This is a genomic window from Moorena producens 3L, assembly GCF_000211815.1.
GTDB lineage: Bacteria > Cyanobacteriota > Cyanobacteriia > Cyanobacteriales > Coleofasciculaceae > Moorena > Moorena producens.
The window spans coordinates 1-50456 of record NZ_GL890926.1 but is presented as its reverse complement, the minus strand read 5'-3'; the positions used below and the strand labels follow the sequence as shown (position 1 = coordinate 50456).

Annotated in this window: 49 protein-coding genes; 25 read left to right on the top strand and 24 right to left on the bottom strand. The window is 43.4% G+C overall.

The window, feature by feature from the left end; genetic code table 11:
• The first annotated feature begins 396 nt into the window (after positions 1–396).
• On the top strand, positions 397–969 hold the full coding sequence (locus tag LYNGBM3L_RS15700; protein ID WP_131827174.1) for a hypothetical protein: 573 nt from the start codon (positions 397–399) through the stop codon (positions 967–969).
• Positions 970–1261: 292 nt separating this feature from the next.
• Here the strand turns inward: LYNGBM3L_RS15700 and LYNGBM3L_RS15695 are convergent, their stop codons facing one another.
• Both LYNGBM3L_RS15695 and LYNGBM3L_RS40870 read right to left on the bottom strand, forming a co-directional pair.
• Entirely contained in the window at positions 1262–1570 is a 309-nt protein-coding gene (locus LYNGBM3L_RS15695) for a hypothetical protein (protein ID WP_008185150.1), read from the bottom strand.
• A 230-nt stretch (positions 1571–1800) separates the two neighbouring features.
• Complete coding sequence (locus LYNGBM3L_RS40870; RefSeq protein WP_008185148.1) at positions 1801–2322, bottom strand: hypothetical protein; 522 nt, start codon at positions 2320–2322, stop codon at positions 1801–1803.
• A gap of 130 nt (positions 2323–2452) precedes the next feature.
• Here LYNGBM3L_RS40870 and LYNGBM3L_RS15685 point away from each other — a divergent pair, with 130 nt between their 5' ends.
• The 3 genes from LYNGBM3L_RS15685 to LYNGBM3L_RS15675 all read left to right on the top strand — a co-directional run bounded on the left by LYNGBM3L_RS15685 (position 2453) and on the right by LYNGBM3L_RS15675 (position 4181).
• Positions 2453–3067 (top strand): Uma2 family endonuclease, encoded by a 615-nt coding sequence (locus LYNGBM3L_RS15685; RefSeq protein WP_008185146.1) that lies wholly within the window; start codon positions 2453–2455, stop codon positions 3065–3067.
• Positions 3068–3492: 425 nt separating this feature from the next.
• Positions 3493–3750: a hypothetical protein gene (locus LYNGBM3L_RS15680; protein WP_008185144.1), complete on the top strand. Its 258-nt coding sequence runs from the start codon at positions 3493–3495 to the stop codon at positions 3748–3750.
• Entirely contained in the window at positions 3747–4181 is a 435-nt protein-coding gene (locus LYNGBM3L_RS15675; protein WP_008185142.1) for a type II toxin-antitoxin system VapC family toxin, read from the top strand. The genes LYNGBM3L_RS15680 and LYNGBM3L_RS15675 overlap by 4 nt, the downstream gene beginning before the upstream one ends.
• Before the next feature lie 409 nt (positions 4182–4590).
• On the opposite strand, the gene LYNGBM3L_RS15670 is transcribed toward LYNGBM3L_RS15675, so the two are convergent.
• Positions 4591–5004, bottom strand: a complete 414-nt coding sequence (locus LYNGBM3L_RS15670; RefSeq protein ID WP_008185138.1) for a hypothetical protein — start codon at positions 5002–5004, stop codon at positions 4591–4593.
• A gap of 118 nt (positions 5005–5122) precedes the next feature.
• Positions 5123–6430 (bottom strand): RNA-guided endonuclease InsQ/TnpB family protein, encoded by a 1308-nt coding sequence (locus LYNGBM3L_RS15665; RefSeq protein ID WP_008185136.1) that lies wholly within the window; start codon positions 6428–6430, stop codon positions 5123–5125.
• Positions 6431–6459: 29 nt separating this feature from the next.
• On the opposite strand from LYNGBM3L_RS15665, the gene tnpA reads away from it, so the two are divergent.
• The gene (tnpA, locus tag LYNGBM3L_RS15660; protein WP_008185134.1) at positions 6460–6927 is read left to right on the top strand and encodes an IS200/IS605 family transposase; all 468 of its coding nucleotides are present in this window, start codon (positions 6460–6462) and stop codon (positions 6925–6927) included.
• Here tnpA and LYNGBM3L_RS40855 read toward each other — a convergent pair.
• Both LYNGBM3L_RS40855 and LYNGBM3L_RS34920 read right to left on the bottom strand, forming a co-directional pair.
• Complete coding sequence (locus LYNGBM3L_RS40855) at positions 6899–7087, bottom strand: hypothetical protein (protein WP_131827175.1); 189 nt, start codon at positions 7085–7087, stop codon at positions 6899–6901. The genes tnpA and LYNGBM3L_RS40855 overlap by 29 nt on opposite strands.
• A 723-nt stretch (positions 7088–7810) precedes the next feature.
• Positions 7811–8932 (bottom strand): RNA polymerase sigma factor, encoded by a 1122-nt coding sequence (locus LYNGBM3L_RS34920; RefSeq protein ID WP_008185131.1) that lies wholly within the window; start codon positions 8930–8932, stop codon positions 7811–7813.
• Positions 8933–10984: 2052 nt separating this feature from the next.
• On the opposite strand from LYNGBM3L_RS34920, the gene LYNGBM3L_RS15645 reads away from it, so the two are divergent.
• From LYNGBM3L_RS15645 to LYNGBM3L_RS15620, 7 genes are all read left to right on the top strand, one after another.
• Complete coding sequence (locus tag LYNGBM3L_RS15645; protein WP_008185128.1) at positions 10985–12382, top strand: AAA-like domain-containing protein; 1398 nt, start codon at positions 10985–10987, stop codon at positions 12380–12382.
• Positions 12383–12452: 70 nt separating this feature from the next.
• The gene (locus tag LYNGBM3L_RS45805; RefSeq protein WP_131827176.1) at positions 12453–12671 is read left to right on the top strand and encodes a hypothetical protein; all 219 of its coding nucleotides are present in this window, start codon (positions 12453–12455) and stop codon (positions 12669–12671) included.
• A 456-nt stretch (positions 12672–13127) separates the two neighbouring features.
• Positions 13128–13976: an SAM-dependent methyltransferase gene (locus LYNGBM3L_RS15640; protein ID WP_008185125.1), complete on the top strand. Its 849-nt coding sequence runs from the start codon at positions 13128–13130 to the stop codon at positions 13974–13976.
• Positions 13976–14860, top strand: coding sequence for a tetratricopeptide repeat protein (locus LYNGBM3L_RS15635; RefSeq protein ID WP_008185123.1), 885 nt, complete (start codon positions 13976–13978; stop codon positions 14858–14860). The genes LYNGBM3L_RS15640 and LYNGBM3L_RS15635 overlap by 1 nt, the downstream gene beginning before the upstream one ends.
• Before the next feature lie 66 nt (positions 14861–14926).
• The gene (locus LYNGBM3L_RS15630; protein ID WP_008185121.1) at positions 14927–16333 is read left to right on the top strand and encodes a tetratricopeptide repeat protein; all 1407 of its coding nucleotides are present in this window, start codon (positions 14927–14929) and stop codon (positions 16331–16333) included.
• A gap of 174 nt (positions 16334–16507) precedes the next feature.
• The gene (locus tag LYNGBM3L_RS15625) at positions 16508–16801 is read left to right on the top strand and encodes a hypothetical protein (protein ID WP_008185119.1); all 294 of its coding nucleotides are present in this window, start codon (positions 16508–16510) and stop codon (positions 16799–16801) included.
• Positions 16802–17011: 210 nt separating this feature from the next.
• Complete coding sequence (locus tag LYNGBM3L_RS15620) at positions 17012–22738, top strand: AAA family ATPase (RefSeq protein ID WP_008185117.1); 5727 nt, start codon at positions 17012–17014, stop codon at positions 22736–22738.
• Position 22739: 1 nt separating this feature from the next.
• On the opposite strand, the gene LYNGBM3L_RS45800 is transcribed toward LYNGBM3L_RS15620, so the two are convergent.
• A complete protein-coding gene (locus tag LYNGBM3L_RS45800; RefSeq protein WP_131827177.1) occupies positions 22740–22958 on the bottom strand; it encodes a hypothetical protein in 219 nt (72 codons plus the stop codon).
• 179 nt (positions 22959–23137) lie between these two features.
• Between LYNGBM3L_RS45800 and LYNGBM3L_RS45795 the strand changes: the two genes are divergently transcribed.
• The 4 genes from LYNGBM3L_RS45795 (at position 23138) to LYNGBM3L_RS15605 (ending at position 24314) form a co-directional block, all read left to right on the top strand.
• Entirely contained in the window at positions 23138–23302 is a 165-nt protein-coding gene (locus tag LYNGBM3L_RS45795) for a hypothetical protein (protein WP_008185113.1), read from the top strand.
• A 55-nt stretch (positions 23303–23357) separates the two neighbouring features.
• Positions 23358–23615 (top strand): hypothetical protein, encoded by a 258-nt coding sequence (locus tag LYNGBM3L_RS15615; protein ID WP_008185111.1) that lies wholly within the window; start codon positions 23358–23360, stop codon positions 23613–23615.
• Between the two features lie 121 nt (positions 23616–23736).
• Positions 23737–23988: an AbrB/MazE/SpoVT family DNA-binding domain-containing protein gene (locus LYNGBM3L_RS15610; protein ID WP_008185109.1), complete on the top strand. Its 252-nt coding sequence runs from the start codon at positions 23737–23739 to the stop codon at positions 23986–23988.
• On the top strand, positions 23982–24314 hold the full coding sequence (locus LYNGBM3L_RS15605) for a type II toxin-antitoxin system PemK/MazF family toxin (protein ID WP_008185107.1): 333 nt from the start codon (positions 23982–23984) through the stop codon (positions 24312–24314). Before LYNGBM3L_RS15610 ends, LYNGBM3L_RS15605 begins: the two co-directional genes overlap by 7 nt.
• Positions 24315–24726: 412 nt before the next feature.
• On the opposite strand, the gene LYNGBM3L_RS49385 is transcribed toward LYNGBM3L_RS15605, so the two are convergent.
• Positions 24727–27648 carry an AAA family ATPase gene (locus LYNGBM3L_RS49385; RefSeq protein WP_008185105.1) on the bottom strand — a complete coding sequence of 974 codons (2922 nt, stop codon included), beginning with the start codon at positions 27646–27648 and terminating at the stop codon, positions 24727–24729.
• A 45-nt stretch (positions 27649–27693) separates the two neighbouring features.
• Positions 27694–28980 carry an AAA family ATPase gene (locus tag LYNGBM3L_RS15595; protein WP_008185103.1) on the bottom strand — a complete coding sequence of 429 codons (1287 nt, stop codon included), beginning with the start codon at positions 28978–28980 and terminating at the stop codon, positions 27694–27696.
• An 81-nt stretch (positions 28981–29061) separates the two neighbouring features.
• Between LYNGBM3L_RS15595 and LYNGBM3L_RS40840 the strand changes: the two genes are divergently transcribed.
• Positions 29062–29304 (top strand): hypothetical protein, encoded by a 243-nt coding sequence (locus tag LYNGBM3L_RS40840; RefSeq protein ID WP_131827178.1) that lies wholly within the window; start codon positions 29062–29064, stop codon positions 29302–29304.
• Here LYNGBM3L_RS40840 and modB read toward each other — a convergent pair.
• Together modB and modA are read right to left on the bottom strand one after the other, a co-directional pair.
• Positions 29269–31452 (bottom strand): molybdate ABC transporter permease subunit, encoded by a 2184-nt coding sequence (modB, locus tag LYNGBM3L_RS40835; RefSeq protein ID WP_008185101.1) that lies wholly within the window; start codon positions 31450–31452, stop codon positions 29269–29271. The two genes, LYNGBM3L_RS40840 and modB, sit on opposite strands and share 36 nt — an antisense overlap.
• 256 nt (positions 31453–31708) lie before the next feature.
• Positions 31709–32521: a molybdate ABC transporter substrate-binding protein gene (gene modA / locus LYNGBM3L_RS15585; protein ID WP_008185099.1), complete on the bottom strand. Its 813-nt coding sequence runs from the start codon at positions 32519–32521 to the stop codon at positions 31709–31711.
• Here modA and LYNGBM3L_RS45790 point away from each other — a divergent pair.
• The gene (locus LYNGBM3L_RS45790) at positions 32436–32639 is read left to right on the top strand and encodes a hypothetical protein (RefSeq protein WP_165691811.1); all 204 of its coding nucleotides are present in this window, start codon (positions 32436–32438) and stop codon (positions 32637–32639) included. The two genes, modA and LYNGBM3L_RS45790, sit on opposite strands and share 86 nt — an antisense overlap.
• A 378-nt stretch (positions 32640–33017) precedes the next feature.
• Here LYNGBM3L_RS45790 and LYNGBM3L_RS15580 read toward each other — a convergent pair whose 3' ends face one another.
• From LYNGBM3L_RS15580 to LYNGBM3L_RS15565, 4 genes are all read right to left on the bottom strand, one after another.
• The gene (locus tag LYNGBM3L_RS15580) at positions 33018–33272 is read right to left on the bottom strand and encodes a hypothetical protein (protein WP_008185096.1); all 255 of its coding nucleotides are present in this window, start codon (positions 33270–33272) and stop codon (positions 33018–33020) included.
• 238 nt (positions 33273–33510) lie between these two features.
• Positions 33511–34032: a PEP-CTERM sorting domain-containing protein gene (locus tag LYNGBM3L_RS15575; protein WP_008185094.1), complete on the bottom strand. Its 522-nt coding sequence runs from the start codon at positions 34030–34032 to the stop codon at positions 33511–33513.
• A 78-nt stretch (positions 34033–34110) separates the two neighbouring features.
• The gene (locus LYNGBM3L_RS15570; RefSeq protein ID WP_044493403.1) at positions 34111–34347 is read right to left on the bottom strand and encodes a hypothetical protein; all 237 of its coding nucleotides are present in this window, start codon (positions 34345–34347) and stop codon (positions 34111–34113) included.
• Positions 34348–34781: 434 nt separating this feature from the next.
• Positions 34782–35408: a PEP-CTERM sorting domain-containing protein gene (locus tag LYNGBM3L_RS15565; RefSeq protein ID WP_008185090.1), complete on the bottom strand. Its 627-nt coding sequence runs from the start codon at positions 35406–35408 to the stop codon at positions 34782–34784.
• A 595-nt stretch (positions 35409–36003) separates the two neighbouring features.
• On the opposite strand from LYNGBM3L_RS15565, the gene LYNGBM3L_RS15560 reads away from it, so the two are divergent.
• Both LYNGBM3L_RS15560 and LYNGBM3L_RS48710 read left to right on the top strand, forming a co-directional pair.
• Positions 36004–36423, top strand: a complete 420-nt coding sequence (locus tag LYNGBM3L_RS15560) for a helix-turn-helix domain-containing protein (RefSeq protein ID WP_008185088.1) — start codon at positions 36004–36006, stop codon at positions 36421–36423.
• A 130-nt stretch (positions 36424–36553) separates the two neighbouring features.
• Complete coding sequence (locus LYNGBM3L_RS48710; protein ID WP_267872045.1) at positions 36554–36682, top strand: hypothetical protein; 129 nt, start codon at positions 36554–36556, stop codon at positions 36680–36682.
• Positions 36683–37076: 394 nt separating this feature from the next.
• On the opposite strand, the gene LYNGBM3L_RS15555 is transcribed toward LYNGBM3L_RS48710, so the two are convergent.
• The 6 genes from LYNGBM3L_RS15555 to LYNGBM3L_RS15530 all read right to left on the bottom strand — a co-directional run bounded on the left by LYNGBM3L_RS15555 (position 37077) and on the right by LYNGBM3L_RS15530 (position 42081).
• Positions 37077–37649: an EF-hand domain-containing protein gene (locus LYNGBM3L_RS15555; RefSeq protein WP_081431912.1), complete on the bottom strand. Its 573-nt coding sequence runs from the start codon at positions 37647–37649 to the stop codon at positions 37077–37079.
• A gap of 74 nt (positions 37650–37723) precedes the next feature.
• Positions 37724–38470 (bottom strand): beta-carboxysome scaffolding protein CcmN, encoded by a 747-nt coding sequence (gene ccmN / locus LYNGBM3L_RS15550; RefSeq protein ID WP_008185082.1) that lies wholly within the window; start codon positions 38468–38470, stop codon positions 37724–37726.
• A gap of 324 nt (positions 38471–38794) precedes the next feature.
• On the bottom strand, positions 38795–40474 hold the full coding sequence (gene ccmM, locus LYNGBM3L_RS15545; protein WP_008185078.1) for a beta-carboxysome scaffolding protein CcmM: 1680 nt from the start codon (positions 40472–40474) through the stop codon (positions 38795–38797).
• Positions 40475–40777: 303 nt separating this feature from the next.
• On the bottom strand, positions 40778–41077 hold the full coding sequence (ccmL, locus tag LYNGBM3L_RS15540; protein WP_008185074.1) for a beta-carboxysome shell vertex protein CcmL: 300 nt from the start codon (positions 41075–41077) through the stop codon (positions 40778–40780).
• A 167-nt stretch (positions 41078–41244) separates the two neighbouring features.
• Positions 41245–41586, bottom strand: a complete 342-nt coding sequence (locus tag LYNGBM3L_RS15535; protein ID WP_044493402.1) for a carbon dioxide-concentrating mechanism protein CcmK — start codon at positions 41584–41586, stop codon at positions 41245–41247.
• 183 nt (positions 41587–41769) lie between these two features.
• Positions 41770–42081 (bottom strand): carbon dioxide-concentrating mechanism protein CcmK, encoded by a 312-nt coding sequence (locus tag LYNGBM3L_RS15530; RefSeq protein WP_008185070.1) that lies wholly within the window; start codon positions 42079–42081, stop codon positions 41770–41772.
• 1217 nt (positions 42082–43298) lie between these two features.
• Between LYNGBM3L_RS15530 and LYNGBM3L_RS15525 the strand changes: the two genes are divergently transcribed.
• Positions 43299–45191 (top strand): NAD(P)H-quinone oxidoreductase subunit F, encoded by a 1893-nt coding sequence (locus tag LYNGBM3L_RS15525; protein WP_008185066.1) that lies wholly within the window; start codon positions 43299–43301, stop codon positions 45189–45191.
• Here the strand turns inward: LYNGBM3L_RS15525 and LYNGBM3L_RS45785 are convergent.
• Positions 45171–45497 carry a pentapeptide repeat-containing protein gene (locus tag LYNGBM3L_RS45785; RefSeq protein WP_131827179.1) on the bottom strand — a complete coding sequence of 109 codons (327 nt, stop codon included), beginning with the start codon at positions 45495–45497 and terminating at the stop codon, positions 45171–45173. The two genes, LYNGBM3L_RS15525 and LYNGBM3L_RS45785, sit on opposite strands and share 21 nt — an antisense overlap.
• A 17-nt stretch (positions 45498–45514) precedes the next feature.
• On the opposite strand from LYNGBM3L_RS45785, the gene LYNGBM3L_RS40825 reads away from it, so the two are divergent.
• The 4 genes from LYNGBM3L_RS40825 to LYNGBM3L_RS15505 all read left to right on the top strand — a co-directional run bounded on the left by LYNGBM3L_RS40825 (position 45515) and on the right by LYNGBM3L_RS15505 (position 48802).
• On the top strand, positions 45515–45742 hold the full coding sequence (locus tag LYNGBM3L_RS40825) for a hypothetical protein (protein WP_131827180.1): 228 nt from the start codon (positions 45515–45517) through the stop codon (positions 45740–45742).
• Positions 45736–47232 carry an NADH-quinone oxidoreductase subunit M gene (locus LYNGBM3L_RS15515; RefSeq protein WP_008185062.1) on the top strand — a complete coding sequence of 499 codons (1497 nt, stop codon included), beginning with the start codon at positions 45736–45738 and terminating at the stop codon, positions 47230–47232. Before LYNGBM3L_RS40825 ends, LYNGBM3L_RS15515 begins: the two co-directional genes overlap by 7 nt.
• Before the next feature lie 153 nt (positions 47233–47385).
• Positions 47386–47667: a hypothetical protein gene (locus LYNGBM3L_RS40815; RefSeq protein ID WP_131827181.1), complete on the top strand. Its 282-nt coding sequence runs from the start codon at positions 47386–47388 to the stop codon at positions 47665–47667.
• Entirely contained in the window at positions 47657–48802 is a 1146-nt protein-coding gene (locus tag LYNGBM3L_RS15505) for a CO2 hydration protein (protein ID WP_008185059.1), read from the top strand. Before LYNGBM3L_RS40815 ends, LYNGBM3L_RS15505 begins: the two co-directional genes overlap by 11 nt.
• On the opposite strand, the gene LYNGBM3L_RS15500 is transcribed toward LYNGBM3L_RS15505, so the two are convergent.
• Positions 48799–50067: a glutamate-5-semialdehyde dehydrogenase gene (locus LYNGBM3L_RS15500; RefSeq protein WP_052308445.1), complete on the bottom strand. Its 1269-nt coding sequence runs from the start codon at positions 50065–50067 to the stop codon at positions 48799–48801. The two genes, LYNGBM3L_RS15505 and LYNGBM3L_RS15500, sit on opposite strands and share 4 nt — an antisense overlap.
• 6 nt (positions 50068–50073) lie before the next feature.
• On the bottom strand, positions 50074–50456 hold a 383-nt coding region (locus LYNGBM3L_RS15495), incomplete at its 5' end, for a hypothetical protein (RefSeq protein ID WP_008185054.1).

Sequence of the window (50456 nt, the reverse complement as noted above, 5' to 3'; positions counted from 1 at the left end):
ACAGATAATGAAGCTTGCAAAGCGCGTTGGTAGGCACTGCCCACCCTACGATTAATGACAATGGTGCAAGATCTCAGTTATACAGATTTTTTGGCGTTGCTGAATCAAGGAATGAATGCGCGATCATCTGGTTTTGGTCAAGCCCCCGTGGGTCCCCCAACTTTGCGGTGCGACCCAAGGGCGATTTACTCGCCCTAGGAGGCGCGCACCGGAAGGGACGCAAGAAAGTCTTGTTCCCCCACCGGTGCGCTTTCCGTCGGCGAATTAAATTCGCCACGGGTCGCACCGCAGAATTGGGGGGCTAGGGGGGCGAAACCATACCCATAATCAGCAACGCCGATTTTTTTACTGTTATCTTTTTACTGTTCCATAAAATCAAAAATGGACATAAACTAGTTGATAAATACTATATCAATACCCGTTGATGGAGCCGTAACTATGAGTAGTCTATCTCAACTTCAAAGCCGAAAACTTGGATTAATCGAATTAATCTCAATGGGGTTTGATGTTTATCTGAAAAATTTGAAGCCTATCCTACTGTTGTTTTGTACAATTTATTTACCTTTGCTGATAATTTTATCAGCTTTGAACCCGGAAAATATAAATAACCCTTCAGGATTGTTTTTAGCATTTTTTGTAGTTGTTTCGATCATTGTCAATTTAGCAAGTTTGATCTATTACATAGCCCTATCGCTGATTACAGAAAATTATATTCATGGAAGAGATACCAGTTATCAGAGTGCAGTCCAAAAAATAGTTTCAAATTTACTGCCTCTAGTTGGCTTGGTTTTGATATTTAGTATTAACTATTTTATCCGATTTATGCTACTTATAATCCCAGGGATAGTTTATACGGTAAATAATCAATACTATGGGCTGGCTTTTATTCTCCGAGACCAAAGGGGAAAAGATGCTTTCGATTACAGTCGCTCCAGCGATGCAGCGCGGTCTTGGGGGTCCCCCCCATGAGCGACTGCATCAAGACAGAGTTGAAGGGAATTGGTGGAAAGTATTTTTCTTCATTTTTCTAAGTGGATTGAGTGCTTTATGCTTACAATTTATCTTGAATAGTGTATTAACTAGTCTTCCTTTTATGAAAAATTTTTGGGGTGATTTACTTTCAGTAATTTTACCTCAATTTATCTTATCGTCATCGGGATTGCCATTGGTAATATACTTCTATTTCTTAACTTAGATGATCAGAAAAGTTTGGAGAGCTGATTAAAATTGAAGCATTAATAGGCTAGCTCAATCCGGTGACTTAAAACCAAGTTCTGTATTCATCTAAATAACCGTCGTAGTACAATTCTTCTTCTTCAAGGCAATCTGGAGTATCGACAGTAGTCTCTTCTGTTAAGTCTATTCCGTGATACTCTTCCTCTAGTTTTTTCATCTCTTCAAACAGACCTTGTTTCTTAAGCTTAGATCTTTCTGCAACAAATTTGTTCCATTTCTTACACTTTTTCCTAGCTCGTTCTCCTGGGACGTTTTTACAGTTTACCGGCCTGTAGTCGCTAGGTTCATAAAACTTATGTCCCCCAGGATGTTTTTTCTTTTTTTTCTTACTCATATTAATAGATTTTACTTTTTATAGACTTCTATAAATTTTGGCCGAAAGTCAATTGAGTAAGATTTTATCCCAGATTGTTATAACTCACTAGTTAATCTCTGTATTATTATACCTCATAAGTAGGATAAACGTAAGCATATGCTGATAGCTGATAGCTGATAGCTGTTCGCGTAGCGTGTGCGTAGCACATAAGCTGATAGCTTACTCGCTCTTTTATCAGTCCAGACACCCTAAAAGGGTTCACGCTCCCAAGTTGTAGTAATACCCAACGTCTCAAAGGAATTTTCTACCAGAGTTCGGAAATCCTTACTATAGCCACCAAACAGATGAACTCGTGGTTTTCGACCTGGAAAGTAGGGAGCATACAGAAGCACTTTAGTGCCGTCCTTCCAGACTTTAACGTGTTTGACCTCGATTACATAATCATCAGTTAACAAATCAACGTAGCCAACTGGTGACTCCACCTCACGCTCTCCACCTTCTCGCTCTTGAAGGATAGCTTGAATCATCCTTTCATCTTCATAAGACTGACCGGTATATTTTTTCTCGGCAAGAGGTTGTGGAATAGGTTCTCCAGAGGCTTCCATATCTTCGAGCACTTCTGCGACTAAATTAGTAATGCCTTGTAAGGCAGCAAAACCAGATGTGTCAAGGTGAGATAGACTGGGAAATTCTGCACACAATCCTACAAAATCTCCGTCTTCTTTTGACCATTTGATGCTATAAGTGTAGTGTTGGGGATTAACTTTCATTACTCTGCTCCAACTTATCAATAGTTTTTAATACTTGACAACTTGATAAACTTTAGCATTTCCACTCTTTTCGTTTTGAATATTGACACGAGGATTTCCTTCCCACGGGGTATTATAAACAGAGGTCAAGATGATACAAACACCTGCGAGTCCAGAAACCGAAACTCTATTGATTGAGTTGCCTAGGACAATCGGGTTGTACGTCACCCAGGAACAGTTTGCAGCCCTCGCAGCAGCTAACCGCGACTTGAGACTGGAAAGAACGGCACTTGGAGAGTTAATTGTGAACCCACCAACAGGCTGGAAAACTGGAAAGCTAAATTGGAGTATTTCTGGAGAGTTGTATTTGTGGTGGCGTAATGCAGGGGAACCGGGTAAAGCTTTTGACTCCTCCACTGGCTTCATTTTACCTAATGGTGCCACTCGTTCTCCCGATGCCTGTTGGGTGAGCGCAGAACGTTGGCAGGCACTTACTCCAGAACAAAAAGGAACCTTTGCTAATATCTGCCCGGATTTTGTGGTTGAGTTACGGTCTAGCTCAGATCGGGTTCAGTCTCTGGAATCTAAAATGACCGAGTATATCGACAATGGGGCGAGATTGGGTTGGTTAATCGATCCACAACAGCGACTAGTGGAAATTTATCGACCAGGTTTGGCGGTGGAAGTGTTGGAGAATCCGCCTGAGTTGTCGGGGGAAGAGGTGTTACCGGGTTTCGTGTTGAATTTGCGTCGGGTGTGGGATTGAAAATAGAAATGCGATCGCATTTCTATTTTAGTTGTGAACAGAATCTCTTCGGGAAAGGCAAGAGGCAATAGGCAATAGGCAATAGGTAATCAAGTAGCGATGCAGTGCTTTTTACAATTAATTATGAAACCCACTATCATCCTCAAACTCAATTGAAAAGCGATTGCTTGTTCTCGATTGCTGTATGATGGTGCTATAGGAGAGGTGCCAAACCTTCCCACGGAATTATCTGGAGAGAATCTATTGCCTGGATTTAGGTTGACTTTATCCCGGTATTTGTAGATAGCGATTAGGTAAGCTATCAGCTATCAGCTATCAGCTATCAGCTATCAGCTATCAGCTATCAGCTAAAGGCTGACCGCTGACGGCTGAATGCTTACGTTGTAAGATTGAAACAAGGCAGCAGTACCATGGGGTAAAACGTGATGTTGAATGTCAGTCTGGATCAAGAGGCAGAACAGTATTTAGTTGAAATTTTAAGTCAGGAAAGAACAACTAGCAGTGAGTTGATCAAAAAATTGCTGCGGGATTATCGGCAAAATTTTCAATCCCAAAAATCGGTTTTAGAACGAATGGGAGGAATGCCTAAACATTTGCTATCGGTGGGGAATCTGTCTGATCGGGACACTCGTAGAGAGATTATTGCTTCTCGGATACGGGCAAGCCATCAACGAGAAGTATGAGCTATCATCCCGCTATTTTGGTGGATACAGGCTTGTTGGTGGCTTTTTATGATTCAGCCGATCAACATCATGGTCAAGTGGTTGAGTTTTTTACCAGTTGTACCAGTCGGTTAGTTACAACCGTAGGTTGTGTTACAGAAGTGCTATGGTTGCTAGGGTCTGATTGGCGAGTGCAGAATGAATTTCTAACTCATCTGGCCAATAACATCTATGAGTGTGAGTCGCTTTTACTGCAAGACTTTGCCCGTATCGCTGAGCTAAACGCCCAGTATGCTGACTTGCCTGGTGATTTTTCTGATTTGTCTCTTGTGGCAATTTCTGAACGTTTGAATATTGCGGCGATCGCTACTTTGGATAAGGATTTTGATATCTATCGACGCTACCGCAAGCAACCCTTTGAACGAGTCTTTCGTCCTTCTTCTAATATGTAGCGTTCCCGTAGCGTGGCCTACGGCCAATCCCACTCAAACTCTACTAACTGCGTTCCCATAGCGGCTCAATGCTCGCAGCAATCGCTTCTTCCAAACAGTTGGCTGCTGAAGCTTTGGCTTGTTCAATGGAATCTCCCTGAGTAATGGCTTCTGGCAAATCCAGCCAAAGTTACCATAAACCCGCTATCCGACTCGTCAGGGGTAAATGTAGCCGGGAATGAAAATCGACTAGTTTTAGATTATACCATGGCAGTATTAATCCTACAATAAGCCATCCCATTACTGATAATTAAAAAGGTGCGTTACACTTTGTTAACGCACCCGACAAGATAAGCTATCGCACTTTTGTCAACTTCTCAATGGAGAAATAATGACTGTGACTTTTGTCCCCTAATACAATGGGCAGACATCAAAATTCAAACAATGGGCAGACCTCAAGAGTCAATGGTTCACGACAACCATTATTAAGGCTTACCATTGCAGGAGCATTTGGAGTCTCAAAAAGAACTACAGATTGGCTAACACCCAAATCGTCAAATGATAGTGTATCGTGATAATTGTTCACCTTTGCTTGCCATGTACAATAATCACCATAACCTGAGGCGCGAAATCCGTACACTGCCCCTTGGGATTTAGGATCTTGATTACTATCCCACACATCTCCTTGACTCAAGATTCTGGTGAAGATGGGTTTCTGACAATGTAGTTGTGGTGTCGAAGCATGGACCGGTTGTGTGAAAACTGTAAAACCAATGATCAAAGCCATAGCCACTAATGTAGCTGGAATTGCTTTAAGCAACTGTTCAAACTTTTCTGAGAACATTATTTACTCCTTAAAAGGAATGAATTGTTTAAAGTTACAGGTAGACTTGTTTTCCACCTTTCAATCTAAAGACGATCTCAGAGGGGAATATCTGAATTGTGACTACTCCCACATCAAATCAAAGATTATGATGTGGGCTTCTCAACCTCACGAATGAGACTTGCTGCTCCTCGGCGGATGCCGACGCTACGCGAACGATATCCTGTACCGATTTACCACAGCCATTAAGCGGCAGTCCAACCGCCAATAGTCCACGATTTAAAATGTTGATACCACTGTTCCAGTCGCGGTCAATTTTAACTTTACAACTAGAACAATAATGAATGCGATCACTTAAAGTTTTTTCGACCCTAGAACCACAACTAAAACACTCGATACTTGTGCCACGTGGGTTAACTTCCTGAACTAACAAACCGCGTTTAACCGCCACTGCTTGCAATATTTCCAAGAATGCTCCCCAGGCCGCATCATGTATTGATTTTGCTAAATTAGTTCTAGCGAGTCCTTTGATATTTAAATTTTCGTGAGCAATTAAGTCATACTTACTGCACAGCCAATGAGCAACCTGATAATGAAATTCTTTTCGGCAACGGCTTAAATGAAGGTGCATCAAAGCTACTTTATGTTTAGCTTTTTTCCAGTTTTTAGAACCCTTGACGCGGCGCGACATTACTTTTTGAGCTTGAGCAAGTTTGTCCTGAGCTTTTCTGTAAAACTGCGGGATAGGCACTGCTTCGCCGTCAGATGTCGTCAAGAATTTCTCCAGGCCAACATCAATACCAACGGCAGAATTGACTGAATCTACAGGTAGCAGTTCAGGTACGGTATCATCTTTCATCGAAATACAACAATACCAACCATCAGCTTTTTTGACGATAGTGCATTGCTTGAGTACAAAACCCACGCCCTTCGGGCAAGCTTCGCTAACAGGTAATGGCCGATGCATTACCACAGGTATTGACCCAATTCGACTTAGTTTTAAAACACCGTCAACTAGGTGTGCTCCCGCTTTGGTATTGTTAACCCTGGGGAATACAAATGACCGGAGATCTCCGGGCTTTTTGAAGCGAGGTCTTCCGCCACGCTTACCACTGGCGTCTGGTTTTCGCCATTTCTCCCAGGCTTTGTTAAGCCGCTGTAGGTTAACCTGTTGCGTCTCTGCGTAAATTTGTTTGTACTCAGGGAACAACCGCTTAGTTTCCTTGAGAGCAGATTGCTGGGTGTAGTAGTTGACCGGGTGAGGAATTTCACCAATCGGCTCATAACTAACGCTACATCGATCAACCGGTGAACGAGTCCTGTTGAGCCAATCAAGCCTTTGCCCTAGAGCATAGTTCCAGTGACGGCGCAACAGTTCTAGCCATCTATCCATGATGGCTATCTGTTCGTGACTTGGTTTGATTCGGTAGCAGTATGTAAGTATCATGATTTTATTTTACCACTTATCGTCATCTCATGAAAGGCAACTATACCAAACAAAATAGGTCTGTCTATAGACTTACTGTGCATATTGTATTAGTCACTAAATACAGACGAAAAACCATTACGGACGAGGTATTGACCAGACTCAATCAAATCTGTGCTGATACTTGCGTGAAATGGGAGTGCAATTTGATTGAGTTCAACGGAGAAACAGACCATATTCACCTGCTAGTTGATTTAAACCCAAAGGTTGCACCTGTAAAACTGATCGCAAACATCAAAACCGTTACCAGTCGTCTGATACGTCAGGAGTTTCCAGAACACCTCGAGAAGTTTTACGGTGACAAACGGGCTTTCTGGACAGGTTCGTATTTTGTAGCTTCCTGTGGCGGAGTAACAATAGAACAATTGAAAAGTTATGTTCAAAACCAAAATACCCCGTCGGGCAATTCCCCTCCCGTTAAATCAAAGATTATAACGGGAGACCCCTTGCCCGTTTAGTTGGACAATATGCGATCGCATAAGCGCGGAAGCTGAGGCCGTAGGCCACGCTACGCGAACGCTTCATCGCGTAGCGTCGGCTTTGCCGAATCGCACCCTCATTCCATAAAAAAGAAAAGCGATCGCGTAGCGGCTCAATGCTCGCGCATCGCTCCTTCATACTCAAACTTTATAGCAAGGGAAGTATAGTTTAGGACATAGTCTTTTAGTTGAAAGGGAGCAGGGACTGAGGCCGTAGGCCACGCGGGGCGCGTTCGGAGCAGGGAGCAGAAGATGTCTTAAGCTTTACTTCGACTGCTATACTAACTGCGATCGCGTAGCGGCTCAATGCTCGCGCATCGCATCCCTTCGTCCCCTCAAAAAAAAAGCGATCGCATTCCCTAAAAAAGAAAAGCGATCGCATTCCCTAAAAAAGAAAAGCAATGCGCGAGTATTGAGCCACTACGGCAACGAAAGCATATGCGCTACGCGCACGCGTGCGCGTTCAGCGGTCAGTCGTCAGCCATTCCCAAGGTCTGAGGGGGTGACAAAAAGGCCTGTAGGCGTTGCGTCAGTCTTTGAATTAATAGGAGTAGAGTGGGCATCCTGCCCGCCCAAAGATTGTAACGGGCAAGATGCCCATTCCACGGCAAGATGCCAGTTCCACCAAGATGCCCATGCCACGGCAAGATGCCTATTCCACAGGTGCGACCCGTGGCGAATTTAATTCTTAATAGGTCAAGGGCACCTAAGCAACATGCCTATTCTACAGATGCGACCCGCCGAACAGGCAAGATGCCTATTCTACCTCACTCTTAAAATCATTCCATTATTAAGCAATGTCGGCCTGTAAGCTTTACCGCATGGAAATTTGAGCAAATTGTGATCAAAAAAGATAAACCCGCTATGGCGTTGCATAAATGCGGGATGATTGTAATAGTTTTTTGGGGTGGGCATCTTGGTGAAATGGGCATCTTGGTGGAACAGCCATCTTGGTGGAACAGCCATCTTGGTGAAATGGCCATCTTGGTGGAACGGGCATCTTGGTGAAACAGCCATATTGGTGGAACAGCCATATTGCTGGAACGGGCATCTTGGTGGAACAGCCATCTTGGTGGAACGGGCATCTTGGTGAAACAGCCATCTTGGTGGAACAGCCATCTTGGTGGAACGGGCATCTTGCCCGTTTCATGTTCATCCGGCCCCTCAGCAATGCCTCATTGTTTACCTCTAACTTCTCCTCAGAAGTAGCTGGAACAGGAACCGACTCAGAGTGCTGCACCCCTAGTGCTATTTCCTGCACTTCCTCCACGGCAACAGATGATGTCACCGTCTCGCCCACAATCGCTTCAAGTTCTGTATTCCCCTCGGACTTTTCCCCAATTGCTGACTCAGTTGCCTGATTAGTTGGTGTAACCGATAATTCCGGATCAGTTTCATCTTCCCCAATAAAATATCCCCTCAACTCCTCTCGCAGAATTGCCCGTGCCTGGGAGATGCGCTTACAGACATTCTGGTAGGAAATCTCTTGCTGTTGGGCTATGTCTCGATAAGACAGTTCTTGATAAAAGTGCAGGATAAAGGTCTGGTGCAGCCGAGCAGGTAAGTTATCAATGGCACGGCGGATCGCAATCTTTTTCTCGTCTGTTTCCAAAGCCCTGTCTGGGGTATCGTTACAGCAAAGCAGTCCTTTTTCCTCTGGAATCCCTTCTATATTCTGAACGTGGTTGGCGCTGCGACTATGTTCTCGATGAATATCGACGCAGAGGTTATGAGTCAGCTTTGTCAGCCAAGCCTTAAAATTAGCGATTTTCCGCCCAAACTTTTGCACCTTCTCCCATGCCTTGAGCATGGCCCGACTCAGGGCATCTTCAGCATCGGTAGGGTTTCCACCCATCCACCTGAGACAGCGATGATAGAGATAGTCTTGATATTGCTGCCATTGCTGCCAAAACTCTTTCTCTGAAACCTGATGGGATTGGCCCAATGCAGTAGAACTGGCTTCTAATTGAATATCTGAGATCATAATTGATCAATACAATGGTGTATGCTCTCCACGGGAGTCCAGGGCTGATTTGTAGTAAGCATTCAGCTATCAGCTATCAGCTTTGGGTCTGTGGCCACCCTGGGCGAACAGTACCGTGCGCGTAGCGCAATCGGCGCTTTTGAATAAAATAAGCACCTCAAGTAGCGTGAGCTTTTAGCTCACGGCTGACGGCACCTCAAGTAGCGTGAGCTTTTAGCTGATGGCTGACGGCTGACGGCTGAATGCTTAGGATTTGTACTCCACATTTTTGACCTCGATTACCCGATCACCATTTGAGGGTACATCAGTTTATAGTCTGTTAATCTCATAAAACTCATGTAAAAACTCATGTAAAAACTCATGTAAAAACTCATGTAAAAACTCATGGCTATATGGGGTTTATGGTAAAATAATGTATAATACAATACATAAATTTGAATTATTTCATGGTAATAGCCTTTCTCCAAAAAGGTTTCACCATGAAATAACTTTTGCTTCTTACCACAAGTACGGTAGAAAAAACTCATGTAAAAACTCATGTAAAAACTCATGTAAAAACTCATGTAAAAACTCATGGCTCTATCGGGTTTATGTTAAAAAATGTATAATACAATACATAATTTTTAAGGGCATCATGGTGAAATCCTTGTGGAGAAAGGGTTTTACCATTAAATAACTTTTACTTATCACCACAAGTACGGTAGAGCAAACTCATGTAAAAACTCATGTCTAGGGTTTTTATATAGGTTGTAAACAAAATTATTGCTCAAAAAGCGAATAGAAAAGAGGCAAAAGGCAATAGGGCCAAGAGATTCAAAGTTTTATTGTCCAATCAAAAAAGACCATACACGTTTACATCTCAAATAAAAACCCTATATACAGTCGGAAGTCGGGAGTCAACAGAAGCAGGAAATGGGGAGAATTCTTCCTATAGCACTACGCAATAAAGTTAGGAAATGGCTAAAAGCTGAAAACCTGTTGTAGTAAACTTTTGACTTCTGACTTGTGACTTGCGGACTTGCGCGTAGCGCTATATCTCCCCATTTCCCGCTTATAAAAATCTGACTAAATCGCGTTTATACAAACAAAATCAATGGCTTTGAAGCGCAAACGCCACTTTTTTGCCTATTCTCTGCTATTCTCTGCTATTCTCTGCTATTCTCTGCTATTCTCTGCTATAATAGCCCTCCCCAGTCAGGGAGTCCCAGGAATACAACTAGTTAACAATATTTAATATTAAGCTGGAAATTATATATGGTATTATAGCTGAGGGTCAGGAGAAGAAATGAAAGGAGGTCTGGCGTTGCTGAAACATTAGTACTATTTCCCATTAGCGCAAGCTTAAACCCGGGAGCTATAGATAATGTACAAATATTGATAGGTGACAGGCTCCCCCTATTACCTATTATCCATTACCTATTACCCATTACCTATTACCCATTACCTATTACCCATTACCTATTACCCAAATAAGCGTACAAATGTTCTGCATAAGTGACATGCTACCACTGCTGGTTAACTGGGGTGCCATTGCCCAGTCATCAGCTCTAAAATTGTAAGCTATCAGCTATCAGCTATCAGCTATCAGCTATCAGCTATCAGCTATTAGCTATCAGCTATCAGCTATTAGCCATTAGCTATCAGCTATCAGCTATCAGCTATCAGCTATCAGCTATCAGCTATCAGCTATCAGCTATCAGCTATCAGCTATCAGCTATTAGCCATTAGCTTATGCGCTATGGGCACGCTACTTTATGAACAGCTTTTGAATACAATAAGCTGACCACTAACGGCTGACCACTAACGGCTGACCACTGACGGCTGACGGCTGAATGCTTACCTAAAATTGGTTGCTCATTCAGGGTAAACCCATCTAATTTGCTGATTCATATTATGCATAATAGTGTTTTAATAGTGTTTTTTAAATTCAATAAACACTATAGCTTTTAGTTTTCAAAAGGGTAAGGCCAAACCTTTAGGTGACGTTTCGGTGTGTCACGTTTGCTCGAGCACTTAAAAGGTGCTTGTTGATAAATTTCAGTGACCTTGTACATGAATATTGATAGTATACTGGAAATTGTTGACCGTCAACTAAAAGATAGTCAACATCGACCCCTTACTTCCACAGAAGTAATTATGCTGGGTGGGGTTTGGCAGTATAGAACTTATAACCAAATTGCCCTCGAAGCAGGTTATAGTGCAGGCTACCTGACCAATGTCGTTGCTCCAGATTTGTATCAGCGACTCTCGGAGGTGATTGGCCAGCGGGTAAGCAAGAAAAACTGTCGGGTGCTGCTGGAGTCTTATGCCACTGCCCAAACATCCTCAGAGACAAACCCTTTGAAGCAAGATCTGGTGAAGCAAGATCTGCCGGGCAATCCCGCCCATGAAACCGGTGAGATACTACCAAGCTACCCCAGTGGCTCAATCCCTCTCGACTCTCCCTTTTACCTAGAACGCTCTTCCCTTGAGGAGCAAGTTGATCAAGAAATCAAGAAACCGGGAGCGTTAATCAGGATTAAAGCTCCCAGAGAAATGGGCAAAACGTCTCTGCTGCTGAGGATTCTTGACCATGGCAACCGCCTGGGCTACCATACTGTGAGCTTGAACCTAGAGCAAGTCGAGCAGGAAATTTTAAGCAATTTGAATCAATTTTTGCGCTGGCTGTGTGCCAACATCGCTCACCAGCTTCAGCGTAAACCGATGCTAGACGAGTATTGGGATGAAGACCTGGGCAGTAAAATTAGCTGCACCCTCTACTTCCAAGACTATCTACTTGAGTTAATTGATACTCCCCTAATCTTGGCATTGGATGAGGTGAGCCAGATTTTCGAGCATCCCCAAGTCGCCAAGGATTTTTTACCTCTGTTGCGTTCTTGGTACGAAGAAGGGAAAAGACTGCCCATCTGGCAAAAGCTTCGCCTGGTAGTGGTTCACTCCACGGAAATTTACGTTCCCCTGGAGCTTAACCAGTCTCCGTTCAATGTGGGGCTGCCGGTTCAGTTAAAAAACTTCAGCCAGGAGGAGGTGCAGCAGTTAGCCCAAAGCTACGGACTCGACTGGGTAGGTCCCGAAGAAGCTAAACAATTAATGGTAATGCTGGGGGGACATCCGGCACTGGTAAACTTAACGCTCTATCATCTTAGTCGCAAGGATATAACTCTGTCCCAACTGCTAGAAAGTGCTCCCACTGCCACTGGAATTTATGCTCATCACTTGCAGCGTCATTGGGCAACATTGGCAAAACAGCCGGAATTAGCACAAGCTCTTGATACGGTTCTCAAGGCCACTGAACCTGTGCCCTTAGACCCCATCCTAACTCACAAGTTAAGCAGTATGGGGTTGATTAAACTTTCAGGGGCTCAAGCGATCGCAAGTTGTGAATTGTATCGACAGTATTTTATGAAAAAGGGAGAGCAGCAGTTTATTTACGCACCATCTGTCTTGTAGCCTAATCATTATTGATCAGCGGTCAGCGGTCAGCGGTCAGCGGTCAGCGGTCAGCGGTCAGCGGTCAGCCGTGAGCCATTCGCTACTTGAGGTGCTTTGTGGCACAGGCTTTGGCCTTGGCCTTTTGGCCTTTTGGCCACGCTACGCGAACGGCCACGCTACGCGAATGGCCACGCTGTGCGAACGACCCTGGGACGTAACCCATAAGCTCAATGCTCAATGCTCAATGCTCAATGCTCAATGCTCAATGCTCAATGCTCAATGCTCAATGCTTACGATCAGTTTTTAATGCTCCGTTCACGATTCAATGTTTTGTTTATTAGTTTTTTCATGAGATTTTATATGAGATTTTATATGAGTTTTATGAGTTTAATAGGTCAAAATTCAAACTAATATACAACATATAGTAGTGCGTAGGGTGCGTTAGGGGCGGGCTTGCACTCATGTTCAACCTCTTCGCTCCTTGTTGGGGACAGCCCGCCCTGTAACGCACCACCGGATCAAACAGCATGCATTGAGATGCACCCTAGCTATGAAACATGCTTTAGTTTATTAAAAAATTGAGTGTGAATTTTAATAAAACAACTAAAACAATCAATGCTCCATAAATCCCAGCTGTTTGACCTGGTGGTGCGTTACGGGACGGACTGTCCCAAAACTGGCTACCGAGAAAATGAGGGCGAGCCCGTCTTATCACGCACCCTACGCAACTTTTTTACAAATATGAGATGCACCCGTTACTCTGATGATCAAAAACTCCGATTCTAAGCTGAAGAGTAAATTGAATTTGGAAACTGGCTCTTTAACTATTGTCGGTACGGGGATTCAATTGGTAAGTCATCTGACCTTGGGGGCGAAAGCCTGGATAGAACAAGCGGACAAGGTTTTATATGCGTTGGCTGACCCAGTAACCGCTAAATGGCTCAAAGAATTGAATGCCACAGCAGAACCTTTGCCATATAACCGGAACAATCAATGGCGCAGACAGACTTATCAAGAAATGACCGAAAAAATATTGACAGAAGTTCGTAAGGGGCTGAATGTCTGTGCTGTGTTTTACGGTCATCCTGGGGTTTTTGCCAATCCAGTGCAGGCAGCTATTAAACAGGCACATCGTGAAGGCTTCAGAGCACAGATGCTACCTGGAATTTCTGCGGAAGATTGCTTATTTGCTGACCTTGGTGTCGATCCTGGTCGAAACGGGTGTCAAAGTTTTGAAGCAACGGACTTTTTGATTCGACGGCGTAAATTTGACCCCACTAGCCCCTTGATTTTGTGGCAGATTGCCATGGTTGGCAATCTCGGTTTTTATAAACCGGAGGAACAGTTTCGTCCTCTAACCATATTGACCGAGGTCTTAAAGACACATTATGGAGGTGACCATGAAGTGATTGTTTACGAAGCAGCAGTTTATTATCCAGTTTGCCAACCAGTTATCCAGCGTATTCCTCTGTCCAAGCTACCACAAAGCAGTGTTAGTGAGGTTTCAACCCTTTATATTCCGCCTCACGCTCTAGCACCTGTGGACAAAGAAATGATGGCGCGCTTAGGTATGTCTTTTGTTAAAGAAGCTACAGGGGAGAAACAGATCTGATGACAGCTTATCAACAAACTGTGTCTGACCTCAAGTTAGCGTCCCCACAGAACCCTGAGAAAGCTAAGGCTCTAGCTCAGCAAGGTGAGGCGGATCGGCTGATGGGAAATTTTGAAGCTGCCCTCGCCAAGTTCACCGATGCCCTTGAGCTAAATTCTAACTACCCTTGGGCTCTCGCTCACCGTGGGCAAACCTACTATCAGATCAAACGTTATCAGGAAGCCCGAACAGATTTTAGCCGCGCTATTGATCTCAACCCTAACTACCTTTGGGCTCTGGCTCACCGGGGCGTAACCTACCGCTTTATGGGGGAAGCATATTACACAATGGCAGTGGCTGACTTGGATCGAGCCATTGAGCTGAAGCCGGATTACCTTTGGGCAATTGCCTATCGCTGCCGCGTCTATGCACTGATGAAGTGCTACAAGAAAGCCCTGATTGATTTTGACCGAGCGATCGCCCTTGACAAAACCATATTTGTGAAAAATTGGCGGATTGAGAGAGGGTTAATCCTTTGCTACGATGGCCAATATGCTGAAGCGATCGCTTGTTGCCAGCAGAGGTTAGAGGAAGTTCCAGATGACACTACAGCTTTGTACTGTATTGCAGTAGCAAAGGCTCGTTGGCAAGGATTGACCCAGGCCAAAAGCGAGATTGAGCTTACGCGGTCAGTATTGCGCTCTCAATGGCAGACAGGGGATCGAGGAGATATTCTGTACCGACTGAGCGGCTTAGCCATCTTGGTAGGTAACTGCGAACAAGCATGGGAATATCTAGAAGAAGCTATTCCTATTAATGATGAAGCCATTGAGTTAGTCGGTCACGACCCAGCTTGGATGGAGTGGCGAGATGATCCGAGAACTCAAGCATTACTCGCTAGTTAAGCTTTTGAGACAACAAACCTCAATAAATTAAGTTTCAAATAACAGTTAAGGAGGAATTTGAGTAAGATGGATTACAACGATCAGATGAATGCCCAAAGAGGAGAAACGTTTCGCTTGTCAGGGGCCTATGAACAGGCGATCAAGATTTTTAAAGAGCTCCAAAGTAAGTATCCAGACAATGCTTGGGTCAATGCCCACCTAGGAACAACTTACTACCAGTTGATGAATTATGATCAAGCAGAAAAGTACTTAAATACAGCCATCGAAAAGAATGATAAGTATCTCTGGGCTCATGCACAGCTAGGTGAAACCTATCGTCTGCGGGCAATTGTGGAAAATCGGAAAAAGGAATATGTTGACTCAGCTATAAAACATTTCCAAACAGCCCTTGATAATCAAGAACCAACAAACAGCAACTATGCGTGGGCATTAGCTCACTTGGGAGCAACCTACCGCCTGAAGATGTTTAAGATTTCACAAAAAGTAAAAGAAGAATTAAACAAAGAATTAGAAAAAGGCCATGTGGAATTTCTGAAAAAAATAATAATAGATGAAGACAGTAAAAACAATGCATTGGCTTGTCTTAACAGAGCGATTGAACTTATCCCCACCTATACCTGGGCTTGGGGTATGCGAGCAACAGTTTACAGATTGGTTCAAGAATACGAGGATTCACACTGGGATTTATCAGTAGAGATAGTAATAGCTCCGGAATCTCAGGTTTTACAGTTCTCTCCTTCTCCTGTCCCATTCTTAGAAAGCAGGAGGCTAGATCTTTATGAACATGCATTGCTATGTTTTTATTTAACGAAGATAAAAGACGAAGATAAGAAAGAGAGATACTACGGTAGAGCGATCGCTTATGCCCAAAAAGCCTTGATGGTTCAGCCAGGTGACTTGATTGCTTACCTAATCCTCACCGTAATTGAAGCTCAGCAAAATAAAGAAAAATTAGAAGATATTAATGATGATATTATCGAAAAATTTAACACATTCATTAAAAACGCCAAGTTACCGTTTTCTGAAGTCTGTCAAACTGTATTGCGATATCAAATTAGTGCTAATAAATTTACTACAAATCAAATAAAAGCTATAATAGAATATGATAATGCTTATGAACATCCATTAACAAAGCTTGTTCTGAACGATGTGATAAATAACCCTCATATAGATTCTATAGATTCTGCTGAAGAGTGTGAGGAGGCACAATTATGGCTATGGAAAAACTTTGCCCTGACGGAAACATGTAGCAATGTTCTTTTCTTGCTTAGTGATTTAAGTGTTCTTCTGGAGGAAGACAGTATTATTGGTACCGCGAACCTTTATCGAGACATTGGCTTTCGAATCAATTCTTACTACACAATAGAAAGGGTTTTTCAAACTCCAGTACTTTCGGATATAGAGCGTTCACAAATAATAAAGAAAGCAATCACAAAATATTTTTCAATGTTCTTGAATCCTGACAAAGATTGAGTTTATAAGTGCTGATTATTCGGCTCTAAAATAGAATTGCTATAGCAATTTAATCGGTGCCTTAAACAAGCGCTGAAACTCTTAATTAAAGAGAATCGACTGGGTAAAAAAAATAAGCGACAATTAGCTGGCATTTTTCACTGGTAACTACGTTAAAGATTGGTAGGATATCTCATGAGTAAACTATTTAATTTATTAACAGATTTGGCCCTTGACCCCAACAAACAAAGTGTTTTTATCAATAACCCCAGTTCCGTAATGGACGAGGTGGGTTTATCTGAAGTAGAGCAGACTGCAATGATCAGCAAAGAACCTGCTAAAATTGCAGCCTTCTTTGCAAACGAACAAGCCCCGCTTGCTATTACCTGCGCCGATCCCGGTCCCGATCCCTTGCCAGATCCAGACCCTTTTCCCATACCAGATCCAGAGCCTTCTCCATCAGAAGAATCCACACCTAACTTTAACTAGAATTTGGTGTAGAAAAGTTTCATCAAGCTCAATTCTTTGAGTTTTAGCTAAATTCCCTAGAAGCCCCACCTAACGGTTAGGTTAGGTGGGGTAGTTGATTTTAAATCACTCATAACTTTATACAATTGGGCAAATGGATTATTATTTAATCAGCTCAAACGGCACTGGTTGCAGTTTTGTATAATAAACACTCCTTGAACGGAGATAAGCATGCGCGATTTATCAGGTTACCAAGTTACGGAAAAACTCCATGAGAGCACCAACTCCCTAGTCTATCGCGGACATCGGCGGGCAGATAACCAACCTGTTATCCTTAAAATGCTCAAACAGGCTTATCCTTCCCCTGAAAGGATTGCTTGGTTCAAGCGAGAGTATGAAACAACCAAAACTATTAACCTACCCGGTGTAATCGATGTTTACAGCTGGGAAAAGCTAGAAACTAACTGGGTGATGGTGTTAGAAGATTTTGGGGGCGAATCTCTCAATCGGATAATTCCGAAGCAGGAATTCACAATTGCTGAGTTTCTCCACCTGGCCATTGAGATTGTTGACATTCTCGGTCAGGTTCACCAGCAGCATATTATTCACAAAGATATTAACCCATCAAATATTATCTTAAATCAGAATACTGGTAAGCTTAAGCTAATTGATTTTGGTATTTCAACCACACTGTCGCGAGAAATATCAACCTTTCGCAACCCGAATGTATTAGAAGGAACCCTAGCTTATATTTCCCCAGAACAAACGGGTCGAATGAATCGAGCCATCGATTACCGCACTGATTTTTACTCCCTGGGGGTGACCTTTTATGAATTGCTGACGGGACAGTTACCCTTCCCCAGCAATGATGTTTTGGAATTAGTCCATTGTCATATTGCTAAACAACCGAAATCACCACAGGAACTAAAACCAAAAATTCCAGCAATTCTTTCGGCGGTCCTGTTGAAATTGATGGCGAAAAATGCTGAAGAACGCTATCTATCAGCCTATCGGATTAAGGCAGATTTAGCAGAATGTCTCAGACAGTGGCAAACCAAAGGGCAAATTGATGCTTTCGTGATCGATCAGCACAATGTTTCCGATCAATTTCAAATACCACAAAAACTATATGGGCGAGAACAGGAGATTTCTACCCTATTAGCTGCTTTTGATCGAGTCAGCCAAGGAGCTAGTGAAATGATGCTGGTTTCGGGGTATTCTGGTATTGGCAAGTCCGTATTAATACAGGAGGTATATAAGCCCCTGACTCGCCAACATGGCTATTTTATTTCTGGTAAGTTTGACCAGTTTCAACGAGATATTCCCTACGTTTCTTTAATTCAGGCATTTCGGTCATTAGTACAACAATTACTCACCGAAAGTGAGCAAGAGATTAACAATTGGCGAGAAAAGCTACAACTTGAATTAGGGGAAAATGCACAGGTAATCATTGAAGTTATTCCTGAAGTAGAACTAATTATTGGTCCACAACCACCTGTGCCAGAGCTTCCGCCAACAGAACTCCAGAATCGCTTTAATTTTGTTTTTCAAAAATTTATTAAGATATTCACTCAACCGGAACATCCGTTAGTCATTTTTCTTGACGACTTACAGTGGGCAGATAGAGCTTCGTTGGAATTAATTCAACTGCTGATGACAGCAGCAGATAATAAATATCTATTTTTCATTGGGGCATATCGAGATAATGAAGTAAACGAAGTACATCCGTTGACTCAAACCTTGGAAAAGATTGAATCAGCCAGGGTAAACATTAAGAGAATACTACTTCCCCCCTTAGCCTTAACTGATGTTAGCCAACTTATCGTTGATACGTTTTTCGTAGATTCAATAACTGCTAAACCCCTTGCAAAATTAATACAGAAAAAAACTGGCGGAAATCCGTTTTTTATCAATGAATTTATAAAATCTCTGTATTCTGAAGGTTGGTTGTATTTTAACTATCCTTCTCAGAAATGGGAGTGGGATATAGAGCAAATAAAAGCGCAACCCCTTACAGATAATGTGGTGGAGTTGATGACTAAAAAAGTTAAAGACTTACCCACAAAAACTCAAGCCTTATTAAAATTAGCAGCTTGCATAGGGAACCAGTTTGACCTGAAAACACTGGCAGTGATATATGAAAAATCTATAGGGGAAACTGCAACGGATTTACGGTCAGCACTCCAATCTGGTCTAATTATACCCCTTAGCTATGCCTACCAGTTGGTGGAACTTGATATCGAAGGGTTGTCAAATCAGTTAATTGTAGAATACAAATTTGCCCACGACCGCATCCAACAAGCAGTTTACTCGCTGATTCCCAAAGCAGATACCCAAGCAGTACATCTGGGGGTTGGCAAGTTGTTACTGCAAAATACATCCTCTGAAGAATCTGAACAGAAGCTGTTTGAGATTGTTAACCAGTTGAACAAAGGTCGGGAGCTAATTGAGGAACAAACAGAGCGAGATGAGTTAGCTCGATTAAATCTACGGGCAGGCAAAAAAGCCAAATCCTCAGCTGCTCGTCAACCGGCTTTCAATTATCTCCAGACCGGCTTAAGTTTGTTAAGTAACCAGAGTTGGTCACAGCAGTATGATCTTACCTTAAATTTTTATGTGGAGGCAGCAGAAGCCGCTTATACAATTGCCAACTACGACCAAATGGAGCCCTTGATTGAGATAGTCTTGCAAAAAGCCCAAACACTGCTAGACAAAGTCAAAGTCTATGAAGTCAAAATCCAAGCCTATTCTGCCCAAATTAAATTCATAGAAGCAATCAAAACTGGGCTAGAAGTTCTGAAATTACTTGGGATCGAATTACCCGAACGACCCAGCCAATCTGATCTGACGGCAGAGATAGAGCAGATCAAGTCTGCCTTAGGGGGCAGGCAACCTCAGGAGCTAATTGACTTACCCCAAATGACCGATCCTTATAAATTAACAACTATGGGGATTATGAACTACTTGTTTACTCCTACGTTCATAACAAATAATCAACTTTGCTTGGTCATTTGGTGCAGACAGGTTAATTTATCGATTCAGTACGGTAATTCTGCTGATTCTGCTTTTCCCTATGTAGGTTACGGGATTATCCTCTGCTTAAGAGGAGAGCTTGAGGCTGGCTATCAGTTTGGTCAACTTGCTTTAAAGTTGCTAGAACTATTCAAAGATAGAACATTCAAAGCCAGAACTTATTCAACCTATAAAATATTTCTCAAGCATTGGAAGGAACCCCTCAGAGATACATCATCTTTTTGCATGGAAGGTTATCAAAGTGGCATAGAAACTGGAGATCTTGAACATGCTGCTAGTGCTATAGATGGATATGTCTACGCTTTGTACCTAAGTGGTGTGGAACTAATCGATGCTAAGAAAGAGACGGCAAAAGCAATTGCAGCTACTATTCAAACTAAGCAGGAAGCTTTCATTCATTGGACTCAAACCTATATGCAGGCTATCCTTAACTTGATGGGAGAAGCCGACAATCCCTGCCGTTTGATTGGTGAAGCATATGATGAAGAAAAGATGATGCCAGCCCATCTTGCCAGTGGAGATCGCACTGCACTGATGCATGCTTATTCACATAAACTCACTCTATGTTATCTTTTCCAGGAATTTCAGCAAGCGGTTGAAAATGCCGACCAGTTTGAAGAATATGCTGCCAATGCTGCCTCATCATTCATCTTTACCACTGCCTACTTCTATGACGCCCTGGCTCGGCTAGCATTTTATCCTGATGCTTCAGAGACTGAAAGAGCAGAAATCTTGACCAAGGTTGCTGCTAAACAAGAAAAAATGGAACTATGGGCAAAGCAAGCTCCGATGAATTTTCTACACAAATTTTATCTAGTCGAAGCTGAACGATCCCGAGTTTTAGGCAAAGATAGCGAAGCTAGAGACTATTACGACCGCGCTATTACTTTAGCCCATAAAAACGAATATCTCAACGACGAAGCCCTAGCTTATGAACTAGCAGGCAAATTCTATTTAGCCAGAAACCAAAACCACGTTGCTCGCCACTACCTACAAGATGCCCACTATACTTATCAAGGCTGGGGAGCTGTGGCTAAGGTCAAAGATTTGGAAGCTCGATACCCACAATTTTTAGCTACAGTTTCAACAGATAGTATTAAAACTAGCTTAAATCCGTCCATTACCGACTCAGGTAAAACTACATCCGGTGTTTTGGATATCAATAGCATTCTCAAAGCATCGCAAACAATTTCTGGGGAAATTATCCCAGACAAGTTGCTGGAAAAGTTAATGAAAATCCTGATTGAGAATGCTGGCGCTCAACAAGGTTTTCTGATACTATATAAAGACGGTGATTGGGTAATTGAAGCTGAAGGAACAGTGGATTCTGATCAAGTTACTACACTGCAATCCCTGCCAGTAGACTCTGTGGATGCTGCTAGTCAAACCCCGGTCTTGTCAGTCTCCATCATTAATTATGTGGCTCGCACCCAGGAAAATTTAGTCTTAAGTGATGCGGCTAATCAAGGACAATTTACTCGTGACCCTTACATTGTTGCCACTCAACCCAAATCGATTATCTGTACTCCTTTGTTAAATCAAGGTAAACTAAGCGGTATTTTATATTTAGAAAATAATTTAACCACAGAGGCATTTACGAGCGATCGCATTGAAGTTTTAAGAATGCTTTCTGCTCAAGCTGCTATCTCTATTGAAAATGCTCGTCTCTATGGACAGTTAGAAGACTATAACCGCAATCTAGAGCTTAAAGTAGAAGAGCGCACTCAAGAACTATCTCAAACTTTGGAAGTTCTCAAAGCTACTCAAGCGGAACTAATATTTGAAAACGAGTTACTGAAGAGTGACGAACAAGCCGCGAATTTTGATTATCAAGTGGGGGGAAGTTTACCGATGGATTCTCCCACTTATGTGGTGCGTTCTGCTGACAGAACTCTCTACAAATCATTAAAGCAAGGGAAGTTTTGTTACATTCTCAATCCCCGCCAGATGGGCAAGTCAAGCCTGATGGTACGTATGATTAACCACCTGAACCATGAGGGGATTAGCTGCGCGGCCATCGACCTGACTCGGATTGGCAGCGAAAATGTTACCCCTGACCAATGGTATAAGGGATTGGCAGTAGAGCTATGGCGAAGTTTTGGTTTACTAAGAAAGGTGAATTTAAAAAAGTGGTGGAATGAACGAGGGGATATTTCTACGGTTCAGCGGTTGAGTCAATTTATAGAAGAAGTCTTGCTAGATGAACTTGAGCAACCAGATAACAGTTTACCGAATAAAAGGGTAGTTTTTATTGATGAAGTTGATAGCGTGTTGGGATTGAATTTTCCAGTTAATGACTTTTTTGCTCTGATTCGCTCCTGCTATAATCAGCGTACTATCAATCGAGACTATGGCAATTTAACCTTTGCTCTGTTTGGGGTTGCTACCCCCTCTGGCTTAATTACTGACCACAAAAGAACCCCTTTTAATATTGGTCAGGCGATTCAACTGGAGGGGTTTAAAGAGCATGAAGCCCAACCTTTGCTTCAAGGATTAGCAGAGAAAGTGACCAATCCTCAAACACTGCTGAAAGAAGTGTTAGCATGGACGAGTGGTCAGCCTTTTTTGACCCAAAAGATCTGTCAATTCATCCGCAGTACTTCGTCTGCTATCCCTACTAACGACGAAGCTGAATGGATTGAAAATTTGGTGCGAACCAGGGTGATAGAGAATTGGGAATCCCAGGATGAACCGGAGCATTTGAGAACTATACGCGATCGCATCCTCGAAAGTAAGCAATCTGTAGGGCTACTGGAGATATATCGACAAATTGTGGACCAGGGAGAAGTGGTGGCTGTTGACAGTCCAGACGAAAAGGAATTGCTGTTGTCTGGGTTAGTGGTTAAGCAACAGGGATGTCTGAGAGTCAATAACCGGATTTATCAATCGATCTTTGACCGCAGTTGGCTTGAGCAGCATTTCTAAGCTAAAACGGATTTAAAATGCATTTTAGCAAGGCAATAGGCAAGAGGCAATAGGCAATAGGCAATAGGCAATAGGCAAGAGGCAAGAGGCAATAGGCAAGAGGCAATAGGCAAGAGGCAATAGGCAAGAGGCAATAGGCAATAGGCAATAGGCAATAGGCAATAGGCAATAGGCAAAAGGTAAAATGGGGCTGGGATTTATCTTTTTTATTTGATTTCACGAATAAGCTGTTCAGCATTTAGATTGGGATTAGAATTGAATCGACCGACCAAAGCTCTGTGTTAAGCCAATGACAACTTCCCTTTAGGTGCGCTTTCCGTTGGCGAATTAAATTCGCCACGGGTCGCACCTGAGCAAGCCCTCAACACCGTCAGTCAACTCCCTCCTGAACAACAGGCTATGCTGGTTGAAATCATCCAAAACCGTCTGATCGAATCCCGTCGTAAAGAAATTGCTCAGGATGCCAAAGAATCGATTGCTACATTTCAACAGGGCAAGTTACGACCTCAGTCAACAGAGACTGTAATTTCTCAATTACAAAAGGCTCTTGAAGAAAACCCATGAGCTCTAGAAAATTGTAAGATTGAAAGAAGGCAACAGTACCATGGAGTAAAACGTGATGTTGAATGTAAGTCTGGATCAAGAGGCAGAACAGTATTTAGTTGAAATTTTAAGTCAGGAAAAAACAACTAGCAGTGAGTTGATTAAAAAATTGCTGCGGGATTATCGCCAAAATTTTCAATCCCAAAAATCGGTTTTAGAACGAATGGGAGGAATGCCTAAACATTTGCTATCGGTGGGTAATCTATCTGATCGGGACACTCGTAGAGCAAAGGGAACAGGGAACAGGGAACAGGGAACAGGGAGTAGGGAGTAGGGAGTAGGAAACAGGGGACAAAAATTATCACTCACAATTCATTTAGGTACACTATATAGAGATTATTAATTATTAGTGCTAAGATGTTAATTACTAATCAATTTATATATTAATTAAGCTGATGAAAGCGGCAATTGTACGTATTGGAGATTCCCAAGGAATTAGAATTCCTAAAGAAATTATTGAAAAATGTGGTTTAGCTAATGTAGTTGAAATAACAGTAGAAGATGGAAAGGTGATCATTTCGCCAGTATCCCACTCTCGTCAAGGATGGGAAGAAAGGTTTAAAGAAATGGCCGAAAATGGTGATGATGAATTATTAATTGATGATCGAATTAAAAATTATTGGGATGAAGAGGATTGGAAATGGTAGCGATTCCCAAGCAATTTGAGGTGTATTTGGTTTGTCTCGATCCCACCATTGGTTTTGAAATTAAGAAGACTCGCCCTTGTGTGATTATATCTCCTAATGAGATGAATAAGTATATCAAGACAGTGATTATTGCACCAATGACGACAGCGAAGCGAAATTATCCCACACGAGTTAATTTAACTTTTAAAGGAAAAGAAGCACAAGTCGTTTTAGATCAAATTCGGACGATTGATAAGAGTCGCTTAATTAATAAGCTAGGAAAGCTTCCTGAAGAGATTGGTAATCAGGTAGTTGATACTTTAGTGGAAATGTTTTCTAGGGATTAGCAAAGATATCGAGCCGATTGCGTTCCCGTAGCGGCTCCATTCGCGTAGCGTTGCCCATTCGCGTAGCGTTGCCTTTTGGCCAAGGCCAAGGAGCATCGCACTGGGTGCATCTCCTAAAAGTTGTTTGACCCAGCTATCATCCCACTATTTTGCTGGATACAGGCTTATTGGTGGCTTTCTATGATTCAGCCGATCAACATCATGGTCAGGTGGTATCGCAAGCAACCCTTTGAACGAGTCTTTCGTCCTTCTTCTAATATAAGCGCGTTCCGGTAGCGTGGCCTACGGCCAATCGCTTTTTTCAAAACCTTTAGCAATTGTGTTCCCGTAGCGGCTCAATGCTCGCCCATCGCTTCTGTGAGCTACAAAGAATTTTTTCCTACTCCCTACTCCCTACTCCCTACTCTCTCTCCTATTCCTTACCAAATATCCTTTGTCCAAGGTTTAACCTACTTCTTGCTTTGAATTCCTCTGCTTCTCTTAACACAGGATTAATATCAAACCAGCGCTCACCCTGATAGTGATATTCAAAGACTAACATACTTTTAAGTAGGATTTGATACTCTTCTTCTCCTCTTACATTTTTATGTTTTGCTACCTGGTTCAATAACTCCCACTCATCATCAGTAATGGTTGAAATTAAATAATTATCTCTTTCCTTAATCACCTCTTCCAAACACCTTTGGGATAAAGGTGGGTCTTCTTCCCGAAGACAATTGCTGAGAAGTCCTAGCAAGTTCCGTACATGACCACCACTAATTGCACACAGTCGATCGAGAGTTGCAGGACTATCAAAAATTTCTGAGATTGCCTTAAGTCGTTCCTCTGGAGGAAGGTTAGGAAATGCTCTTGCTAAAATCACTTGTCGCATTAGGGCCATTCCTTCATGACACTCGCTACCATCTCGTAGTCTTACTGGAATCATCGGTAAAACTTCGGGATCTGTTCCAAAGTAATTTCTTAGCTTTTCAAACTCTTTTGAGAAGGTTAATGCCATTGGCATGGTATAAACTACATGGCAGCTTAGCTGCTTGAACTGCTCTGCTCGATCGATAAACAGATGCTCTTGTTGATTACGCCCGGTTGTAGGCATTAGCCTATCCATCACTCGGTCAAGATTATCGACAATTACCACTAGCCCTTCCTTTCCTCTTTGTTTTAATTCTTCTATCCCAGGCTGTATTAGCTCAATATTGATTGCTTCGATAAGACTACTTACACCTGGCTCTAGATACTCTCTTAGCTGACTGCGAAGCGTGGGATTTTCTTTAGCTTTAGCAGTGATTTTACCAATACCAAAAGATAGGCTAAAACTCTCTTGATCATCTAAATCTAAGGACACTGGTGTTTTCAATAAATCCGTGACATCTGCCAGAATCTTTTTAAATCCTCCCGGTCTTTTGTTTATACCAGCTTTTTCCAAGTTCGCACTGATGTTACGGGCAATGGATAACAAGATATCAGTCACATCAGCATCTGCCATGTCAATATCTTGACTAGACCCAAAGTAAACGGTATGAAATCCTTGTTCTTCCAATTCCGCCTTAAGTCTCAACAATTCTGTAGTTTTACCGCAGCCAATATGACCGGTAAAAAGTTGACAGGTTGGTTCATCTGGTGAAAGGAGAGTAATCGTCCGCAGCAAACTATTAAACTGGTTACCACGCACCGCAGAAAAATCTATATAGTATCTCTGATCCTCAGCATACCCTACGTTAATTGTTTTTCCAGGATTTGAAGCCCTGTATAATCGCCTAATATCTAACCCTGGCTGATGTAATCTTTCTTGATAGGTTTCAATTTCTTTTAGTTTATCCTGAGCTAACCCATTGTCAGGTTGAATTATCAGTATTGGCGCAAACTGCTCCTTGGCCAGTTCAAACTTTCGTTGAGTCATTAAATATAGGCCGTAACCTTGGAGCGATCGCACATAGTCTTCTTCTACACGATTTGAATCAATCTGATAGGCTCGTTTGTAAAGCTCTACTGCTTTACTAAAATCTCGGGTTTCCAAATATCCCTCAGCTAGCTCAAACAGAGCCTTGAAGTAGTTGGGATTGATTGACAACGCTTGCTCATAAAGGGGAATGGCATTTTTCAACAAGTTGTAGCCCTGTAAATCAGTGGCTGATTGGTAGACGCTCTCTGCTGCTGGTTCAAGCTTTTCCAATTCCCAGATCTCCCGTTGGAGAGGATGTTGCTTAACTAACCAACGACGTACCAATTCAACTTTCACCCGATAGCTATCAGCAGTTTGGGATAATAAATTTAACCCTTGTGCAATATCTAAAAAATCCCATTCAAGCAGTTGGTTCTCCGCCTGTATTAATGACTTGGTTTCAACAACGCCATACTCTTTCAGAATCACCAATGGTTCTTCCACAAACTGATCGTCTCTTAAATCAGCTCTTTTCTGGGCTTCTGCAACCGCTGAAAATATTACCCGTTCCGGGATTGGCAGCCCTTCTCGAAACCAGGGCAATCCTCCCCCACCAAGTTCAATGGCCTGATCCACAACTGCTTTAACATCCCCAGGAGTAATCTGGTGTTGAATTTTGGCTCGTAAAAACACTGCATAACATAGCAATTGAGTGCAATAGGGATGCCCTGCGGACAAGTCAATAATTGCTTGTATTGAATCCTGGCTATAGACTAACGACCCTTTAGCTGGCTCAGTAATCAACTTTTCCGTATCTTGGAGACTAAGTAAGCCAATTTTATAGGTTGGTGCTCTTCTGAATAAGCTCAGCAGCTTTGTTAGATCATCCGGCTGACGCCCTATCACTGGGATGATCACCAGTTGCTTATGTTGAGTTAACAGAGATTGTAAATAAGGAAAAAAGGTTTGAACTGAAGAAGTTGGATCATAGCTATTCAAGACATCAAACTCGTCCAACATTAGTACTATAGTCTTTTCCCCTAAACCCTGATAAATTTCAGGCAAAAAATTCTGGGAGAAGATACTGGGATTGCTGGCTAAATCTGCTTCACTTGGTAGTTTACCATAGTCCAACTCTAGCTTAAGGTGATTGAGCAGGTGATTAATAATTGTCTCAGCCAGGAGATGCAATACATTGCTGAGGGCTAAGTGCCCTTTGTCTTCAAGATTAAAATAGATGAAGACAAATTCTTCAGATTGAACAAGGTTGGGAATCTGTAAAAGAACCGATGATTTACCAATCCGTCTTTGACCATGCAACAGGATAACCCTTTCACCCTGGTTTAAATTATCCTCGACAAATTGGATCAAGGTTTCTCTGCCAAAGAAAGACTTTGGCTCAGAGATAGCTGAACCAACAATATAAGGATTTCTCCGAACTGTTGCTGTGGTCATATCAATCTTGGTGATTTGCGAAAGGTTTCCTATTTGTGAAAGTGATTAGCTTTTAATTGCTCCTTTCGGTATAGCAGCCATGACCTTACCAATCCATTCAAATATATCTGGTATTTTATCTTTATTTTTCCAGATTAAACGAATTATCTCTTTAACCTTTTCTGCTTGCTTATGACTCATCAAGTTAAGAAAAACCTTCTGACGCTCTTGTAATTCGGTTTCGGTACTGTTTTGAATGTTTTTAACCACCCACCATTCCATTAGTGATGAAGCAAAGGAGTAAGTCGCTTTACCGGCTTGCTCTTCTCGTTTGATGATTCCTCTCGTTTCTAAGGCATTCAGTTCTATCTCTTTTTGGCTAAAAATAGTCTCAATGCCCCTCAGAGCATAGCGCTTATCGGATAATCGACCTTCTAAACTTGACAAAGCAATTAGCATCAGTAAAATCTTCTCTAGGTCATTGCAAAGCTCCCAGGTAGCTTTAAAAAACTGTTCAGTTGCACTTAGAAAATCTCTGGCAAAGGTCTTAGGGTCAGGTACTCGATTAGCTCGCAATTCTTGATAGAGAAGATAACCAGCATTCTGTAGCAAGGCGGGATTTCCATCAGCAATTTCCCGAATTCCGTCTCGTAAAGCTGGTGTGATTGGCATACCAAGTAGTAGGGCAGCCACTTCGTTATCAGTAAATGGCTTGAGTGGTTGAAATAAATAATGGTTATACCAAGGAGATTTATCTGGGGTGAGTTGAGGTCCCAATTCACTCAGACGTCGAGACGATGCTACAATCATTGAGATATATTTCCTTTCGATACCAGAATTCGCAATACTGCGACATTCATTCACAAAGGCTTCAATATCAGCTTCCTGGTAACCGTCGTTTGTACGCAAAGCAACATCGTAGTCATCCACTAGCAATAGTAAAAATTTGTGGGATTCTCCAAGCTTACGTAATAGCTGGCGTAGATGACTGGAAGTGAGGTTGTCTTGATCAAGGAATTGGTCAATATCAGTCTGTAGCGTTGGATTACTGTCTAGTTGACTTTTTATCTCGGTCAAGATTTGTCGCCAGAAGCTATCAGCATTAAACGGTTGAATACTTAGGCAATTTAGAAGTACAATTACTGCTGCTTCTGGATCTTGGCCTTGTAGGTGCCAGACCTCAGGTGAGGTCAATAGTTCTAAGAAGGAAGTCTTGCCAATTCCAGGTCCACCCCAAACTGCCAGATTACCACGACTAGAGATTTGATCGAATGCTATTTCAATCTGAGACTCTCGTCCCACAAAGCGTTCTGGGAGAACGGGTTGTCCTACGGTAAAGGGGTTTTGAGCCATGGTGATGGATTCTGAAAGTGTTTCTTAAGCGGCTATTGTGTCTATCTTTATTATGGCCAACTTCCTTAGCTAGGTTGTGCCATGGCAAAACGTTATTTTATTCCACACATCTTACTTTACCAGATTCTGGTTGGGATTTTTTGCGTTCGCGTAGCGGCTCTTACCGAGCATCGCACTTCCTCTCCCCCCTGTTGCCTATGCCCTGCTCCCTATTCCCTGCTCCCTGCTCCCTGCTCCCTAAAACCCAATAATTTTTGCCTCACCCAATTCAAAACTTCTATCGTTCAATCAACTCTCCATCAAAATCAACCTCAAAGCATCTAACTCCACATACCATGGCTCAGGCCAAGCTTTAATCTGATGCCATTTTTCCTTAAAAACTTCAGCTTGGAGGTGGTATTGTTGAGGATTCCTAGAAGGAGTATATAAATTCAGATAAAGTGTAACTCGGTGCTGGGTTTCACTCATCGTCACCAGCCAACAGGGAAACGTATTGTCGTGATTTGGCTCTTTTAGAAATCTCAAATGATGGGCACGGATGCCAACATAGGCTAAGGATTTCCTGATCGGTTCCACCACTGAGAGACTACAGTTCCAGTCCAGGGCTTGAATTTTTTGGTGGTCAATGATTTCAACCCGAGAAAAGTTTTTACACTCCGTTAATTGTGCTACTCTAAAACTAGGAGGATGCTCAAAAATAGCTTCTTTAGAGTCATAACCAATAACATTTCCTTCGGAAAGTACTAACAGATTACCACAAACCCGGTAAGCTTCCTCTAATTTATGGGTGACGAAAAGAGTGGCTCCTTGATAATTAGAGAAAACTTCCGTTAGTAGCATTTCGATCTGATTCCGTAGATAGGTATCAAGGGCAGAAAGGGGCTCATCTAATAGTAACGCTTCTGGTGCGATCGCCATTGCTCTTGCCAAGGCTACCCGCTGCTGCTGTCCCCCAGAAAGTTCGTGAGGATAGCGGTTTTCCAATCCCTGTAAATGCATCAATTCAATATATTTCCATACCCGTTTATTCCTTTGGGGTTTGGGCAATTCCTGCAAGCCAAACCCGATGTGTTCAGCAACATTCATGTGGGGAAAGAGGGCGTAGTTTTGAAAAACAAAACCAATGCGACGTTGGTGAGGAGGAAGATTAATACCCTGTTTGGAATCAAACAAAACTCTTCCGTTCAAGACAATGCGGCCTTGAGTGGGTGTAGCCAAACCAGCAATACACCGTAGCGTCATACTTTTACCAGAACCAGAAGCCCCTAAGATTCCTAAGGGCTTACCATTAGCAGTAAATTTAGCATCTAGGGTAAAGCTAGAGCTTACCTCTTTTCGTAACTCTACTAACAGTCCTTGACTTGGTTCTATATTAGATTTTTTCCCTGCTCCCTGCTCTTTTCCCCCCTGATTAAGGGAAGCTCTAGTCCCCCCCTTAATCAGGGAAGTTCTTGTCCCCCCCTTATTAAGGGGGGTTAGGGGGGATCCCTTACTTACTTCTATATTAGATTTTTTCCCTGCTCCCTGCTCTTTTCCCCCCTGATTAAGGGAAGCTCTAGTCCCCCCCTTAATCAGGGAAGTTCTTGTCCCCCCCTTATTAAGGGGGGTTAGGGGGGATCCCTTACTTACTTCTATATTAGATTTTTTCCCTGCTCCCTGCTCTTTTCCTCTCTGATTAAGGGAAGCTCTAGTCCCCCCCTTAATCAGGGAAGTTCTTGTCCCCCCCTTATTAAGGGGGGTTAGGGGGGATCCCTTACTTACTTCTATGTTAGATTTTTTCCCTGTTCCCTGTTCCCTGTTCCCTGTTCCCTGCTCCGAAGTCCCTACTCCCTGTTCATAGTTAATGATAGTGATTGCCACGAGAGCGATCGCTACCATGATCAACACCCATAGTAGTGCTTCCCCCATCCTCCCGGCTTGGGCTGCAAAAAAGATAGCGATCGCAATGGTTTGGGTTCTGCCAGGAATACTCCCGGCTAGCATTAGAGTAGCGCCAAACTCTCCCAAAGCTCTAGCAAACGCCAGAACTGTCCCCGCCATCACCCCTGGCCAAGCCAACGGTAGCAACACTTGCCAAAATACCCTACATTCAGAAGCCCCCAAGGTACGGGCACAATTAATCAAATCCTGATTGACTTGTTTGAAAGCTGCCAATACAGTTTTATACATCAAAGGAAAGGCAACTACAGTAGCAGCAATCACAGTCGCAGGCCAAGACAAGATTACAGATATTCCCAATTGCCTCAATAGCTGTCCCACTGGGCTATTTCTACCTAGTAACAACAGTAATAAAAAGCCAACTACTGTAGGCGGTAGCACTATCGGAAGGGTTAAGATACTATCAATAATTCCTTTACCTTTCCCTTGATAGCTAAACATCCAGCCCGCTACTGTAATTCCTAGAAAGAAAGCCAAGATAGTAGCCAAGCCAGCAGTTTTTAGGGAAATCCATAAAGGAGATAAATCTTCCATAGTGTTGAACAAAGAGTATGGGTAGTGTGGCAAATTGCGTAGGGTGCGTTAGGGAAGGGCTCGAACTGATTTTTCGCCTCGTCGTCAGCCTTAGCAAGCCCGTCCCGTAACGCACCACCAGGGGAGAGAGAAGAAGTATTTTTCGATAATTTGGTATATTTAAATATAGCGTTTACTAGTCTAATAAGGTACATAAAAATTTTTTATTTGTTCCCTGTTCCCTGTTCCCTGTTCCCTGTTCCCTATTCCCTATTCCCTACTCCCTACTCCCTACTCCCTTATCTGCCATAGTAAACCCATACCTCAAAAATACATTTTTAGCTGAATCACCCATAAGAAACTGCACAAACTGGTTAGCATGATCAGGGTTTTTAGACTCCTTCAATACCGCTACTGGGTAGATAATCCGGGAGTAAGACTCTGGCGGAGCAGTAGCAACTCGTTTAACTTGGTTTGATACCTCAACATCTGTTGCATACACCAATCCAGCATCCACATTACCGGTTTCCACATAAGATAGAACTTGGCGAACATCTTTGGCAAAAACCAACTTCGGTTTGAGCTGGTCAAACATATTAAGAGTAGAGAGAACTTCCTTAGCATACTGTCCAGCTGGTACACTTTCCGGGTCTCCCATTGCTATTTTACTGATGTTATCAGACCTTAAGTCCTGAAAATTAGAGATACCAGTCTCGTCTTTAGGACTAATTAAAACTACCTGATTATTAAGAAGACTTTGCCTGGTACCTTCTAGTAAAAGCCCCTTAGATTCCAGAGCAGTCATCTGTTTCGGAGCTGCTGAAATAAAAACATCCACTGGCGCTCCCTGTTCGATTTGTTGCTGCAACGAACCAGAGGATGCAAAGTTATAAATAATTGTAACGTCTGGTGTTTGCTTAGTGTAGAGTACTTTGATAGCTTTCATAGCATCTTGTAAGCTAGCAGCCACTGATACCGTTAGGCTCACCACTTCTGGCTGTTGATTGTTAAGGCTAGGAGCACCGCAAGCTATTAAAACTAAGGATAGACTTAAGTACAACAACCATGATCTAATTAAGGATTTAACCATAAAACTGAGTAGTAGAGTTATAGCGCTTTTTAGTAAGCGTGAGGTTCATTTAAATTTTATTCCCGATTCCCGACTCCCGATTCCCGATTCCCTACTCCCTACCCAATTAGATACTTAACAACGGGAGCATGTCACCTTTGTAATTAGGTAAATAGATCCCCCCTAGCCCCCCTTAAAAAAGGGGGGAATTAGATTCAAAAGTCCCCCTTATTAAGGGGGATTTAGGGGGATCTAAATCAGGGATTAACAAAATTGACATGCTCCCCTTAACAACAAAAAAAATAGCCGTATAAATCATGTCCACGGCTATTTCAAGTCCACAGTAAGTGGAGTTAAATCGCTCTCTTGATGCAGTCGCTCATGGGGGAAACCCCCAAGACCGCGCTGCATCGCTATGTCACTCAGTTCCCGAACCCATCGAAATATGATCCTATTTAATCATACCGGAACCTTGGTTTTTGCCAAGGGGGGAGAAACCCCCCGAAAAACTAACGTTTTAACGTAGCATCCAATACTTAGTGATGATAGTAATCACCTCTCCTGGCATGCCCGTAGGTTGCAGAGGACTCCACTCGGAAGCCTGTGCGTAGCCCATGGCAGAGAGGGTATGAATAGTATTAGTTACTGCTTGACGAGGCCCCTTTAAAATGTGCTGAACAGGTTGTTCTTTTGGGAAAAGATCTTCAAGATTAATGCCAGGAATTGGATGTTCAGGATTATTGTCGGGGTTAGGGATAAATTCTTGCGACATAGCTCAAGAGTTGAATTTTGTTTATATGATTATTGTAATGATTATAGTATTAATTTGTCAAGGGGTTTTTATAATTTTTTTGGGGGTTATTTTAAGGGTAAAAAAAAAGCGATCGCGTAGCGGCTCTTTCAGAGCATCGCAAAGATTATGCGATCGCTTTTTTTTGTATTAATTTTAACGATAGACCTGTTCTATGTTGCCTACCTTTACAGATAAACTTTTTACTTGGTGCTCTTAATTATTTATCCCTTCTTTTCAAAACTGAACCAGCCCCTAAAGCAGTAAGTCCCAGTAGCGTTAATCCAGAAGCCGGTTCAGGGACACTAGTTGGATCAACCCAGTATAGCGCTAATCCAGAAGCCGGTTCAGGGACACTTGCTGAATCAAGCCAGTTTGAGGGAATGTTGGTGATAGTTTCGCTAAAATTAGGATTGGGATCAACATCAACCCAGTTTGAGGGAAGGTTGGTGATAGTTTCGCTAAAATTAGGATTGAGATCAACATAGATAGTTGGAGGAAAGAAGACTGAGTCACGAGTAAACCTAATTCCTGACTCTCTGTTCCAGCTAAGGGTCTGACCTCCTAGGTCCATAAACCTACCAAAATCGACATCTAGAGTCCAATTATCAGGGGTAGCTTTAAACGTAGTAACAAAAGTTCTAGGAATAATAGGGAGAGTAGTAGGCAAAATTTCAAAAGTAAGATCAGAACCTACTGTAGTAACAAAGGTTCTAGGATCAAGAGTAACAGGAAAAGGCAAAGGTTCAAGCGTATCAGAACCTAGTCGAGATGAATCTTCTACATCAAGAGACCAAGAGAGTAATTCTCCTTCAGTAGTTTACTCAACAAACCCTTCGTAATCTTTAGTTTGGGAAAAAGGTTCTAGTGTACCACTAGACTCATCCAATATAAATATAGACGGCAGACCAAATCTAGGAGAAGACAACAATTCAAGTTCGCCACTGAATTCGTGCTTGATTATCTGGAAAGCAGCAGCGGGTAAAACTCCAACAGTAGCACAGGTTAAAGCGATAGCAGTAGTAACAACACCTAATTGTTTATAAAAATTAATCAAAGAAATTCTCCTGGTTGAGTAAGTAGACAAATTGAGTTAATTGCACCACAAAGTGGGCAATTAAGATTTTGGATAGTTTCCCAAAAAATCTCAAGCACCGAATAATTTATCACACAGACGATTTAATCTGGTAAAACTTTAACCTTTACGCCGAATTATTCTTTTGGCAAAAAAAATAACTCGATCACATTTGCTAAAATTAGACTATCACAAAAAATAACAACAGGGGAAAGATTAAATTAACTTATAGGCCATTTTACTGACTTCTATTTTTTGGGATAGCGTCTGCATCTGCCGCCCGTTTATTTGCAATATTGATACATTATTTGTAAGTTATATCAGCCATTACAAGTATATATAACAAAAAAAAAGTCCATAAAAATGGACTAAAATCGCTCTATATTTAGTTAATATAACTTAACCATAATCCCTTATTATTGCTGCTTTCTTTTCAACAATGAACCAGCACCTAAAGCACTAAGTCCCAGTAGCGCTAATCCAGAAGCAGGTTCAGGTACACTAGTTGGATCTGGCTTTGAGGGATCCTTGGTGATCGTTTCGCTAAAAGTAGGATTGGGATCAACATAGACAGTTGGAGGTAATAGCGAACCCCCAAGAGTAAAGGTAATTCCTGAGTCTCTGTTCCAGGTAAGAGTATAAGCCCCGGCATCAACAGCCCTACCAAAATCGATATCTAGAATCCAACTATCAGGGGTAGCGTCAAAGGTAGTAATAAAGTTTCTAGGAGGAACAGGAAGAGGAGAAGGAAAAGGAGAAGGCAACGGTTCAAGGGTAATATCAGAACCGACTTGCTCTAAGCCTTCTACATCAAGAAACCAAGAGAGTAATTCCCCTTCAGTATTGTACTCAACAAACCCCTCGTAATCTCTAGTTTCGGGAGGAGGCTCTAGCAGAAAATCAGGAAAATCCGATAATTCAAGTTCGCCGCTGAATTCTTGGTTAATTATCTGCTCAGCAGCAGCCGGTAAAACTGCAACAGTAGCAGAGGTTAAAGCGACAGCAGTAGTAACAAGTGCGAATTGGTGAGAAAGATTAGTCACAGAAAGTATCCTCGTTCAGTATGTGTAGAATAGGGAATAGGGAATAGGGAACAGCGGATCTGGGAACAGGGAACGGTAGGAAAGAGTGTAAGCATTCAGCTAATGCGCTACGTCCACGCTACGGGAACAGTTTTTGAAGAAAATAGGTAAGATTTGGATAAAGGCCAGGCTACGGGAACGTTTAATCTGAGTTACGCCTGAAAGCTGACAGCTGAGGGCTGAATGCTTACGAAATAGTTAACAGGATTTTTTTGCTATGATAAATTATTATGATTTATCAGAATCGATTTAAAAAAATAGAGTTAGCTTGAATTATACTTACCTTTAAATTCTATGTCAATACTTTATCAAAAGCCCTAAAAGTGCCGATGCCAAATTGCCTGATTAGTATAGGATTGATAATATATAAAAGGGAACAGGGAACAGAGAACAGGGAGTAGTGATGCAGTCGCTGATCGGCGAAACGACAATTCTTGCTGATCTCAATCTCCATCTCTCCATCTCCGTACTCCCTAAGACGAAAGTCCCTCACCTAATTGAGAAGCACTACAGTCTATAATATGTAAAGCGCAATAAAAACTAGGAGGTGATCGTGATGCTGCTCAACTACCAATACCAGGCTTATCCAAGTAGTCAACAAAAACTAGAACTAAATGATTGGCTACGGATTTGTCGGTACTGGTACAACTGGCAGTTGGGCGATCGCTTTCGGTGGTGGAATGAAAACCGCACTGCTGTTAATTCTTGTCCGTTGATTACTTATCTACCAGAACTCAGAGATAACCCCGGTTATTTCAGTCAAAAAAAGCTGTTACCAATCTGGAAAAAAGACTTGGTGACAGTTGTCCATTCAGGTGAATTGCTGGACTTTACCCGAGTTCCGGCGAATACTTTACAGGACGTATGTAAAGGGAATCCGGTTATAAATAGCTCTATAACTAATAGTACCTCAAAGGAAGTTTTAGTAGCTCTAAGGAGTGCTAGAAGCTTACACTTAACGGATAGTGAAGTGTAGGAACGTCACCCATGCCAAACAATTGGATCACCAAATTTGGTGATCATGACCGTAAGGGATACTTCTAGGGAGCTGTTATGGGATTGACCACAGGTCACGCGGGGCGCGTTCGCAAAATGGTAATATTTTTATGGGATTGACCAAAAGTCACGCTACGGGATTGACTGAAAGTCACGCTACGGGATTGACTGAAAGTCACGCTACGGGATTGACTGAAAGTCACGCTACGCGATCGCAAAAAAGGGATAGGTTTAGGTAGCTGCGTTTGCGATTGACCTTTGGTCACGCGGGGCGCGTTCGCAAACAAGGGATGAGTCTAGGGAGCTGCTACGGGATTGACCAAAAGTCACGCTACGCGATGAAGCGTTCGCAAAGCGTGGCCCAAAGGCCTCAGCTTCCGCGCTTATGCGATCGCTAATTTATTCTTACTAAGCCTGTTATAGTAGCAGTCATCTTTTCCTGCTCCAGCCAAGGTATTATATTATATACCGATAATTACCCTTAATCAAAATCTCCCCAAACTCCCCAAACTTTGACTGCAGCGCCGACCTGCGGGGGTTATCCCCACTCGCTATTGCATCAAGACACAGCAAGATTGTTAATACTACCCAAAGTCGAAGAAAATGCCACAAAATATTGATTAAAGAGTTCTATTAATCGACCAACGGCCCATAGGGAAGGGGAAAAAAGCTTGGGTCGCTACCGTCTTCAAACCAGTAGTGTATATGACCTTCTATAAACTCGTCGCGGCTGATGGAACCGTTGCCATCAACATCAATGCTATCGAAAGCCTGATCGGCTCGCTCAGAGTCCTCTTCACCGAAATATATGGCCAGATACTTCCGGTACTCTTCACTGGATATCTCTCCGGAGTTATCGGTGTCGATGAGATCAAAGAAGACTTCGTTCTTGCGCCTAGCCACTTCCCGTGCCGATTCGACCAAGGTGACTGCCTTCGCAGCGTTGGCGAGGCACTCTTCTTCGCTGATTCTGGTGTTGCCATCGACCGGAGCCCCTCCAGCCATCATGTTCTTAAACAGGGCGCGAAACAGCTCCTGGATTTCTTCAGACCTCGACGGATCACCTCCAAGTTCCACCAACCTATCTGCGGTATGTTCGTAGTCCGAGAGGGACAAAAATCCATCTCGATCGACATCCATGGCCTGGAAGAAAGTTTTCACCCTGGCAACCCAAACACTGGATGACAAAAACTTTTCTGGAGACATTTTTCCTAAATTCCGTAATAAAGCCCGGATTATTTTACCAGCCTCGACTGGGTTTTGTCAAGACGGTGCAGGTGCTATGTATCTTTGCTAGGACTATTAAAAGATTGATTATAGGGAAACAGAGTATCCAGTAATCGGTTCAAGCTCCCCTGCCCATGAACAGTAGGTTGAGTCTTAGGGGCTGGTGATTCTGTCTGCGACTCCGCCGTCGTCTCAGCTTCAATAGTTTCTGTGGTATTGGTATCTGTGGTATTGGTATCTATAGTATTAGTCTCTGTTGTATTTGTCTCTATAGAATTGGTATCTGTAGTATTAGTCTCGGTGGTATCTGTAGCCACCGTATTACTGGTGGATGGCACTTGACCATTCACAGATTCAGTGGTAAAGCTTTGATCAGGTAAAGTTGATGACGACTCCTGAGGTTTCTGCTCCAAGCTATCAGGAGTTGGTTGAGACTCTTCCGGTAATGGACGCCCCTTATCCCCCAACACGGAGGCTGATGGTACCACTTGTAAGGATTCTACAGAATGATTCCAAATTGTCGTCAGGGAGCCAATACTAGCATTAGCGCCAATTTTTCCCTTCCCCACGACCAGAACCCCAGCTCCCAAACTCGCTCCTGATTCCACCTCCACAGTACCTTTGTGAGCATGAATAATTGCTCCCATACCGATACAAACACCGGCTGCAATCGTTATTTTACTGTCTGGATCCGCTCGCAAAATTACCCCTGCTGAAATAGCAGCACTAGGATCAATGCTCACATTTCCTTCCACGTGTATATGAGAATTATTACTCAATAGAAGTTTAGGCAAGTGCATAATTTTGGGCACAGTAGACTTCGCTGCAATTGTCGGGGTAAAGAATTCTGGGTAAAGGGTTTTAGGATTAAATTTGACTCTAGCACTATCATTTTTGATGGCTTCTTTACCGTTGCAAGAAGTCTAATAGCTATCAATAAGCTGGTCTTGATTTAAATTGAATGATTCTGACAGCAAGGGATTAGGGGGATAGGGTTTGACGGTTTTTTTTCTAAGGGATGCAGTGCGGTATTGGGGCTTCCCCCCATCTACCCACACTTCCCACACTTCCCACACCTCCCACACTTCCCCCTCTTTCCCTGTTCCCTGTGCTATAATTATGGATTACGGCTTTTGAATCAGCGTCTCTAGAACACGCCGTTTAGCTTTCGGATCAATACCAATCAACCTTACATACTCACCCGAATGTTCAACCAAGCAGGTTTCTAGACCTTCAACCACGTCTGAAACCTGAGTAGAATCAATGGGGGAGCAACTCTGCCAAGAGCTGGTGCGGAATCGACGTTTATCCGCATGTTCAGTACCAATGCGAAAACCTTGGGACAACAAGTTACGAATCTTATCAATGATATCTTGACTCAAGGATGAACCAGAAGCGCTGCTGCCATTAAATCCTGAGGATTGCGTTGAACGGGGAGTATAGCTACTACTACTAGGGGCAGATTTAGCACCAGGGTTGACAGTGTCCCCAGGTTTTTGAATAATCTTTTCCATCACCCGGCGCTTAGCTTGCGGGTCAATCCCAATCAGTCGGACATACTCACCAGCGTGGTCTGCCAAACAAGCTCCCAGGTCTGCCACAGCCTGTGATACGTTATCGGAGTTTATGCCAGGAGCACTCTTCCAGGAACTAGTCCGGAAGCGACGCTCATCAGCATACTCAATACCAATGCGATACCCTTGGGACAACAGTTGACGAACTAGATCATCCACTGATGCCTCTAAGCCATTGTTAGATACAGCCGCAGCAGGTTGGGGAGCAGAGCTGTAGGGGCTGTAGCTGCTTGAACCAGATCCACTGGAACTCCGAGACACTTGGCCACCCGGTTTTTGGATAATCTCTTCACACACCCGGCGTTTAGCTTTCGGGTCAATCCCAATTAGTCGGACATACTCACCAGCGTGGTCTGCCAGACAATCACCCAAGGATTGGAGCACTTCTGATTCACGATCGGAGTCTATTCCGGAAGCACTCTTCCAGGAACTAGTACGGAAGCGACGCTCATCAGCATATTCAGCACCAATTCGGTATCCTTGGCCTAACAGTTGACGAACTCGTTGTTGAAGCTCTGAACTTAATCCTGTATTTGAAGACATTGATCTGAAAGATTTATGGGAACTATCAGGGCTACTATGACCATTAGAGTCAGCATTTTCGGCAATTTCCTTGCGGATGGGCATCATGCAGGAATCATCCTCTGCACACTGATAACCCGCCCGCAATGCCTCATTGATTGCCACCACATGGTTAGCAAACGTTCTATCTTGCTCTTCTACATCCGGTAGTCGGTCAGCTTGCTGCTGATTAGTAATCACCGCTCCGGAAGGCACATATTTACCGGGAGGAATTTCGACATCCTGAACAAGGGCATGCATCATCACAATACAGCCCTTGCCAACTCTAGCATTAAACACCGTAGAGCGAAAGCCAATAAAGCAATCATCCCCAATATAAGCAGGACCATGAATCAGGCTCAAGTGGGTAATTGATGCATTCTTGCCAATCCAGACCGAGTACTCTTTCTGGTCATCCCCAACAACCCGACCTTCTTCAAGACCATGAATCACAACACCATCTTGAATATTAGTGCCTTCACCGATGTAAAATGCTCCCCCTTCATCAGCTCGAATCGAGGTTCCCGAAGCAATCAATACATTGGCCGCAATCTCTACATTTCCAATGATGTTGGAAAAAGAATGCACATAAGCTGTGTCATCAATTTTTGGTTCGGCCAGATTCCTTGACCACGGTGTTGGGGGAGCTGCCTGGGTGCTAAATGCCATAGATGTTTTCCTCCTAATTTTTATTTGAGATACACTGTCATGAAATAGATTTTTGTCAAGCCCCACACTTGAGGATTGGGGTTAGTTATTTCTGCTGCTCCCACTCGGGAATTGTAATCACGCAGAAATTGCTGGATTGTTAATAGTTAACCTCTACCGTTATGGCTTATCGTTACAAATAACTGCTTTGGAAAGCTATAGGGCTCAAGTCAGAATCGAGCAATGGATAACCAGGGATAAGCTACTACCCAAAGCTACTACCCAAAGCTACTACCCAAAGCTACTATTGTCCGAACCTACTCACTAATACTGGTCTTTTTTGCTGTAGAGCATGCTATTGTCCACACTGACCGTGTCAATAATCCCCACCACCATAGCGTCGATGGGACGCTTGTCACTCTCACCGACTTGCCGAGCCGCGCTGCCACGGCTGACTAGCACCCACTCATTTATACCAGCACCGACTATGTCAGCTGCGACCTCATACTTGGGGAGTGGTTCTCCTGCATCATCTAGGTATTGCAGGAAAAGGAATTTAGTTCCTCTAAGACTAGGATCTTTATAAGTACTAACGACCGTGCCTCGGACCTTGGCAATTTGCATTGACCTAACTTATAACAGGACTTGGGGTGACAGGACTTGGGGGGAGATGGATTAGGGAGCAGTTATATGGCGAAGCCAAAACTAGTGGATCAAGCAATCTCTCCCCTCATGGTAAGCACATCCCCTACTTGACACCGGCATGTATTGAATCTCAAATTGACGGACGATTATGGACGGTTCATCGGACGGATGGCGTTAGTACTCTCCCGGAACTGTTCCACATCTTCGGTATAACGAATTGGTAGAACATACTCCAGGTTTTCGTGAGGTCGAGCAATAATATGGGTAGATAATACCTGACCGCCATTAACACGCTTAACGTTATCAACCCCAGCGGATACGGAGGCTTGCACCTCAGACACATCTCCCCGCACAATCACGGTTACACGAGCGCTACCAATTTTTTCATAACCCACAAGGGTGACACGAGCCGCTTTCACCATAGCATCTGCGGCTTCTACAACCGCTGGAAAACCAAGGGTTTCCACCATTCCCACAGCAATTGACATGAATTTTACTCCTAGACGTTTATCAAGATTTTGATCAACCCACGCGCTGACCACACGTGGGATGGTTGTGACGGCATATAAGCGCTCTTTGCTAAACCTATAGTCACTGCATACCAACCAGTTCAGCACCCAAGCTTGTGCCAATTGCCTCTAGACTCTCTATGGTTTTTAGGAGCATCTTGGCTAATAGCTACGGAACTGTTCCACAGCTTCGCTGTAACGAATTGGTAGGACATACTCTAAGTTTTCATGGGGACGAGCGATGATGTGGGTTGATACCACCTTACCTCCATTCACCCGGTTTGCTGATTCTATCCCAGCGGATACGGAAGCTTGCACTTCGGAAACATCTCCCCGCACAATCACGGTTACACGAGCGCTACCGATTTTTTCATAACCCACAAGGGTGACGCGAGCGGCTTTAACCATCGCATCAGCTGCTTCTACAACAGCTGGAAAGCCCTCAGTTTCAATCATTCCAACAGCAATTGGCATTTCGCTTTTCTCCTAGTGGATTAGTCAAATAATAGTGATGAACGCTCCCTAACTCACCTGGCAGTGTAGTTAGGGCAGTGTAGTTAGGGTTTCTGTGGCATTGCAGATAACTTAGGACTTACGAAGTTTAGTTGGTTTTGCCCCCCTGCCCCCCCAAGCGAGGGATTGTTCGCTTGGGGGGTAATGATGTCAAAGTCCCCCAGAATTGGGGGATTTATGGGGCACTTGCGTAAGTCCTGTAACTGCAATGTTGCCGGGTAAATCGGCCTTTTCGATACACCGTCAGAACGTGAGCCGACCAAGCCCATTGCAGGTAGCTAACTGACCTAGCTAACTGACCTAGCTAATTCACCTAGCTAAATCAGGTAGCTAAGTGTATTGGTCGTGCTTCTGTGCTTCCCTTGCTCCCCGCTTAATCCGCCTCATGGTTAGTTTGGGGGGGATTAAAGGGTGGAGGGGGGTGTGGGTTTGCCTGACCAAAAGTCATTGTTTCCCTGGCTTTTCGGCCAAGCTACGCTAACACCCCGGCTCAAACAAAGATAGTAGACGGGGAATGCCCCCAACATCTTTGTTTAAAGGACAACCAAAACTAAGCATAGAGAACCTTGGCGTATTTGACAATATAAAATATGATAATACTTCTTAATGAGAGACCTTAACAAAACTTAACATTCCGAGGGGGTCAGCTAGATTAGTTAACGAAAATTAACCGTTTTGGAGAATGGTTGCTTTTGTTTTATAATTTTTTTATAACTTTTAGATAAGTAATCCTCACTAAGCGCCAGAATTTGAGTGCGGTCACCGAGTTCCTGGGTTACGACACGGGGAACTGGGTCGCTCTAACCTGACTAAGGAGAGATGGGTGGATAGATGGCTTGTCAAGCCTGATTTGAGCTTTAATACAAATGCTTGATCAGTTGTCAAGCCCGACTTGACCTTTAATCAGTTAGCGTTATCGGTTCTATAAAGGTTACTTGTCATGATGTCAATAACCACGTTTTATGGTAATGATCAAAAAAATATTATGGAAAAATCTGCCTGGATTATGTCCAAGATAACCCTTAACTGATAAAGTTATAAAAATACTAATGATTTAAGACAAATCACCACATTATTAGCTGTAAACCGAGGAAAATCGTAACTTTAAAAATCCGTTTGGGCTAATTAGTACCGATTTTTATTTAATTGATTCAATGAAATGATGAGGTCAAGGCGTGATGACTGAGTTCCTTACTCAGACTATTTGGGTAGTTCCTATTTACAGTTGGATTGGGGCATTTTTAACTATCCCCTGGGCAACAGGAATAGTGCGTCGTACAGGACCAAGACCAGCGGCTTACTTTAACCTGTTGATGACACTTTTCGCCTGCATTCATGGCTGGCTAATCTTCCAGGCTTCATTACAAGAAGCCGTGCAAGAGATACAGTTTCACTGGCTAATGGTTGCTGATATTGACATATCCTTTGTTCTGGAAGTCTCACCAGTGAGTACTGCAGCAATGGAGTTTATCACCAGCCTAAGTCTATTGGCTCAACTCTATGCTCTTGGATATATGGAGAAAGATTGGGGATTAGCTCGCTTCTTTGCCCTGATGGGGTTTTTTGAAGGGGCATTGATTGGAATTGTCTTGAGTAATTCCTTATTCCTGACCTATGCTCTGTTGGAGATGCTCACGCTGTGTACTTTGTTAATTGTGGGTTTTTGGTATGCTCAGCCTTTAGCACTCAAAGCTGCCCGAGATGCTTTTTTAACCAAGCGTGTAGGAGATATCTTGCTGCTAATTGGGGTGGTGAGCTTAGCCACCTTTGCGGGAAGCTTAACCTTTTCAGACTTGTATACCTGGGCTTATTCAGCTAATCTACCGCCACTCGTAGGTAACTTACTGGGATTGGCTTTGATTGCTGGTCCAATTGGTAAATGTGCCCAATTCCCCTTGAATTTATGGTTGGATGAGGCGATGGAGGGACCGAATCCCGCCTCAGTACTTCGGAATTCCTTGGTGGTGACTTGTGGTACTTATGTGCTGATTAAACTGGTGCCGATCGTGACCATGATCTCACCGTTGACCTTATCAGTGTTAGTAGTTATTGGTACTATCACAGCACTAGGCACCTCAATGGTAGCGATCGCACAAATCGATATTAAGCGATCGCTTTCCCATTCCACCAGCGCTTACATTGGTTTAGTATTTATCGCGGTTGGAATGCAGCGCTCTGATATTGGTGTGATTTTACTGGTTGCCCATGCCTTTGCTAAAGCCCTGATGTTTATGAGCATCGGGGGGGTAATCTTGAACACCAATAACCAAAATCTAGCTGAAATGGGGGGCTTAGGGTCAAAAATGCCCGCTACTAGCACTGCCTTTGCCGTGGGTATCGTTGGTCTGATTGGACTTTTCCCCCTGGGTGGCTTTTGGGCAATGAGTGAAGGGATTAACGCCTTTTGGTTTGATGCCCCTCTTCTGGTCATACCCTTTCTCTTCGTTAACGCAGTTACTGCCTTAGGTTTAGTCCGGGTGTTTCGGCTCGTTTTCCTAGGGAAACCCCAAGCGAAGACCCGTCGAGCACCAGAAGTACCGTGGGCTATGGCATTACCAATGGTAGCGTTAACCATACTGACATTGCTGGTACCAGTGCTAATGCGTCCGATGGAATTGCTATCGGAATGGGAGTACCTCAATCCCCTAGCCGAGGTAACCTTGGTAATCTCTGGTGTCGTAGGTTGCACTGCAGGGGCTTTAATTTACCTACCCAGAACCTGGTCGCGGTCAATTCGGATGCCGTTGAAATTGTTCCAAGACCTATTCGCCTATGACTTTTACCTGGACGAACTGTATCGTTACACCATCGTGTTTGCTGTTCTCCTATTTTCCAACATTACAGCTTGGATCGATAGATATATCGTTGATGGGTTAGTCAATCTGGTTGGTTTAGGAACAGTATTTAGTGGTCAAGGCCTAAAATACAGCGTTTCCGGTAAATCACAGTTTTATGTACTGACTATCCTATTAGGAATCAGCTTATTGGCAATCTTCATCACTTGGCCCTTGAATCAGTGGTCTTTGAGTCAGTGGTCTTTGGAGCAGTGGTCATTGTTCATAGGTGATTAGTTGAAGGTTAGCTGGTTGAAAGTTAGCTGGTTGTTCGCGTAGCGTGGCCTTTTGGCCAAGGTTAGCTGGTTGTTCGCGTAGCGTGGCCTTTTGGCCAAGGTTAGCTGGTTGTTCGCGTAGCGTGGCCTTTTGGCCAAGGTTAGCTGGTTGTTCGCGTAGCGTGGCCTTTTGGCCAAGGTTAACAGGTTGAAAGTTAACAGGTTGAAAGTTAACAGGTTGAAAGTTAACAGGTTGAAAGTTAACAGGTTGAAAGTTAGCTGGTTGAAGGTTAGCTGGTTGAACGCGATCGCGTGGCCAATAGGCCAAGGTTAGCCCTTTAACTGTTGAAGCTTCAACCCCAAACAACCTTTAACCCTAAACAACCTTCAACCCTCAACCCCAAACAACCTTCAACCTTCAACCCCAAACAACCTTCAACCTTCAACCCCAAACAACCTTCAACCTTCAACCCCAAACAACCTTCAACCTTCAACCCCAAACAACCTTCAACCTTAAACCCCATGACAACAGTTAGTAAACAAATGATTAGGAGACTGGTCGATTTATGTTGAGTGCCTTGATTTTGGTACCAATACTGAGTGCCGCTATAGTGGGGTTTTGGCCCGGGAATGTCACTGCTAAAGCAGCTCGTCAAATTTCCTTGGTAGTTACTGGTGGTATTTTCCTCTGGTCAGTAATATTGATGACCATGTTTAACCCCGGTGACGTGAATCTACAATTTCAGGAAAATCTTCCTTGGATTCAGGCGATCGGTTTGACCTATAGTTTAGGGGTAGATGGTCTATCATTGCCCTTACTGATCCTAAATGGTCTGCTAACCGCAATTGCCCTGTACTGCACAGATTCCAACGTCATTCGCCCTAGGTTGTATTACGCTCTGATGCTCTTGCTGAATGGCGCTGTTGCCGGTGCCTTCCTAGCTCAGGATTTACTGCTGTTTTTTATCTTCTATGAGCTAGAACTCATTCCCCTATATTTGTTGATTGCCATTTGGGGGGGTAAGCGCAGAGGCTATGCTGCAACCAAGTTTCTCCTCTACACAGCCCTTTCCGGAGCCTTGGTTCTAGCGTCATTCCTCGGCTTAGTGTTTTTGAGTGGTTCCTCTAGCTTTAGCTACACCGAGACCAGGGAGCTGGCATCATTACTACCCGTTGCTCAGCAATTAATTCTCTTAGGAGCGGTTCTAATTGGCTTCGGGATTAAAATTCCCTTTGTGCCATTCCATACCTGGTTGCCAGATGCCCACGTGGAAGCATCAACCCCAGTTTCAATTCTATTAGCTGGTGTGCTCCTGAAATTAGGTACCTATGGTTTGTTGCGGTTTGGCTTAGGTTTGTTTCCGGAACCTTGGACAATTCTGGCACCTTGGTTGGGAATTTGGGCAGCAGTAAGTTCCCTTTACGGAGCGTTCAATGCCATTGTCCAGAAAGACATGAAAAAAATGGTGGCATATAGTTCTGTCGCTCACATGGCATACATTCTGTTAGCTGCTGCTGCTGCCACTGAGTTAGCGTTGGTATCCTCAGTTTTACAGATGATCAGTCACGGTTTAATATCAGCGCTACTGTTTTTATTAGTCGGTATCATTTATAAGAAAACTGGCTCACGGGATATCACTATCCTCAATGGTCTATTAAATCCGGAACGAGGTATGCCAGTAGTTGGTAGTTTGATGGTGCTTGGTGTAATGGCTAGTGCTGGTATCCCTGGCATGGTGGGATTTATCTCTGAGTTTCTGGTCTACTGGGGTAGTCTCCAGGTATTACCAATCCCAACTATCCTATGCATGCTCAGCACCGGTTTAACGGTTGTTTACTTTTTACAACTAGTTGGTGGAGCCTTCTTTGGTCGTCTCGCTACTCATTTAACTGATTTACCGACCGTTAAGTTCACAGAACAATTACCAGGGCTGGTTTTAGCGCTATTGATTGTGGTTCTGGGACTACAACCAGGATGGTTACTTAATTTAAGTGAACCGATCACAGCAACTTTGGTAACGACACCACCGAATGTAGCTGTGAAGGTATCAACCAATAGTTGAAGGTTAACCCGTTGAAGGTTAATAGGTTGAAGGTTAACAGGTTGAAGGTTAGCTAGTTGAAGGTTAACAGGTTGAAGGTTAACAGGTTGAAGGTTAGCTGGTTGAAAGTTAGCTGGTTGAAAGTTAGCTGGTTGAAAGTTAGCCCTTTGACTGTTGAAGCTACCCTTCGGGAACGCCAAAGGCGAACAACCAAACAACCTTCAACCTTCACCCCGAAACAACCTTCAACCTTCAACCCTTCGGGAACGCCAAAGGCGAACAACCAAACAAGCTTCAACCTTCAACCCTTCGGGAACGCCAAAGGCGAACAACCAAACAAGCTTCAACCTTCAACCAAACAACCTTCAACCAAAACAAACCTTCAACCTTCAACAACCTTCAACCAAACAACCTTCAACCCGAAATAACCTTCACCCTAATTATTATGTTAGTTAGCCAGAAAACCAAACAAAAGCATCCCCTAGAGGAGTATATACAGCGACTACAAACTGGTAGTGCCCTGCTATCGGATTCCCCAGAAAACCTTATGGAAGTAGTGGGTATACTTCACAGTTACGGGATTGTTTTAGATGCTTACTCCCGCAATCTTATCTACACTGCCGATCATCAATTTTTAGTGTTTTTTCCCTTCTTTAAATACTTTAATGGGGAGATTTCATTCTCAAAGCTTTTACGTCATTGGTGGCACGACCGAATTAACTTTGAGTACGCTGAATACTGTATGCGCTCGATGTTATGGCACGGTGGTGGGGGGTTAGATACTTATCTCGATACCGATGAATTTGAGCAACTATGTGCCAAAGCAATTCAGGCAAAGTTTAAGACCAATCCCCTGATGCTGGGAATGAACAAGCTATTTCCTGAATTCTTGCCCGAACAAGTGCGAATGCTTGCCTATTACAGTGGATTAGGGCAATTCTGGCGGGTGATGAGTGATATATTTATGTCCCTATCTCAGGGCTATGACCAAGGGGAAATTAAGTCGATTCCCCAAGTGGTAGACCATATTAAAGCAGGGTTAGTCGCAGCAGCAAACAAACCCATTACCTATGCCCCTAAGATTGGGGATAAAAGGTATGAGATTATTCCCGAATCGGTTGGTTTGACCTTCCTGTCTGATACAGGAATACCCTATGTAGAGGCAATTTTCTTCCGGGGAACACCCTTTCTGGGCACAGTATCTCTCAATGCCCAAGCGTACCAGATTTCCCCAGATCAAACTCGATTTACCTATGGCGCGTTGTATGCTGACCCATTGCCTATTGGTGGTTCTGGAATTCCACCGACATTGCTGATGCAGGATATGAGGCATTATCTACCCAACTATCTCAGAGATTTTTATATGCGATCGCATCGGGGTGAAATTGACTTGCGGGTTAGAATTTGCCAAACCTTCCAGAAATCTATGTTTTGTGTAACTACAGCTGCGATTTTGGGGCTAGCCCCTCATCCCATGGATACCACGGATCCTGCTGAACTTGACGAAAATCGAGCGTATTTGGAATACTGGATGGATCGATTTATCCCCTCCCGGTTGAGAGCAGCTAATGGTCAAATGACCAACGCCTAAAACTGCCCATTACCCTGAACTACGTGTTTAAGGGTAGTGAGAGTCTCCAGGCTAATCATGCCGCTATGATGTCCTTTTTGGTTAGACATACCTAGAAACACGGAGTCTCCTGGTTGCGGATTCCGTGAAAATCTTGGTGAAGAATTAATGTAAACCGATGCACTATCTACACCTAAGGCAAACTGACGGCTTTCCTGATAAGAATCTGTCACCAGGCAGTCAGCATGACCGCTGCTATATTGATTAATCCAAGCAATCCCTGACTCTATGCAATCTACCACTTTCAACGCAATAGTTTTGGTCAAATAGGCTTGACCCCACTCGGATTCTGCTGCTAAGGTCAATTGTTCAGGAAACTTAGCCACTAGATGGGCATCACCTCTGAGTTCAAAACCGTTTTCCTTGAGGTTGTTCAACAGGGTAACTAAGGCAGAGGTTTTTTGATTCTGGTTAATCAGAATTTTTTCAATAGCATTGACCGGATCCGGCTGACTGGCGTGGCTATCTAAAACCATATGCCTAAGCAGATCGACGTTACCATTAGCAGACCAGTAAAGGTAGCAGTTACCAATGGCCGATTGCAAAACTGGTGCAGTTGATTGCTGGATCACCTGCTTGAGCAGGGTTGGTCGTCCGTGGGGAATTACCAAATTCAGATATGGATTTTGAGTGACCAAATCCCGAATCGAAGCTCCCTGTCCAGAGGGGAATAGTTCCAGACATCCCGTTGGCAAACCGACCTCATCCAAAGCATTTTGCAACGCTTGAGCAATCACCTGGTTAGATTGACTGGCTTCGCTACTGCCTTTGAGAATCAGGGAGTTACCAGTTTTGAGACAAAAGCCTGCGGCAATTGCACCTAGTTCAGGGAATGCCTCATAAATTAGAGCAATCACTCCCAACGGCATTAGCTGACAGTAGGTCTGAGATTGGTCAGTTTGATAGGAAGCGTTCATCACCCGCCGGATTGGATCAGATAAATTTCCAATCCTTTCCAGGATCCCGATAGCCATCTGTAGCCTTTCTGGTGTTAGCTTCAGCCAGTCCAAAATTAGGTCTGGCACTGCCATGTCCCTACTGGTTTCCAGATCTAGGGTGTTAGCTTCCAAAATATCATCAAAGGAGTTTCCCATTGCTTGAGCCATGGCCTCGATGCCACGAGAGCGCTCTTCTCCCTTGGTGTTTGCCAATGCCCGAGAAGCATGGTGGACACTGGCCATTAAATCATGTAACTTCGAGGCCTTGCTCCCAGAGTCTGTGTTCATTGTTAGTTAACGCCGGTAAGCTAGCCAAACCATCATAGCCGGAAGTACTGCTAGCAGTACTGCCAGTAATGCCCATACTATGATACCTGGCCCTTTTTGGGAGTGAAGTGCCAAAGGCAACCAGACAATCAGCAGAACTAAGACAATACCCAACGCTACAGGTAAGTAGCTTTCCCCAAGACTACCATGGATTGTATTCCAACGATGTCCTGTCCAAAGCCAAGCTTTTTTATAGGGGTAGTGGGTGGATAGTTGCTCAATCACATAACCACTTTCGTCTACCACAAAAATTTGCTGACAGCGATTGCAGCCAAGGGCTTCGGTCAGTGTAATTGGCACTAAATGACCCCGACGCCGACAAGGGCAGGGATACTCAGAGTTTAAGTCAA

Coding starts and splice junctions, on each gene's coding strand:
- LYNGBM3L_RS15695 (WP_008185150.1), bottom strand. CDS start 1,570: ATGAGTAAGAAAAAAAAGAAAAAACATCCTGGGGGACATAAGTTTTAT.
- LYNGBM3L_RS40870 (WP_008185148.1), bottom strand. CDS start 2,322: ATGAAAGTTAATCCCCAACACTACACTTATAGCATCAAATGGTCAAAA.
- LYNGBM3L_RS15685 (WP_008185146.1), top strand. CDS start 2,453: ATGATACAAACACCTGCGAGTCCAGAAACCGAAACTCTATTGATTGAG.
- LYNGBM3L_RS15680 (WP_008185144.1), top strand. CDS start 3,493: ATGTTGAATGTCAGTCTGGATCAAGAGGCAGAACAGTATTTAGTTGAA.
- LYNGBM3L_RS15675 (WP_008185142.1), top strand. CDS start 3,747: ATGAGCTATCATCCCGCTATTTTGGTGGATACAGGCTTGTTGGTGGCT.
- LYNGBM3L_RS15670 (WP_008185138.1), bottom strand. CDS start 5,004: ATGTTCTCAGAAAAGTTTGAACAGTTGCTTAAAGCAATTCCAGCTACA.
- LYNGBM3L_RS15665 (WP_008185136.1), bottom strand. CDS start 6,430: ATGATACTTACATACTGCTACCGAATCAAACCAAGTCACGAACAGATA.
- tnpA (WP_008185134.1), top strand. CDS start 6,460: ATGAAAGGCAACTATACCAAACAAAATAGGTCTGTCTATAGACTTACT.
- LYNGBM3L_RS40855 (WP_131827175.1), bottom strand. CDS start 7,087: ATGAAGGAGCGATGCGCGAGCATTGAGCCGCTACGCGATCGCTTTTCT.
- LYNGBM3L_RS34920 (WP_008185131.1), bottom strand. CDS start 8,932: ATGATCTCAGATATTCAATTAGAAGCCAGTTCTACTGCATTGGGCCAA.
- LYNGBM3L_RS15645 (WP_008185128.1), top strand. CDS start 10,985: ATGAATATTGATAGTATACTGGAAATTGTTGACCGTCAACTAAAAGAT.
- LYNGBM3L_RS15640 (WP_008185125.1), top strand. CDS start 13,128: ATGATCAAAAACTCCGATTCTAAGCTGAAGAGTAAATTGAATTTGGAA.
- LYNGBM3L_RS15635 (WP_008185123.1), top strand. CDS start 13,976: ATGACAGCTTATCAACAAACTGTGTCTGACCTCAAGTTAGCGTCCCCA.
- LYNGBM3L_RS15630 (WP_008185121.1), top strand. CDS start 14,927: ATGGATTACAACGATCAGATGAATGCCCAAAGAGGAGAAACGTTTCGC.
- LYNGBM3L_RS15625 (WP_008185119.1), top strand. CDS start 16,508: ATGAGTAAACTATTTAATTTATTAACAGATTTGGCCCTTGACCCCAAC.
- LYNGBM3L_RS15620 (WP_008185117.1), top strand. CDS start 17,012: ATGCGCGATTTATCAGGTTACCAAGTTACGGAAAAACTCCATGAGAGC.
- LYNGBM3L_RS45795 (WP_008185113.1), top strand. CDS start 23,138: ATGCTGGTTGAAATCATCCAAAACCGTCTGATCGAATCCCGTCGTAAA.
- LYNGBM3L_RS15615 (WP_008185111.1), top strand. CDS start 23,358: ATGTTGAATGTAAGTCTGGATCAAGAGGCAGAACAGTATTTAGTTGAA.
- LYNGBM3L_RS15610 (WP_008185109.1), top strand. CDS start 23,737: ATGAAAGCGGCAATTGTACGTATTGGAGATTCCCAAGGAATTAGAATT.
- LYNGBM3L_RS15605 (WP_008185107.1), top strand. CDS start 23,982: ATGGTAGCGATTCCCAAGCAATTTGAGGTGTATTTGGTTTGTCTCGAT.
- LYNGBM3L_RS49385 (WP_008185105.1), bottom strand. CDS start 27,648: ATGACCACAGCAACAGTTCGGAGAAATCCTTATATTGTTGGTTCAGCT.
- LYNGBM3L_RS15595 (WP_008185103.1), bottom strand. CDS start 28,980: ATGGCTCAAAACCCCTTTACCGTAGGACAACCCGTTCTCCCAGAACGC.
- LYNGBM3L_RS40840 (WP_131827178.1), top strand. CDS start 29,062: ATGGCAAAACGTTATTTTATTCCACACATCTTACTTTACCAGATTCTG.
- modB (WP_008185101.1), bottom strand. CDS start 31,452: ATGGAAGATTTATCTCCTTTATGGATTTCCCTAAAAACTGCTGGCTTG.
- modA (WP_008185099.1), bottom strand. CDS start 32,521: ATGGTTAAATCCTTAATTAGATCATGGTTGTTGTACTTAAGTCTATCC.
- LYNGBM3L_RS15580 (WP_008185096.1), bottom strand. CDS start 33,272: ATGTCGCAAGAATTTATCCCTAACCCCGACAATAATCCTGAACATCCA.
- LYNGBM3L_RS15560 (WP_008185088.1), top strand. CDS start 36,004: ATGCTGCTCAACTACCAATACCAGGCTTATCCAAGTAGTCAACAAAAA.
- LYNGBM3L_RS48710 (WP_267872045.1), top strand. CDS start 36,554: ATGGGATTGACCAAAAGTCACGCTACGGGATTGACTGAAAGTCACGCT.
- LYNGBM3L_RS15555 (WP_081431912.1), bottom strand. CDS start 37,649: ATGTCTCCAGAAAAGTTTTTGTCATCCAGTGTTTGGGTTGCCAGGGTG.
- ccmN (WP_008185082.1), bottom strand. CDS start 38,470: ATGCACTTGCCTAAACTTCTATTGAGTAATAATTCTCATATACACGTG.
- ccmM (WP_008185078.1), bottom strand. CDS start 40,474: ATGGCATTTAGCACCCAGGCAGCTCCCCCAACACCGTGGTCAAGGAAT.
- ccmL (WP_008185074.1), bottom strand. CDS start 41,077: ATGCAAATTGCCAAGGTCCGAGGCACGGTCGTTAGTACTTATAAAGAT.
- LYNGBM3L_RS15535 (WP_044493402.1), bottom strand. CDS start 41,586: ATGTCAATTGCTGTGGGAATGGTGGAAACCCTTGGTTTTCCAGCGGTT.
- LYNGBM3L_RS15530 (WP_008185070.1), bottom strand. CDS start 42,081: ATGCCAATTGCTGTTGGAATGATTGAAACTGAGGGCTTTCCAGCTGTT.
- LYNGBM3L_RS15525 (WP_008185066.1), top strand. CDS start 43,299: ATGACTGAGTTCCTTACTCAGACTATTTGGGTAGTTCCTATTTACAGT.
- LYNGBM3L_RS15515 (WP_008185062.1), top strand. CDS start 45,736: ATGTTGAGTGCCTTGATTTTGGTACCAATACTGAGTGCCGCTATAGTG.
- LYNGBM3L_RS15505 (WP_008185059.1), top strand. CDS start 47,657: ATGTTAGTTAGCCAGAAAACCAAACAAAAGCATCCCCTAGAGGAGTAT.
- LYNGBM3L_RS15500 (WP_052308445.1), bottom strand. CDS start 50,067: ATGAACACAGACTCTGGGAGCAAGGCCTCGAAGTTACATGATTTAATG.